Here is a 55,334-nt window from a genome sequence, read left to right on the forward strand (position 1 = left end):
CTTGGCCACCGGGTTCACGAAGTACAGGCGGTACGGCGAGGAGGACTGCAGGTAGGTCGCCACGAAGTAGGAGGCCCGGGAGGGCTTGTCCGATGCGCCGACGATCGCCACCGACCGCGCATTCCTCAGCAGACTGAGGCGCTCAGGGGCCGATGGTCCCTCCCAGGTCCGTGCCGGTGTGTCCGTGCCGCTCATGCTCCCACTCCTACTGCCCGCGTTGCCGACGGGTCGTCGTCGTTCTCCCCGGCGGATTCCTGCGGGAGCTCGTCGAACTCCGCGTCGGAGGAATCCACGGCGATGTCGAGGGCCTGGTCCAGGTCCCACAGGATGTCGTCGAGGTCCTCCAGGCCCACCGAGATGCGCACGAGGTCCTCGGGGACGCCCGCCGCCACCAGCTGCCCGGCGGAGAGCTGCTGGTGGGTCGTCGAGCCCGGATGGATCACGAGGGTGCGCGCGTCGCCCACGTTCGCGAGGTGCGAGGCGAGCTGCAGCGACTCGATGAACTTCTGGCCCGCCTTGCGGCCGCCCTTGATGCCGAAGCTGAACACGGAGCCGGGGCCCTGCGGCAGGTACGTCTTCGCACGCTCGTGGTGGACATGGGTGGGAAGACCGGCGTAGTTGACGTACTCGACGCGCGGATCGGCCTGCAGCCATTCCGCGACGGCCTGCGCGTTCTCGAGGTGTTCGTCGAGCCGCTGCGCGAGGGTCTCCACGCCCTGCAGGAGCTGGAACGCCGACGACGGCGACAGCGACGGCCCGATGTCGCGCAACTGCTCCGTGCGGAGCTTCGTCAGGAAGCCGTACTCGCCGAAGTTCGCCCACCACTCGATGTTGCCGTAGGAGGGGACCGGCTCGGTCATCATGGGGAACTTGCCGTTGCCCCAGTCGAACCGGCCGCTCTCCACGATGACGCCGCCCAGGGTGGTGCCGTGCCCGCCGATGAACTTGGTGGCCGAGTGGATCACGATGTCCGCTCCGTGCTCGATGGGCCGCACGAGGTAGGGCGTGCTGAGCGTCGAGTCGACGATGAAGGGGATCCCGGCGTCGTGGGCCACCTTCGCCAGGCCTGCGAGGTCGGCGATCTCACCCGAGGGATTCGCGATGACCTCGGCGTAGACGGCCTTGGTGTTCTCTCGGATGGCGGCCGCGTAGTCCGCGGGGTCGGTCCCGGGGACGAAGGTGGTCTCGATGCCGAAGCGGCGCAGCGTGACGTCGAGTTGGGTGACCGTCCCGCCGTACAGCTGCGATGCGGCCACGACGTGGTCGCCCGCCTGGCAGAGCGCGGCGAAGGTGATGAACTCGGCGCTCATGCCCGACGCCGTCGCCACCGCCCCGATGCCGCCCTCGAGGGAGGCGATGCGCTCCTCGAACGCCGCGACCGTGGGATTGCCGATGCGCGAGTAGATGTTGCCGTACTTCTGCAGCGCGAACAGGTTGGCGGCGTCGTTGGTGTCCTTGAAGACGAAGGACGTCGTCTGGTAGATCGGGACGGCGCGCGCGCCGTGGGTGGCATCGGGAGTGCCGCCGGCGTGGAGTGCGCGCGTACGGAAACCGAAGGAACGTTCTGCCATCAGACACCTGCCTTGCTGGGGACGGCGAGTGTGCCGTCCGGATCGAATTCCACTCCCGCCGCACGGGCGGCGTCGGCCTCGAGTTCACGCACGATCGGGAGGATGTCCGTGCCGAACGCCGCCACTTCCTCCTGGAAGTGGAGGTAGCAGGTGAGCAGGAGGTTCACGCCGATCTTCTTGTACTCCACGATGCGCTCGGCGATCTGCTCGGGCGTGCCGATGAGCTGGGTCTTGAAGCCGTCGTTGTACTGCACGAGGTCCTCGAACGTCGAGTCGGCCCACATGCCCTTGCCGTCCTTCGTGGACGGTCCGGCTTCCTGGACGGCGTCGCGGAATCCCTCGACGGCGGGGCGGTGGGCCTTCTCGACGATCTCGCGGAGCGTGTCGCGGGCCTCCTTCTCGGAGTCGCGGGCGATCACGAAGCCGTTCAACCCGAAGCGGGGACGGCGGCCGGCCTGCTCGGCGGAGGCCCGGACGCCGGCGATGTTGTCCTTGAAGCCTTCGAGGTCCTTCCCGTTCGAGAAGTACCAGTCCGCCACGCGGCCGGCCGTGGCCTGGGCCGCCGTCGAGTTCCCGCCGAAGAAGATCTCGGGGTGGGGGCGGCCCGGCACGGCGACCGGGGCCGGGCTCAGCGTGAAGTCCTTGATGGTGTAGTACTTGCCGTCCTGGCTGTAGCCCTCCTCCGTCCACAGTCCGCGCAGCACGCGGATGAACTCCTCGGTGCGGACGTAGCGCTCGTCGTGCTCGAGCCAGTCGAGGCCGAAGTTGATGAACTCGTCCTTCAGCCAGCCGGAGACGATGTTGACGGCTGCGCGGCCGTTCGAGATGTGGTCGGCGGTGATGATGTACTTCGCGAGCACCCCGGGGTGCCACATGCCCGGGTGGACGGCGGCGATGACCTTCAGCTTCTCGGTCGCGGCCAGCAGGGCGAGGGAGAAGCTCGTCGCCTCGTGCTGCTTGTCGGCACCGTAGGACGCGGCGTAGCGGGTCTGCGACAGTGCGTATTCGAACCCGGCGTCCTCGGCGATGCGCGCGAGCTTCTTGTTGTAGTCGAAGTCCCAGCTGGTCCGCTGCTCGATGGTCGAGACGACCAGGCCACCGCTGACGTTGGGGACCCAGTAGGCGAATTTCAGAGGGGTGGAAAGGTCGGCGACGCTCATGGTTTCCTCCATCGGTCTGGCAGTAGCACCCTAATGTCGCCGCGGGGACGCGGAGGCCAGGGTTGCTGCGGCGTCAGTGAGCCAGATCTCTCAGCCGCTCGGGATGGTCACGACGAGTGTGACACCAGAGACGCCGCAGCTCCAAACAATGTGTCTCCGCATGGAGAAGCCCACCGCAGCGATCAGTGTGCTGAGTACCTTGACAAAGTTCCGGCATCCACCGAAGACTGGCCGTGGGAGCGCTTCCATGGGGATAGGCGGCGTCTCCCGCTCGGGCTACTCCGCCCGATACCCATCGACATGAGGAGCAATGATGCTCAGCATTTCCAGAACGTGCGCCATGACCCTGGCCCTGGCCGGGGTCCTCGCGTCCACTGCATTCTCCGCATTGCCCGCCGCAGCCCAGGGCCAGAAGAGTGGGCCGGACCGCCCGGACGGAACGACGGCCACCGGGTTCTACATCCCGGAGAAGAGCCACTACCACGAGGCCCACCGGCAGATCGCCGACCTGCGAGCCTCGGGTGATCGTGCCACCGCCGACAGCCTCGGTGCCCTGGTCTCGACGCCGCAGGCCGTCTGGGTCACCGGGAGCGATCCGAAGGCCGTCACCCAGCAGGTGCGCAACACGACGCACCGCGCCGCGGGCAAGGGACAGGTCCCCGTACTGGCGGCCTACAACCTGCCCTTCCGCGACTGCTCGCAGTACTCCGCCGGCGGCGCGACCGACGTCGCCGGCTACAAGGCCTGGATCGACGCGCTCGCCGCCGGGATCCAGGACAGGGCGGCGATGGTGATCCTCGAACCGGACGGCCTCGGCATCATCCCCTGGTACCGCGGGCTCGACGGCGCCCTCGAGTGGTGCCAGCCGGCAGAGGCGGACGCCGCGAGCGCTGCAGCGGAACGCTTCGAGATGCTCAACTACGCGGTGGACCGCCTCCAGGCACTGCCCGACACCAAGGTCTACCTCGACGGCACCCACAGCGCCTGGCTCGGTACGGGCGAGATCTCGAGCCGGCTCGTGAAGGCCGGCGTACAGAAGGCCGACGGCTTCTTCCTCAACGTCTCCAACTACGAGCTCACCGAGCGGCAGCTGAAGTTCGGCAGCTGGGTGTCGCAGTGCATCCACTACGCCACCGAGATCGACCCCGGGGCCTACGGATCCTGCGCCAGCCAGTACTACCCGGCCTCGCCGGCCGATTTCTCCACCTGGGGGCTGACGGACGCGTGGTACGCGCAGCACGTCGCCGGTGCTCCGAACGCACCGTCGTCGGACGAGCTCGCACACTTCGTGATCGACACGAGCCGCAACGGACGGGGCCCCTGGGTCCCGTCGGTCGCCTACCCGGATCCCCAGGTCTGGTGCAATCCTCCGGGCCGCGGACTCGGCTACCTCCCGACCTCCGACACGGGCAACGAACTCGCCGACGCCTTCCTCTGGATCAAGGTCCCGGGAGAGTCCGACGGGGAGTGCAGTCGCGGCCTGACGGACAACGGGGGCATGGACCCGGAGTGGGGCCGCGTGGATCCTGCGGCCGGTGCCTGGTTCCCCGAGCAGGCGCTGGACCTGATCGCGAACGCCAGCGCACCCGTGCGGCCGTAGCGGACCGGAGAGCGTGCGCGGTCCGTGGGCCGCGCACGCTCTCCGGACGCCTACGCTGAGGGGATGGACAGCTGGAAATCTGCGGGCCGCCTGCGGGAACGGATGCTCTGGAGCACGCTCTCCTGGGTGGGTCTCGTGCTGACCGTCACCCTGGCCACCAGCATCGCGCTGGGCGCGGGCGGCGCAAGTGCGGTCGAGAGCCGCTGGTTCTACCTGCAGCAGATCGTCCTGCTCGCGTTCAGCGCGGGTGGCACGCTCGCCGCCGGGCGTCGCTGGTGGTCGTTCCGCACCGGCGCGTAGGGTACGCGCCGTTACGGAAATGTGACAAACCGGAGGAGCACTGGGTATCGTCATCGGGTGCCTCCGCCGGAGTGAGGCGCTCCCGGACGGATTGCCGAGCCCTGCCGCCGATCGGGATTCGTTCGCAAACACCGAGGCGGGGACGGGGGAACCACAGTTCCACCGGGCGTGCGGCCCTCCTGCCGGCGTCCTCGGGGTTAAGTCGCAGAATATCGCCGAATACGGCGCTGGCCGCGGCCGGGTGACTCCCATCCGAACCCGACAGCTCACCCCGCAGGCATGGGAGAGGTATTCATCCATGTTCCGAAAGATTTCCCCTGCGCGCCACCGTGCCGCAGTCGACGGCAACCTCGCGATGCAGGGACTGTCGCAGGCAGCCAAGGCGCACGCCACCACCGTCGGCCGCCCCGTCGCCGTCGTCGCCATCACCTCGGGCCTCGCGCTCAGCGCTGTCGGCACCGCGCACGCCGGCTCCTACACCGAGCAGGGTGCGACCGCCCCCGCAGCCGTCGCAGCACCCGCAGCGGCGCCCGCCGCAGCAGTCGCTCCCGCAGCCGATGCAACCCACACCGTCGTCGCCGGTGACACCCTCGGTGGCATCGCAGCGACCTACGGCGCCGACCTGACGGCCGTCCTCGCGGCCAACGGGCTCTCCCTCGCCTCGATCATCTTCCCCGGTGACACCGTGGTGATCCCCGCGAGCGGTGCGGCGCAGGCTCCTGCCCAGGCCGTGTCGGTCCCCGTGGCCGTCGCTCCCGCCGCCGAGGTCCAGCAGGCAGCCGTCGTCGCTCCCGCGGCGGAGGTCCAGCTGGCAGCCGTCGTCGCCCCGACGCCGGCTGTGTCGACCGCGGCCGGCTCGGGCGTGTACCTCGCCTCGGCAGACATCACGCCGGTGGCATCCAGCGGCGTCGCCGGCACCCTCGTGGCGTCCGCCCAGGCGCAGCTGCAGGCCGGCGCGATCCAGGACTGCACCGTACTGGTCGAGAACGCCCTGCGGGCAGCGGGTATCTCCGTGGGAGACCTCGGTCCCTCGCAGTTCTTCCAGTTCGGTTCCACGGTGGCCACCCCTGCTGCCGGCGACATCGTCATCACGGCGGGCCACGTGGCCATCTATGTCGGCGGCGGCCAGGTCATCAGCAGCGGCATGAACGGGTCGAACCTCACCATGCAGCACCCCCTCTCGGACCTGCCGGGAGCATCCTTCGTCCGGGTTGCCGGCTAGCAACCCGACGGACCACACGCGGGAAGCGGCAGGTGCTTGGACGGGGCCCTGCCGCTTCCTTTCTTTAACGCTCGACCGAGGCGCCGACCGACGCGGGGGCTCAGCCCCGCGCCGCCAGGGCTGCCTGGATGCCGGGGATGCAGCCCTCGTTCTGCAGGGACGTCGTATCCCCGAGGGCCGTGCCCTCATGGAGCTGGGTGAGCAGGCGCCGCATGATCTTCCCGGAGCGTGTCTTGGGCACGTCGGGGACGACGACGACGGACGAGGGACGGGCGATGGGTCCGATGGCGCCCGCCACGTGCGAGCGCAGGGCCGCGGTGACGTCGCCGGATGCGTCCGCCCCTGCCGAGAGCACCACGAACGCGGCGATCGCGTGGCCCGTCAGCGGATCCGTCACGGGGCAGACGCCGGCCTCCGTCACCAGGGGGTGGGCCACCAGCGCCGACTCGATCTCGATGGTGGACAGCCGGTGGCCCGACACGTTGATGACGTCGTCCACGCGCCCGAGGATCCAGGTGTCGCCGTCGTCGTCGTACCGCGCGCCGTCGCCCGCCAGGAACCAGCCCTGCGCGGCGAACTTCCGCCAGTAGGAATCGAGGTAGCGCTGGGGATCCCCCCAGACGGTGCGGGCCATGGCCGGGCCGTGGCGATCCACCACGATCAGGCCCTGCACGCCGGGAGGCACCGGTCGGCCCTCGTCGTCGACGATGCGCGTGCTGACCCCGGGAAGGGCGCGAGCGGCGCATCCGGGCTTGAAGTCGGTGTCCCCGGGGCTGGGGGAGAGGACGGTGGCTCCGGTCTCGGATTGCCACCAGGTGTCGACGACGGGCACCTCGTCGCGGCCGAGGTTCCTCCGGAACCAGCGCCACGCCTCGGGATTGACCGCCTCGCCGACGGTGCCCAGCACGCGGATGCTCGAGAGGTCGTAGCCGGCCGGGACGCCGTCGGGGAACCAGCCCATCAGTGACCGGACCAGCGTCGGCGCCGTGTAGTAGCTCGTGACGCCGTAGCGTTCGATGATCTCGAAGTGGCGGCCCGGGTGCGGCGTGTTCGGTGTGCCCTCGAAGAGGACCTGCGTGGCACCGTTGGAGAGCGGCCCGTACAGCTCGTAGGTGTGCGCGGTGACCCAGGCCAGGTCAGCGGTGCACCAGTGGACGTCGCGATCCCGCAGGGCCGGATCGGGGTTGCTGAAGAGGTGCTCGAAGCTCCACGACGCCTGCGTGAGGTAGCCGCCGGACGTATGCACGAGGCCCTTCGGCTTACCCGTGGTCCCCGAGGTGTACATGATGAACAGGGGCGTCTCGGCGTCGAAGGCCTCCGGTTCGTGGTGCGGTGACGCGGTGTCGACGACGTCGTGCCACCAGACGTCCCTGCCTCCGGTCCAGCTGACGTCGGAACCGGTGCGGCGCACCACGAGCACGTGCTCGATGCTGTTCCGACCTGATACCGCGGCGTCGGCGTTGTCCTTCACAGGCACGGCCGTCCCCCGGCGGTACTGGCCGTCGGTGGTGACGAGCAGCTTGGCCCCGGTGTCCTCCACCCGGAAGCGCAGTGCCTCCGCCGAGAACCCGCCGAACACGAGGGAGTGCACGGCGCCGATCCGGGCGCACGCGAGGGTGACCACGACCGTCTCGACGAGGACCGGGAGATAGATCACCACGCGGTCGCCCTTGCCGATCCCGAGGGCCAGCAGTGCGTTCGCGGCCCGTGAGACCTCGTCCTGCAACTGCGCGTAGGTGACAGTGCGGCGGTCACCCGGTTCGCCCTCGAAGTGTAGGGCAGCGCGGTCACCCCGACCGGCCCGCACATGGCGGTCGACGCAGTTGGCGGCGACGTTGAGCGTGCCACCGGAGAACCACTCGAGAACGGGGACGCTGAGCGTCCCGTCCTCCTGCGGGGTCGCCTTCTCGAAGGTGTGCAGGGTGTCCCAGGGGTCCTGCCACTCGAGCCGGGCGGCCTGCTCGGCCCAGAACGCGAGCCGTTCGGCCTCGTCCTGCAGCGCGGCCTGTCCTTTCGGCGTCATCGTCCCTACGCCCACTTGCGCACCGCCCAGCGCTCGGCGATGCCCAGGAGGGCGTCGGTGGTCTTGCCGATCACGGCCAGCAGGATGATGGCGAGGATGATGCGGTCCACGCGGCCGTTCTGCTGCGAGTCCGTCAGCAGGAAGCCGAGTCCCATCGACGACGCGATGAGTTCGGCCGCGACGAGGAACAGCCAGGACTGCGCGAGTGCGAGCCGCAGGCCGGAGAACAGGGCGGGAACGACGGCGGGGAGCTGCACCGTGGTGAGCAGCCGGATGCCGCCCAGCCCGAAGGCCCGCGCTGCCTCGACGAGGTTGCGGTCCACGTGGCGCAACCCGAGGTACAGCGTGGTGAAGACGGGGAAGAACGCACCGATGGTGATCAGCGTGACCTTCGAGTCCTCGTTGATGCCGATCCAGAGGACCAGCAGCGGGACCCACGCCAGGGACGGGACCGCGCGGAGCGCCCCGACGGTCGGGGTCAGGAGGACGTCCGCGATGCGGGAGAGGCCCAGCAGTGCGCCGGCCAGGACCCCGAGCAGGGATCCGAGGAGGAACCCGAGGAGGACCCGCTGTGTGGAGATCAGGATGTGGGTGGCGAGCTGGCCGCGCTCGATGAGGTCCACCGCGGCCGCGAGGACCGACGCCGGCGAGGGGAGCTGCGACGGCCGGAAGAAGCCCGAGGCGGTGCTGAGGTGCCAGGCGAGCAGAATCAGCGCCGGGACGATGAGCCCGAGCAGCACGATGACCACGCGCCGTCCGGCCGTGCCCGTCCTGCCCGGGTTCCTGCCGGCCCCGCCCCCGGTGACCGGAGATCCGGTGGATGCGAGGCCCTCCTTGCTGATGGGAACGGTGCTGCGTCCCGTCAGGTGCTCAGCACTCATGAATCGGAACCGATGGCGGCGGGGTCCGCCTTCTCCACGAGCGAGGCGTCGAAGAGGGTATCGAGGGCCTCGTCGATCTGGTCCTGGCTCTGCACGTCACCGGTCTCCACGAAGACGGGGCCGATCTTCTCGAGGACGCTGCGCTGGGCGTCGCCCGGCGCGGGATCGACGTCGAGGTTGGTGCGCTCGATGATCACGGAGTTGGCCACGGCCTGGTCGATGCCCGCGACGCCCGCGAGGATCGCGGCGGTCTCCTCCGGGTTCTCCTTGGCCCACTCCCGTGCCTTCTCGTAGGCGTCGACCACGGTCTGGGCGACGTCGGGCTTCTCGGTCAGGAAGTCCTCCGTCGCGTTGAGGAAGCCGTAGGAGTTGAAGTCGATGTCGCGGAAGAACAGCTGGGCGCCGTCCTGCTCGGCAGCGGCCATGATCGGATCGAGGCCGGACCAGGCGTCGACCGCACCGCTGGTCAGGGCCGCGCGACCGTCTGCGTGCTGCAGGTTCTCGATGGTGACCTCGGACTGCTCCACGCCCGCGGCCTCGAGTGCCTGGAGGAGGAAGAAGTACGGGTCGGTGCCGCGGGTTGCCGCCACGGACTTGCCGCGCAGGTCCTCGACGCTCGTGATGCCGGACTCCGGAAGCGCCACGAGGGCTGCCCATTCGGGCTGCGAGTAGATGTCGATGGCCTTGATCGGGGAGCCGTTGGAGCGGGCGAGCAGGGCAGCGGATCCGGCGGTGGATCCGACGTCGATCGCCCCGGCGCGCAGGGCCTCGTTGGCCTTGTTCGACCCGGCGGACTGCACCCAGTTGACGGTGATGTCCTGGTCGGCGAGTTCGTCCTCGAGCCAGCCCTGCTCCTTGATGACGAGGCTCAGCGGGTTGTAGGTGGCGAAGTCGATGTTGAGCGTGCCGCCCTGCGTGGCGGTGCCTGCCGCGGCGGACTCCGTGTCGGAGGCGTTCTCGCCGGCGAGGCAGCCGCTGAGGCTGAGGGAGAGTGCGGTGGCGAGCGCGAGGGTGGGCAGGAGGGCGCGGCGGTTCATGGTGGTCCTTCGAGTGGATGGTGCGAAAAAGGGGAGACAGGAGGGCGGCGGGTGTGCTGCCGGGGAAAGCGCGGGAACGGGCTCTAGTGCCCGGTGACGCCGAGGAGGGAGAGCAGCGAACTGCGCAGCGCCCCGAGGTCGGCCGCATTGCGGTCCCTCGGGCGTGCCCCGGGCACGGCGATGAGTTCCGCGACGGTCGAACCCGCCGCCTCGTCGTCGCCGCGGCCGAGGACGAGGATCCGGTCGGCGAGCTGGAGGGCCTCGTCGACGTCGTGCGTGACGAGCAGCACGGTGGTGGGCTGGGCCCGGTGGATGTCCAGCAGGAGGTCCTGCATCTTGATGCGCGTGAGGGCGTCGAGGGCACCGAAGGGTTCGTCGAGCAGGAGCACCCCGGGATTCCGCGCGAGCGCGCGGGCGAGCGACGTGCGCTGGGCCATGCCGCCGGACACTTCGCGCGGCCTGTGCTTCGCGAAGCTGTCCAGGCCCACGAGCTTCAGCAGTTCGAGGACCTTGGCCTTGCCCGCGCTCGCACTGGAGGACCTGGGCAGGCCGATCGCCACGTTCGCCTGCAGGGAGTGCCAGGGCAGGAGCCGTGGTTCCTGGAACGCGACGGCGCACCGTTCGTCGATGCCTGTCACGGCGGTCCCGTCGATCAGGACCTCGCCGCGGTCGGGGATGTCGAGTCCGGCGGCGGCGCGCAGCAGCGTGGACTTGCCGCATCCGCTGGTGCCGAGGATGGCGAGGATCTCCCCGGGCTTCACCTCCACGGTGACGTCCCTGAGCACGACCCGCCGGTCGTTCGAGGAGCCGAAACTGCGCCCCAGTCCGGAGAATCGGACCCCGAGGGCCTGCTTGGTGGAGGTCTGGGTGCTGCCGGGTGCCAGAACTGTGGTCATGGTGTCTCCATCGGTCCTGGCGGTAGCACCCTACGGAGCGAGCCTTGGCCACCGCACGCGGTGGTTCCCGTGGCTCGAACCTCGTTATCGTCCGTCACCAGGGGGATGCGGACGACCAGGGTTGCTGCGGCTTCACTGATCCAGGTCTCTCGGCCGCTCGGGATGGTCACTCCTATGAAACGCCCGCCGTCCATCAGGAGCAAAATAGGGCGTGTAACAAAGGCTGTAACAATCGAGGGAGAAACAGGAGGCGGCGTGGCACACCAGAACGATCCGCGAGTGATTCGGAAACTGTTGAGCGAGCACGGCCGCTGGGCAGTGGTCGGGCTGTCCGACAACCCGCGGCGGGCCGCCGTGGGCGTCTCGCGCTTCCTCATGGATCGCCTCGGCATGGAGATCGTCCCGGTGAGTCTCAAGGGCGACGACGTCCACGGGCAGACGGGTTACCGGCGCCTCGCGGACGTCCCGGGGACGATCGACGTCGTGGACTGCTTCGTCAACTCGTCCCGGGTGGGCGCGGTGGTCGACCAGGCCATCGCCGTCGGGGCGAGGGCGGTGTGGCTCCAGCTCGGCGTCATCGACGAGGATGCGGCCCGGCGCGCTGCCGACGCCGGGCTCGATGTCGTCATGGACACCTGCCCGGTCATGGAGGCTCCGGCGCTCGGGCTCTAGACCTCACATGCGCTGGTACTTGGAGCGCACCACCATGAACACGCCGTAGGCCATCAGCCCCAGCGCCACGGCACCGAGGAGCCAGACGCCGAAGGGCTGTTCCCGCAGGGCCTTGAGAGCACCGTCGATCCCCGTGGACTGTTCCGGGTTGTTCGTCACGGTCGCGACGATCACGAGGATGCCGAGGACTCCGAGGGCGAACCCCTTGGCGATGTAGCCCACCGTCCCGAACAGGACGACGGCGCTGCCGGCCCGTCCCGGCGGGAGGCCGGAGAGCTTCTTCCGGAACCGCCGTGTGGCACCGCTGTAGATGAAGTAGCCGCCCACCACCAGGATGCCCACGCCGATCGCGAGGAGGAGTGCGGCCCCGGCCGGATGGGACATCAGGGAGGCGCTGAGGGAGCTGGTGGTGCTGCTGCTGTCACTGGAGCCGCCCATCGCGAAGCGCCCGAACGTGACACCGATCGCCGCGTAGGCGACCGCCTGGCCACCGCTCTTCAGCCGGAAACCGAGCTTCTCCTTGTCCGGGACGGCTTTCGCACCGAGGAACACCTCGCTGAGCTGGAACAGGGCGAGGGCGATGCAGCCGATGAAGCAGAACCAGAGGAGGAACGACCCGCCCGGCGAGCCGGCGAGCTGGCCGATGGCCCCGCTCTGGTCCGCGCTGCCGGAGCCGCCGCCTGCCAGGCGGAGGGCGATGAAGCCGATCAGGAGGTGCAGGATGCCCGCGGCGATATAGCCGGCGCGGGCTGCGAGTTCGAAACCCTTCGAATTGACGGCCTCCTCGGCTGCATCGGACGCCCTGTCGGCCGCGTCCCTGCCCGAGTGCCCCGCCTTCTTGGAGTACTTGTTGGATGCCGTGCCTGGTGCCATGGGAATTCCGCCTCCTCGTCGGCTCGGCGGGCGTCGCTGCTGCGGTCCCGGACCGGCCCGGACCTCCATCCTGCCACTGCTCCGCCCGCCCTGGACAGTTCCCGGTCCACTAGGTTGGAGCGGAGGGATTTCGGGCAGTGCCGACGGGTGGTCGGGCTGCCCCACATCGACGGGGAGGGCACGGATGGAGCAGTTCACGTACGGGGAGCAGGGAGCCACCGATCGGCCCTTTCCCGAGCCGCTCGACGGCGGGTGGCCCAGCGGGTACACCGTGATGGTGGAGACCCATGAGCTCGCGACGGATGATCCGTCTGCCGCCTTCACGGCCCTGACCGAGGGAATCCTCACCTGGGAGCTGCACCGCCGTGCCGGGCTCACCATGGAGTCCGGGGCGGATCGGGCGGCACCCGGCGTCCGCGTCGTCTCCGGTTTCGGCCTCGGCCCCGCGCGGATCAAGGCACCCTGCCGGGTCATCTGGTCGAGGGCACCACAGCTCGACGGTGCGGGCAGGGCGGTGCCCGGGCAGCGCGGCGGCTTCGGGTACGGCACGCTGCCCGGGCACCCCGTGCGGGGGGAGGAGGCCTTCTACGCCGAGCTGACCGCGGACAACCGCGTGCTGTTCAGCTGTGCCGCCTACAGTCTGCCGGCCGGCCCGCTGTTCCGGCTCGCGGCCCCGGTGACGCGGCTGACTCAGCGGTACGTCCTGTCCCGGTACACGAAAGCGGCACGCGCCCTGGCGGGCGGCGCCTGACCTCCTGCACGCCATCAGCGGGCGCTCGCCGGCAGTTGCCGAAGGACTTCTTCCGGAATCGGGTCCGAAACCGCCCCGTAACCGACCGGTACTAGCTTGTGAATCTCGATGACCCGGAGAGGATCCAGCATGGACGACGTAGTAGGGCAGGAAGCTGCCGAGGTGCTGACGGACGGATTGGGCAGGCGGACATTCATGGGGGTCGTGGCCGCACTCGGCAGCCTCTCGGCCGCATCGGTGGCCGGGGCACCGTCGGCGCTCGCCGCTCCGCCCGTCGCCGGGCGGATACCGGCCGCACCCGGCAAGCCTCCCGGTACGCCCGGCAACGGTCCCGGTGGGAGTACGTCGCGGGGTGGCATCCTGCAGCCCGGGCGCGGCAGCATCCGGGGCGACCACTACCTCTCCTCCACGCCGGACGAGGTCCTCTGGGGCTACGTCCCCACGGTCCACGCCGCGCCGGTGATGACCATGCGGTCCGGCCGCACCGTCACCATCGATGCGCTCTCGCACGAGGGCATCCTCGAGGACCAGGGCCGGAACCCGCTCGAGTACTTCGGTGCGCTCGGCGTGGGCAGCGACTCCGTGCTGCAGGACGCGGTGGACGTGGCGGGCGGCTACCGGCGCACGGAGCGACGGTTCGACGTCGACGGTCCGCACATCGTCACCGGACCGATCGCCGTCGAGGGAGCCGAACCCGGCGACGTCCTGAAGATCGAGACGCTCGAGGTGCTCCCGCGCGTGCCCTACGGTGTCGTGTCGAGCCGGCATGGAAAGGGCGGCCTCGCCGTGCAGCCCGGATCCACGCCTCCTGCCGGGATTACGCTCGATGAGGTCATGCCCCCGGTCGCCACGGACAACCGGGCATCCGGCATCCCCTCGGACTACGGCAACGTCTCGGTGTTCACGAGGATCGACAAGGGCCAGGGCGTGATGACCAGCGGCGACATGAGCGTCCGGTTCCCGCTGCGGCCCTTCATGGGGATGATGGGCGTCGCCTTCGCGGACGCCGGCGGCCTCACCGCACCCGAGGCGAACTCCGTGCCTCCCACGCTCGGTGGTGGCAACATCGACATCCGCCATCTCGGCGCCGGCTCCACCTTCTACCTGCCCGTCACCGCGCCGGGCGCCCTCTTCTACGTGGGTGATCCGCACATGGGCATGGGTGACGGGGAGGTCGCCCTGACGGCGATGGAGGGTTCACTGCGCGGTACCTTCCGGCTGACCGTCTGCAAGCCCGGAACCGGGGATGCCCCGTCCGTGGCCTACTCCTATCCGTTCGGCGAGACGAAGGACGCCTGGATCCCGATCGGCCTCTCCGACCCGGACGGCCTCGCCGGTGGAGGAGTCTCCGGCGACCTGAACGTCGCCATGCGCCGCGCCATCATCAACGCGCTCGACTTCCTCGAGCACGACCGCGGCATGGAACGTGCCGTGGCGTACGCCTACCTCTCCGCGGCGGCGGATTTCGCGGTCTCGCAGGTCGTGGACCGGACCGTGGGCGTGCACGGGCTCATCGCGAAGGCGCATTTCGGCTGACGCCCGATGCCAAACCGTTACCGTTCCGGACTACTTGTTTTCATTGCCCGGGCAACACAACCACCCTAGGTTGAGAAGTACAGCGGTTGCCCAGGGTGATCCCAGCTCGTTCTGGGACGACGCCCTGATCCGGGCGATCAGCGGAACACAATTTATTTGTTCGCGGCGCCCTCCGACCGAGGGCGCCGCTTGCGGATGGGGACGCAAGCTGCGCCGTCGGGGACCGCCCGCGGGATACTACGTGTTTCAGGAGAAGCGCACACATGATCGTTGCAAAGAAATGGGTTGCTGCCGGATCGACGGCCACCCTCCTCGCCGGTGGACTGTTCCTCGGAGCTCCGATGGCGTCCGCCGCACCGGGTGACGCCGCCTGCCTGCAGGCTTCGACGCAGTTCAACGCGGCACTGGGTGCTGCCGGTGTCGACCTCACCTTCGTCACCCAGTTCGAGACGGTGACGGCCGCCGTCGTCACCGAGGGCGAGAAGCTCGTCGCCGTGACGGCGTCGCTGAACCTCGACGCCCTCGTCGCTGAGGCCGACCGGACCGACCTTCTTGCCGGGGAAGCCCAGCTGGCTGTCGAGAACGCCAAGATCGCCGTCGAGGCTGCCGTCGCTGCGGCCATCGAGAAGGATGAGCAGGGCGACGGGAACCCTGAGAATGACAAGCTCGTCACCGATGCGCGCGCCAATCTCCTGGCCGTGTCCCTCCAGGAGAGCACCGCAGTCGAAGCCGCCGTTGCTGCTGCAGCCGCTGCGGAGCTCGCCCTGAACGACCCTGCGCTCCTCGAAGCACAGGGCAACCTCGAGGAAGCGTCTGTCGCAGCCCAGAACCTGCTGCAGCAGCTCAGCGGAGACGCAGTGCTCGCACAGCAGCTCCTCGACCTGTTCAAGGCGTTCCTCGCCGCCTGTGATGCCGGCGCCATCGGCGTCGACCCCGTGACGCCCGTCGTGGTTCCCGCGGCGCCCGTAGCGCCGGTAGCACCCGTCGCAGCTCCCGCTGCTCCGGTCACTCCCGGAGCAGTCGTGAAGGCTCCTGCCGGCACGAACAAGGGCCTCAACGTGCAGACCGCCGTCGCCACCGAGGACAACAGCGCAGCCGTCACCCTCATCGCGGCACTGCTCGCGGTCGGCGTCGCGGTCCCCGTGGCCACCGCCGCCCGCATGCGCCGCCTCGAGCGCGCACAGCGCTAGCCCCTCGGCTGCCGTCGCCCGGGACCCTGATTGCACGACCTCGGTTCCGGGCGACGGCAGGCATCCTCCACCCCCCCCGAACCAGGACAGCGCACCCCATGGAACAGCACGGCATCCCGGACGAAGCCCTCGACCAGGAGACGGGCACTGTCTCGCGCGGACCGGTGAGGGCACGCCCGAGGAAGCGCTGGCTCGCACTGCCGCTCGCCGCGGCCGCCGCCCTGGCCATCGCCGTATCGGTCCTCCCGCCCGACCCGGCGGGAGCGCCCGCGGACGCATCGTCCACCCTCTCCGCCGTAGCGACGCCGTCGTCCACCGCCGGCACCACCACTCCTGCTGCCGCACCGAGCCCGGCTCCCGCCGACCTCGGGCCCGCCGCCTCGCAGCCCACCGGGCTCTCCTTCCCCGCAGCGGACATGGACATGGCCGTCCTTCCGCTCACCCCCAGTGATGCGGACCTCGCGGCACAGACCCTCGTGCCGCCGCTCACCGTCGACGCCTACTGGCTCACGTCCTACGGCGTGCCGGGAGCCGGCTCGAACAACACCACGTACATCGCCGGGCACAGCTGGGACGGCAAGGACGCCCCCTTCAACCGGTTGAGCGACGAAGCCCTGGTGGGCAGCGAGTTCGTCCTCACCACCGGGACGGGGGACATCACCTACGTGGTCGACTCGGTGATCACCCACGACAAGGACACGCTGAAGGACAGCGACATCTGGAACATCGTGCCCAACCGCGTGGTGCTCATCAGCTGCTACACCGAGGACCCCTGGGGCAAGAACGTCGTGGTCACGGCGATGCCGAAGGCCGCCTGACCGGCCTGACCGGCTCGAGCGAGCGACGGGCGGCAGCCGTGACCGTCGGGTAAATACAGGAGGCCGCCACCCGGTGGGGTGGCGGCCTCCTGTCGGTCCGGGTCCGTACTAGCCGAAGTGCCTGGGAAGCGTGCCCTCGTGCGCCTCGCGGAGCTGGTCGAGCGGCAGAGTGAAGTAGCCCTGCACGTCGAGCGCCTGGTTCTCCGTGTCCACCACGCCGATGCGGAGGGTGGGGAAGTTCCGTGCGGTGCACATGTCGTTGAAGCGCACCTCCTCCGAGCGGGGGACGCTGACGACGGCCCGCGCCTGGCTCTCGCTGAACAGTGCCGTGAACGCGTCGATGCCGTCGCGCTCGCACAGCTCGTCGATGCCGATGCGCGCGCCCACACCGAAGCGCAGCGCCATGTCGCTCAGGCCGGCCGCAAGCCCGCCCTCGGAGAGGTCGTGCGCGGCGTCGATCATGCCGTCGCGCGAGCAGTTGACCAGGATCGCGGCGAGGGTCCGCTCCGCGGCGAGGTCCAGGGCCGGCGGCTGCCCGCCGAGGTGCCCGCGCAGGTTGGCCCATTCGGAACCGTCCAGCTCGTCCGCCGTCGTCCCCAGCAGGTAGATGGCCTGGCCGTCCTCACGCCAGCCCGACGGTGTGCGCCGTGCGACGTCGTCGAACACGCCCAGCACGCCGACCACCGGGGTGGGGTGGATCGCCACGCCTCCGGTCTGGTTGTACAGCGAGACGTTGCCGCCGGTCACGGGCACGCCGAGCTCCTGGCAGGCGTCCGCGAGACCGCGCACGGTCTCCGCGAACTGCCACATGACCTCGGGGTCCTCGGGGGAGCCGAAGTTCAGGCAGTCGGTGACCGCGAGGGGCTGGGCGCCCGACGTCGCCACGTTGCGGTAGGCCTCGGCGAGGGCCAGGCGCGCCCCCTCGTAGGGGTTGAGGTAGGAGTAGCGGCCGTTGGCGTCCGTCGAGATCGCGATGCCGAGGCCCGTCTCCTCGTCGACGCGGACCACTCCGGCGTCGTCGGGCATGGCCAGCGCCGTGTTGCCCTGCACGTAGCGGTCGTACTGGTCGGTCACCCAGTTCTTCGCGCACATGTTCGGCGATGCCATGAGTTCGAGGACTGCCTCGCGCAGGTCGGCGGGCCGCTCGGCCGCGAAGGCGTCCGCCTGGACGCCGTCGAGCCACTCGGGACGGTGGTAGGGACGCTCGTAGACCGGTCCCTCGTGGGCCACGGTGCGGGGGTCGACGTCGACGATCTTCTCGCCGTCCCACTCGATGATGAGGCGCCCCGTGTCGGTGACCTCGCCGAGCCAGGAGTACTCCACGGACCACTTGTCCATGATGGCCTCGAAGGCAACCATGTTCTCGGGCGTGACCACGGCCATCATGCGCTCCTGCGACTCCGACATGAGGATCTCGCCGGGCGTCAGGGACGGGTCGCGCAGCAGCACGTTGGTGAGCTCGACGTGCATGCCGCCGTCGCCGTTGGACGCCAGCTCCGACGTCGCACAGGAGATGCCGGCGGCACCGAGGTCCTGGATGCCCTCCACCACGGAGGCCTTGAACAGCTCGAGGCAGCACTCGATGAGGACCTTCTCGGCGAACGGATCACCCACCTGGACCGCGGGGCGCTTGGACGGCTTGGCGTCGTCGAAGGACTCCGAGGCCAGCACGGACGCGCCGCCGATCCCGTCGCCGCCGGTGCGGGCGCCGAAGAGGACCACCTTGTTGCCGGCGCCTGATGCGTTGGCGAGGCGGATGTCCTCGTGCCGCAGGACGCCGACCGCGAGGGCGTTGACCAGCGGGTTGCCCTGGTAGACGGAGTCGAAGACCACCTCGCCGCCGATGTTCGGCAGGCCGAGGGAGTTGCCGTAGCCGCCGATGCCCGCGACGATCCCGTGCACGAGGCGTGCGGTGTCGGGGTGGTCGATCGCACCGAAGCGCAGCGGGTCCATGACGGCGACCGGGCGGGCGCCCATCGAGATGATGTCGCGCACGATCCCGCCGACGCCGGTGGCCGCGCCCTGGTAGGGCTCCACGAAGGAGGGATGGTTGTGGCTCTCCACCTTGAACGTCACGGCCCAGCCGTCCCCGATGTCGACGACGCCGGCGTTCTCGCCGATCCCGACGAGCAGGTGCTCCTTCATGGCCTCGGTGACCTTCTCGCCGAACTGGCGCAGATGCACCTTCGAGGACTTGTAGGAGCAGTGCTCGCTCCACATCACGGAGTACATGGCGAGTTCGGCACCGGTGGGGCGGCGGCCGAGGATCTCCTCGACGCGCTGGTACTCGTTCTCCTTGAGGCCGAGTTCGGCCCACGGCAGCGCCTGGCCGGGGGTCGCCTCGGCGTTCGCGACCGTGTCGATGTTGAACTTCTTGGACATTGTCTCTGCGGTCACTAGCCCACCAGTTTCTTGAGTACCGAGGTGAAGATGCCGAGTCCGTCGGTGCCCCCGCGGACATCGACGTTCCCGCGTGCCGAGGAGTCGGGGCCGAAGCCGGCCTCCACCGCGTGCTCGGGGTGCGGCATGAGCCCGACGACGTTACCCGCGGCATTCGAGATGCCGGCGATGTCGCGGCGTGAGCCGTTCGGGTTGCCGTCGACGTAGCGGAAGACCACGCGGCCCTCACCCTCGAGCTCGTCGAGCGTGTAGTTGTCCGCGACGAACTGGCCGTCCTGGTTCTTGAGCGGGATGACGATCTCCTCGCCCTGCCCGTAGTCGGAGGTCCAGAAGGTGCCGTTGTTCTCGACGCGCAGGCGCTGGTCACGGCAGATGAAGTGCAGGTCGTTGTTCTTGATCATCGAGCCGGGCAGCAGGTGTGCCTCGGTGAGGACCTGGAAGCCGTTGCAGATGCCGAGCACGGGGAGGGCGTTCTCCCCACCCGACGCCGCGGCAGTGATCTGCTCCATGAGCGGGGCGAAGCGCGAGATGGCGCCCGCCCGCAGGTAGTCGCCGTAGGAGAAGCCGCCGGGGATGATCACGGCGTCGACGTCCTGGAGGTCGTGGTCGCCGTGCCACAGGTGGATGGCACTGCCGCCGGCGAGCCGGACGGCACGGACGGCGTCGCGGTCGTCGAGCGACCCGGGGAACGTGACGACGCCGACCTTCACGCCGTTCAGGGGGCTGTCCTCGTTGTTCGAGGCGACCGGCTGGGGTCCGCCGATGAGGGGCGTCTCGGTGTTCGGGGCGCTCACTGCGCGTCCTCCTCGAGGACCTCCACGCGCGTGACATCCTCGATGACGGGGTTGGACAGCAGCGTGGCGGCGGCGTGGCGGGCCTGCTCGAGGACCTCTTCCGTGACGTCACCGTCCACGGTCAGCTCGAAACGCTTGCCCTGGCGGACCCCAGCGAAACCGGTGAGGCCGATCCGGGGGAGCGCTCCGGCGATCGCCTTACCCTGCGGGTCGAGGATCTCGGGCTTGGGCATGACGTCGACAACAATCCGGGGCATCCGGCAACTCCTGTGCGTGAGCGGCGAGTGCTGGGGGTCCAGCATTGAATGCAGTAGCCCGGAAGTGCCGTCTCACGCCGTATCTGGGTTGACACCGGCGCTCCGCGAGCTTGCCCTGCAAGTCTACCGGGGATTCGGTGCGGGCCAGTCCGGCGTCGTGTCCGCTTCCGGCAGCGCTGTCGGCGTCCGTCCCACTGATCGGCTCCGGCCGGTGGGCAGGATCGAACATGCCCACCGGGCGCGGTCGATCAGGGGGAGGAGCGGCACCCGGTAGTCCTTACTGCGCCCCCGGTGTCCCGAGGATGTCCTGCGCCTTGTTCCATCGGGAGATCTCGCAGCCGTCGGTCAGGGAGAACGCCGCCAGAACGGGCGTGCCGTCGATCTCACCGCTGATGCTCGCCGTCTGCGGCCCGCCGTACTGCTGCGTGCAGATGATGTCCTTGCTGGGCCGGGCTGTGAAGAACGTCGAGCCGAGCCGGGCGAGGGCCGCGCAGGCGGCGTCGGCGCCCGGAAGCGTCGAGGCGGGCCCGGGAGCGCCGTCGACGCATTCGAGGACGTACTGCACGGGTTCGGCAGCGGCGTCCTGCTGGAGGGTGACGGTGAGCAGCGCGGCGACGGCCGACGACGGAGGGGCGGTACCCGTCGCGGTGGGAGCGGGGCCGCCCGACGTCGGTGCCGGGGTCCCGGACGGCGCCTCCGAGGGTTCGGGGGTGGAGGACTGCATGGTGCTCTCCTGCTCGGTGGGTTCGGTCGCCGGTCCGCCCTGCGCGCAGGCGGAGACGGTGAGGACGAGGGCTGCGAGGGCGATCGCCAGGCGCACGACCGCCCGGTGCGGTCCTGCTGCCGGCAGCAGGGCGGGAGGTGTCATCGGTGTCCCCTTCGGCTGGTCTCCCAGCTTAACGGGTGGCGCAGCATTCGTTCCTGACGCTCCCGACGCCGCGCGGGGAGAACTTCGGTGCGGACGCGCTGTTGAAAGTGCACGGTCGGGAGGCGACGATGGCATTGATGCCGTGCCGACGAGTAAGCGGAGGTGCCGATGGCGGGCCCGGACGAGGTGTCCATTCCTCGCTACACCCTCAGTGACGACGGCGATCTCCTGTGCCTGCGCTGGGCGCCCGGCGTCACGATGCAGGCGGAGGACGTCCGCTCGACGATCGCCGCGGTCACCGCCGCTTCTCCCGGTGGCAAGCGGCCCCTGCTGGTGCACATCGGGCTGGTGGAGCGGATCACGGCGGAAGCGAAGCAGTTGCTGATGGGTGACACCTGTTCCGCGCGCACCGCCGTCGTGGGTGTCGACGAGGTGGGCAGGGTGCTCACGGCGTTCAATTACCGGTCCGCGACGCCCAGCAGGTACTTCACGGACGAATCCGACGCGATCGCCTGGCTGACGGGGGACACGGGCGTGGGTGGCGTCGCCGCCCGGCCCGAGCCGTTCACGGCGGAGATGCGGGGGGAGGTGCTGTGGCTCGAATGCGAGGCCGACACGGATGTCGACGACACTGTCGCATCAGCCGTGGTCAGCCGGGTCACCCAGCTCTGTCCGTCCGTCTGCCCGCCGATGCTCATCCATCTCAACCACCTGATCTCGTTGACGGAGGATGCATTGCGCATCCTTGCCTCCGGGCTGGACATCGCGGCCTTGGCCGTCGTCGGAACGGAAGCCGGGGATCCCATCATCACCGCGTACTACAAACAGCAGCACGACCCGCCCTACCCGACCAGGCACTTCACGACGACCGGCGACGCAGAGACCTGGCTGAAGGACTGCTTCCGACGAGGAACCGAGTGATGCAGGACCCGGGCCAGGGGCGGCGGCCCGTGCCGTCGAACCGGCTCAGGCCCAGGAGTCGAGCGCCCGCTCCAGGCTTTCCGAGAGCCGTTCCCGGAGCGCCTGGGACTCGTGGGCGAAACCGCGCTGCAGGCGGACGTACTCGGCCTTGCCCTCGGTCGTCTCGATCGGGATCGGCCGGTAGCCCCAGTCCGAGAGGTCGTAGGGGGAAGCCTGCATGTCCATCGCCCGGATGCGCCAGGAGAGTTCGAAGCAATCCATCACGATCTCGCTCGGCAGCAGGGGGGTCAGCTTGTACGCCCACTTGTAGAGGTCCATGTTGGCGTGGAGGCAGCCCGGCTGCTCCAGGTCCCGCTGCGTCTCCCTCGTCGGCGCGTACTCGTTGAGGGGGACGGCCTGCGGCGTGTAGAAGCGGAAGGCGTCGAAGTGCGTGCAGCGGATACGCGCCGATTCGACGACGTCGTCCGTCCCTGCCGCACCGAGGCGCAGGTCGAGGTACTCGTGGCGCACGCCGTTGACCCCCGAGCGGTAGGCCATCGCCCATTCGTGGAGCCCGAAGCAACCGAACTGCGCCGGCCGTGCGGCCGTCCGGGCAAGGATCAGCCGGGCGAACTCGACGGCGTCGCGCCGCTCCTCGATGAAGGTCCGGACGTCCACCCGGACGCCGTCGTCGTGCGCCGTGTAGTACTTCCAGCCGCCGCGCCCGGCGGCCTCCGCGCCTTCCAGCACGACGCCGGCCCCGGGATGCCAGCGTAGGAGCCGGCCCGGCTTCTGGTTGTAGTAGGTGAAGAGGAAGTCCTCGACGGGATGCTTGGCGCCGCGTGACCGCCGGTCCAGATAGGGCTCGGCGAAGCGTGTCACGCGTTGCCTGTGGCGCCTCTCGCGATCCTGCCAGTCGGCCTCGGCGAGGCGGGGCAGGAGATCGGCGTGCATGGATCCATTATCACCCCGACCGGAAATGGTAAATATCCTGTGTAAATTCTGGATGACGCGGGCTGAGTCGGCTGGTGGGGCTGTGTTGCCTGAGGTAAGTTTGTGCTCGCCGTGGCGGCTGTGACTGCTGTCACAACTCGGAAATCCTATCCAGGAGAGCCACGGCACAGGGGGAACGGCCATGGCCGGCCCGCACTTTCACGAGAGGCACTACCTTCCTATGACACAACGGAGAAAAGCCGGGCAGGGGCGCAGTACCCTGCGCGCTGCCACGGCTATCGTTCTGGGTCTGCCGCTGCTGGTGACGTCGACCGCCGTGGCGCCTGCCGCCTTCGCGGCTCCGGTGCCGGCCACCTCGGTGACGCCCCAGAAGGCACCGGCCAAGGAGCTGGACCCGGCGCAGTACCCGGACGGCAAGTACATCGTCGTGCTCGCCGACAAGCCGATCGCCACGTACGAGGGTGGTGTCGACGGGATCGCGCCGACCAAGCCCGAGAAGGGCAAGAAGCTGGACGCCGCCGCCGCGAACGTCCAGCAGTACTCGCAGTTCCTCGAGGGCAAGCAGCAGGAGATCGCCGCCGAGGAGAACGTCGAGATCAAGCGCACCTACACGGCTGCCATCAACGGCTTCGCCGCGGATCTCAGCGCCGACCAGGCGGTCGAGCTCGCCAAGAGCGACGACGTACTCCTCGTCGCTCCGGATGTCGAGAGCGCTCCCGACTACTCGAGCATCGACTTCCTCGGCCTGAGTGGGAAGAAGGGCACCTGGAAGGGCCAGTTCGGCGGCGAGAAGAACGCCGGCGCCGGCACCGTCGTCGGCGTGATCGACACCGGCTACGCCCCCGACAACCCCTTCTTCGCAGGCAGCACGGTGAAGCCGCTCAAGGGCAACTCGAAGCCCAAGGTCGGCGAACCCTACCTCAATGCCAAGGGCGAGATCGCCATGCTCAAGGCCGACGGCAGCACCTTCGTCGGCGACTGCCAGGTGGGCGAGGACTTCGACGGCAGCCTCTGCAACTCGAAGGTCCTCTCGGCCCGATACTTCGCCGATGCCTTCCTCGACAGCGTCGCCGAGGCCGACCGCGCACCGCAGGAAGTCATCTCCCCCGTGGACATCGACAACCACGGCACGCACACGGCGAGCACTGCTGCGGGCAACGCCGGCGTGACCCAGACCGTCGACGGACGGAACTTCGGAATCTCCTCGGGCGTCGCGCCGGCCGCGAAGGTCTCGGTCTACAAGGTCTGCTGGGAGGACACGGATCCCGACACGGGCGGTTGCTACAACTCCGCAGCGATCGCGGCCATCAACCAGGCCATCCTCGACGGCGTGGACGTCCTCAACTTCTCGATCTCGGGCAGCGCGACGACGACGACGGACCCCGTGTCCCTCGCCTTCCTCTCGGCGACCTCCGCGGGCATCTTCGTCGCGGCCTCGGCCGGCAACTCCGGTCCCACGGCGAGCACCGTCAACCACGGCGCTCCCTGGATGACCACGGTGGCCGCCAGCACGTTCAGCTACGAACTGCAGGGTACGGCGGAGTTCTCCGACGGCACCAAGTACCGCGGTGCGTCCATCATGCGCACGGGTGTTCCGGCCAGCCCGGTCGTCCTCGCGGCGAACGCCGCCGCTGCAGGCGCTGCGGCACCGAACCTGTGCGGACCCGGCACGCTCGACCCCGCGAAGGTCACCGGCAAGATCGTGGTCTGTGACCGCGGCGTCGTCGACCGGGCAGCCAAGAGCGCCGAGGTCGCACGTGCAGGCGGTGTGGGCATGATCCTCGTGAACCTCGTCGACTCGTCGACGGACACCGACCAGCACTCCGTCCCGACGGTGCACGTCAACGCTCCCGAGGCCCTCGAGCTCAAGGCGAAGGTCGCTGCGAACCCGTCCATCACCGTCGCCCTGAAGGCCACCGACACCACCGGCAAGCCGCTGCCGCCCGCACCCCAGGTCGCAGGCTTCTCCTCGCGCGGTCCGCTGCTCGCCACCGATTCCGACCTCCTGAAGCCGGATGTCACGGCTCCCGGCGTCGCCGTCCTCGCGGGCGTCTCCACCGTCGGCTCGAACGGCGCGCAGTTCGGCTTCCTCTCCGGCACGTCCATGGCGTCGCCGCACGTGGCAGGCCTCGCCGCGCTGGTCCTCGCGAAGAACCCCGCCTGGTCCCCGGCAACCGTGAAGTCCGCCATGATGACCACGGCGTACCCGCTGAAGACCGCCACCGGCGGCGTCGAGACCGACGTCCTCGCGGTCGGCGCAGGCCACATCGACCCCGCCACCGTCCTCAGCCCGGGTCTGGTCTACGACCAGGACGTCGAGGACTACCTCGGCTTCATCCAGGGCACGGGCGTGGACCTCAAGATCAAGGGCCTCGAACCCGTCGAGGCGAGGAACACCAACGTGCCGTCCTTCGCCCTCGGAAACCTGACCGGACGGATCGAGGTGACCCGCACCGTCACCGCCGTGACCCCCGGGCTTTACCGCGCAACCGCCGACGTGCCCGGAGTGAAGGTCACGGTCACACCGTCGGTCCTGAACTTCAGCGCGCCGGGGGAGACCCGCACCTTCAAGGTCTCCTTCGAGAACCAGAGCGCTCCCTTCGGCCAGTTCGCCGCCGGCTCGCTGACCTGGTCCGGGCAGGGCAAGAACGTCACCTCCCCGGTGGCTGTCCGGCCCCAGGCCATCAACGCACCGGCCGAGGCGGCCTTCAACTCCGCCGGTCCCGACGGCAGCGGCTCCTTCGACGTCATCTCGGGAACCAACACCCCGATCCAGATGACGCTCGAGGGCCTGTCCAAGGCCGACACGACGGCGATCGAGCTCGAGGTCGGCGCGGACGCCATCAAGGACGTGACCGTCCCCGAGGGCGCTCCGGTCGCGAAGTTCTCGGTCCTCTCGGATGATCCGACCGCCGACTTCGACATGTTGATCCTCACTCCCGCCGGCACGGTCACGCAGGTCGCGACGGCCGATGCCAGCGAGACGATCACGATCGAGGACCCGGCACCCGGTACGTACCGCGTCCTCGCCAACCTCTACGCGAGCACCGACAACCGGCCGACCACCGGCAGCATCGATGCCGTCGTCCTGGGCGCGAACGAGAACAACGCGACGCTGACGCCCAACCCGCTCGCCCTGGCGAACGGCAGCACCGGCGCGGTCACCCTCGGCTGGACCGGCCTCACCCCCGGCTCCTACGTGGGACGCGTGAGCTACGCGGGCTCGTCGACCGTGACGTATGTGACGGTCGTCGTCGACGGAGAGGGCGAGGCCCAGGCCCAGCTCCCGACCGTCAACCCGGCCGACAAGCTCCTGGAGGGCCCGCGCGAAGCGATCACCCCGACCGGGAACAAGTAGCAGCACCCGACGGATGAACAGAGAAGGCCGGTGGATCATCCACCGGCCTTCTCTGCGTCCTCGGACGGAATGCAGCGGACGGCGTCATCCGCCTCCGCCGGACAGCAACTGCGCGCAGCTGCTGTCCCGGCGCGGGGGGGACTAGCGCCCGGTGCCGGCGTAGACGGTCGCCGTGGCCTCGCCGTCGAGCTCGAAGGCCGCGTGCACGGCGCGGACCGCGGTGTCGAGCAGTTCCGCCCCCGTCACCACGGAGATCCGGATCTCCGACGTCGAGATCATGTCGATGTTCACCCCGGCGTCGGACAGTGCGCGGAAGAACCGGTAGGAGACTCCCGGGTTGGAACGCATGCCGGCGCCGATCAGCGAGAGCTTGCCGATCTTCTCGTTGTAGTCAACGGTCTCGAACCCCACACGCTCCTGGGCCTCGGCCAGCGCGGCGAGGGCCTCGGCGCCGTCGACGATCGGCAGGGTGAAGGAGATGTCCGTGTGTCCCGAGCCGTGGGTCGACACGTTCTGCACGATCATGTCGATATTGGTGTTGGCACCGGCGACGATCCCGAAGATCTCCGCAGCCTTGCCGGGGATGTCGGGCACACCGACCACGGTGACCTTCGCTTCGGAGCGGTCGTGGGCGACACCGGAGATGATGGGCTGTTCCAAGGGTTCTCCCTCTTGAATCTTGATCTGGTCATCGGGGCTGGGCAGGACCCATGTGCCCTCGTTGTGGCTGAAGGAGGAGCGGACGTGGAGGGGGACGCCGAAGCGCCGGGCGTACTCGACGCAGCGCAGGTGCAGGATCTTGGCGCCGGACGCGGCCATCTCCAGCATCTCCTCGCTCGAGATGGTGTCGATCTTCTGCGCCGACGGGACGACGCGCGGATCGGCGGTGTAGACGCCGTCGACGTCCGTGTAGATCTCGCAGACATCGGCGTCGAGCGCTGCCGCGAGCGCGACGGCGGTGGTGTCGGAGCCGCCGCGACCGAGGGTCGTGATGTCGTTGCTGTCGCGGCTCATCCCCTGGAACCCGGCAACGATCGCGATGTCACCCTTCTCGATGGCGGTCCGGATACGGTGCGGGGAGACGTCGATGATGCGGGCCTTGCCGTGGATGGCGTCGGTGATCATGCCGGCCTGGCTGCCGGTGAAGGACTGGGCGGACGCTCCGATGCCATGGATGGCCATCGCGAGCAGTGCCATGGAGATGCGCTCGCCCGCGCTCAGGAGCATGTCCATCTCGCGCGCATCCGACGCCGTGGAACTCACCTGGCCGGCGAGGTCCAGCAACTCGTCCGTGCTGTCACCCATCGCGGACACGACGACCACCACGTGGTGGCCCGCCGCCTGCGTCTCGACGACGCGCCGCGCCACGCGTTTGATGCCCTCGGCGTCGGCAACCGACGACCCGCCGAATTTCTGCACTATGAGGCTCATGCACTCGCTCACTGATGAAGGGCGACGGCGGGGGGACCTGCCGCGCCGGCTGTTGACGGGCGGCGGCACCGGCGCCTCGAGGACGGGCGTCCATGACCCGACACCCGTGCAAGTGTAGCGGCGCGGCCGTTACCGGCTCAAAGTGTGGGTCCGAATAAGAACAGCGATCCGCGGAGGAATTCGTGCCCGTCGCGGGTCCCATCGGGCGGACGTCGCATACCCTCGGACCATGACCAACGAACGTGGGGGAATCGTTGTCGAGGGGGTCGCCCGGAGCTTCGGCTCGGTGCAGGCGGTCCGCGACATCGATTTCGAGGCTCCGCCCGGGGAAGTGACCGCACTGATCGGTCCGAACGGCTCCGGCAAGACGACCCTGATGCTGATGATGGCGAGCCTCCTGGCCCCGGATCGCGGGACGGTGCGGGTTGCGGGATTCGATCCGGTCACGCAGCCGGCGCAGGTGCGGAGCAGGGTCGGTTGGATGCCGGACACCCTCGGCGTCTGGGAGTCACTCACGGCACTCGAAGTGCTGACCACGATCGGGGCCCTGTACGGCATGGGTGCCGCCGACCGTTCGCGTCGCGCGGAGGAACTGCTGGTCGCGGTGAACCTCACCGAGTTCGGCCGCCGACCGGCGCGCGTGCTCTCCCGCGGCCAGCAACAGCGGCTCAGCCTGGCCCGTGCGCTGATCCACGATCCGGAGGTCCTGCTGCTGGACGAGCCCGCGTCCGGTCTGGATCCCGGATCCCGCGTGGAACTGAGGTCGCTCCTGCGCTCGCTCGCCGCCGGAGGCAAGACCGTCGTCGTCTCGAGCCATGTGCTGTCGGAGCTGGACGAGATCGCGGACCGTGCCGTCTTCGTCAGTCGCGGACAGTCGGTCAAGAGCCAGACGCTCGACGAAGCCGGCAGCCAGATGCGCCGCTACTACGTGCAGGCGGAACCGATGTCGGCGCTCGCCGCCGCCCTGCAGAGCTACGGGGTCCGCTACGAGACGCGCGGGGACTCACGGCGCGAGGAGTTCCTCGTCCAGCTCGGCAGCACCGCGGAGGCATCCTGGCTGCTGCGCACCCTGGTGATGGGCGACGTCGTCGTCACCGCCTTCGCCCCCGCCGGCGGGGCGCTCGAGGAGACCTACATGAGCCTGGATACGGACAGACGATGAGCACAGTGACCGAACCATCGACCCCGCAACCCGTCCGGAGCACCACCGGCCTGACCTTCTGGTCCGCCGTCCGCACCGTGTTCTCCCTCGAGATGCGGCAACGCCTGCGCGGCAAGGGCTGGTACTGGATGCTCGGCATCTGGTTCGTGGTGATCGGCTTCATCTTCGTCCTGGCGACCGGCGTCCTCGGCACCACCGACAACGAGGGCGGCATCCTGTTCGACCTGGTCGTCGGGTTCGTCCTGCTGTTCGGCCTGCTCGTCGCCCCGGGATTGTCCGCCAATGCCGTCAACGGGGACCGGGCCGGCGGAACGCTGGCGATCCTGCAGGTGACCCTGCTGACGCCGGGTCAGCTGCTCACCGGGAAATGGCTCGCGTCGTGGGTGGGTTCGCTGGCTTTCCTCGTCCTGAGCTGCCCCTTCATCTTCTGGGCACTGGCCCTCGGCGGGGTGAACGCGCAGGAGGCCATCGTCTCGCTCCTGATGCTGGCCGTGGAACTGGGTGTCGTCTGCGCGATCGGGGTCGGGGTCTCCGCGCTGGCGAACCGTCCGCTGTTCTCGATCGTCAGCACGTACATGCTGGTGGCGCTGCTCGCGATCGGTACGGTGATCGTCTTCGGGCTGAGCACCACGCTGGTGATGGAGGAGCGGACCATGACGACGTCCTACTACACCTACCCGGAGAGCAGTCTCGACGCTACGGGCACTCCCGATCCGGGCGCCGAGATGGAGTGCGTCACGCAGACGAGTCAGGGCATGATCCCGCACACCGAGTACATTGCGTGGCTGCTGGCCGCCAACCCCTTCGTGGTGGTTGCGGACGCCGTTCCCTACAGTGTCGAGGACCTTCCCGAACTCGATCCTGCGACCGACGCGGCCGGCCTGCCGCAGGGCGGCCCGTACTACACCCCGGGCATCATGGAGACAATCAGCCAGGGCGTGCGGGCCGCGCAGGCCGGTCCCGACGTCGAGCAGTCGTGCGAGGAGCTGGCGGAGTCGCTCCGCCCGCTTCCGCAGGAGACGCCGATCTGGCCGCTGGGCCTCGGCCTCCAGATCCTGCTCGCCGGGGCGCTGCTCCTCATCGGGCGGCGCAGGCTGACCATGCCCGCCAAGCGCCTCGCCCAGGGCACGCGCATCGCCTAGGACATGGCGCGGCGGCCCTCGAACGCCCGGCCGAGGGTCACTTCGTCGGCGTACTCGAGGTCCCCGCCGACGGGCAGGCCCGAGGCGAGTCGCGTCACAGGGATCCCGATCGTCTTGAGCATGCGCACCAGGTAGGTCGCCGTCGCCTCGCCTTCGAGATTGGGGTCGGTGGCGATGATGATCTCCTGGATCTGCTCGTCCGTGAGGCGTGCGAGGAGTTCGCGGATGCGCAGCTGATCGGGACCAACGCCGGCGATCGGGTTGATGGCTCCGCCGAGGACGTGGTATCTGCCGCGGAAGGAGCGCGTGCGCTCGACGGCGATCACGTCCTTCGACTCCTCGACGACGCAGATCATGGTCGGGTCGCGGCGCGGGTCGCGGCAGATGGCGCACTTCTCCTGCTCCGCGACGTTGCCGCAGATGGTGCAGAACTTCACCCGTTCCTTGACCGTGGTGATCGCCGTGACGAGGCGTTTCATGTCCTCGCCGTCGGCTTCCAGGATGTGGAACGCGAGGCGTTGCGCCGATTTCGGGCCGACGCCGGGCAGGCGTCCGAGCTCGTCGATCAGCTCCTGGACTGCGCCTTCGTACACGGTGTTTCCTCTTCTGAATCAGGTGGTGGTGCCGGTGTCTCCGACACCGGAGCCCGTCGCCGCAGGACCCGGAGGAGGGGCGGCAGGAGGGTGTCCCTCCATTGTCCGCCCTGCACGGGGCCGGTCCGTCCGGAAGGACGTTCCCGCGTTACGCCCTCAGCGTTCCCGGATCGGCTCGGGCGGGATACTACTGGCCGTCGACGCCGCGCTCCTCGATCAGGCGTCCGTTGAGGATGCGCTCGATCGCCGTCCGGCCGACGAGCCCTGATTCCTCGATGGTCTCGTCGTCCGCACTGGGCTCGTCGTCGACGAAGCGCAGGTCGGCGGCGCCCCGGGTGGCGGCGGCTTCCTCGGCGCGCTTCCGCTCGGCTTCGTCCAGCAGCTGCTGGTAGCGACTGACGGGCTTCTGACGGATGTTGTCCGCCGACGTCGGCCGATCCGGTGCCACTGCGGCGCCCGTCGTGCCGGCGGGTGCAGCGCCGACGGCGGACGGCGCGGTGTGCCCGGACGCAGTTGCGGACGTGCCGGCAGCGGCGGCGGTACCGATGAAGCTCGGGACGGCAGCGATGCCGCCGGGGCGCGCGACGCCTGTCGCACGGCCTGCGGCGCCGGGCCCCTCCAGCGACGTAGGCGTGCCACCGGTGGCCTCCGGGTCGCCCGTCGGTCGGGTCGTCGTGGACCCGCCCGCCGGCGGATTCGACTCCACCGACGGACTCCACACCACCGAGCGGGACGCCGCGGCCGCCGGCACCCGGTCCGCAGTGGGGCGTTCAGGCGTGGGAACAGGGCCGCTCATGGCACCGCCCGACGCCCCCGGTTGCGCCGGTGCGGGCGTCGTGCTGCCCCGCGTCCTCGTCGAGCCGGTCCGGGCCGGTTCGGCAGGACCGCCCGGCCGCGCCGGGCCCTGTCCCGTCGGCGACGGGCTCCTGCGCTCGGACGGGTCCTCCGGCACCGAGCCCCAGTCCGGTCCAGGATCGAAGGCCTCCTCCGGTGGTTCGACGAGGGCCCACGAGTCGTCGGACATGGACGGATCCCACGCGCTGGTGGCTTCGGGTTCTGTCTCTGTCCGGCCGTCACGCGCACCTCGGGCTCCTCCTGCTGCGCGTGAGGTGGCGGGACCGTCGGGTCGACGGACGGGCGCCTGCCCTCCTGTGGCGGCGGGGGTCGCGGGACCGTCGGGTCGACGGACGGGCGCCTGCGCCGGTGCACGGGGCGGCGACTCCGGAGCCGCGCTGCCGGTCCGGGAATGCCCTGATGAGCTGTCGGACGTGGGGCGCGCTCCGGTGTCGGAGGTCCCACTCACGGCGGGCGCGGGCGCGGGAGCGGGAGCGGATGCGGTCGCAGGAGCCGCCGGCCCCCCGGGCATTCCGACGGCACCGGCGGGACCGGTTCGTGCCGGGCCGCCCTCGGCTACGGTGACGCCGACCGGCGCGGACGCCGTGGGAGCATCGGGTCCTGCCGGACGAGTCGGCTCGGAAGTAATGGAAGCAGCGGGAGGAACGGAAACGGCGGGAGCAGCGGGAGCCTGCGGCGGAGTGCTACCGGTGCTGCCGCCGTCGTGGTGGACGTCCTGCGAACCGCCGGCGGTCGTCGTCGGGCCCTGCGAACGGTCGGGCGAGGGCGTGGCGGGACCGCGGCCCGGGTTACTGGCCGGGGCCGCCTGGCTGCTGGGTACTTTTGGGCCCGACTCACCCGACCCGCCGGCATCGTGCACCGCTTCGATGGAACAGGTCAGGCCGAGCACCTTGTGGATGGCCTGTTTCAGGTTGTCCATGTGCGGCCCGCGCTGGAATCCGATCGCATTGCCCTGGTTGGCGAACGCGAGGACCAGCTGGTTGCCCTCGAAGGACCGCGGTTTCGCGGAGACGTTGACGATGAGCCAGGTCGCGCGCTTGATCCGTGCGACTTCGTCCATGATCTCGGGCCATGCCCGCCTGACCATCTCGACGTTCCCGCCGGAGGCGGCAGGCTGTCCCTGCTGGGGTGGCTGGGCGCGACGAGCCTCCTGCGGCTGATCCGCCGAGGGTGTGGGCCGCTGCTGTGCAGGGCCTGCGGGCTGCCGGCCACCGGCGGCCGGAGTCTGCTGAGGCCCGGCTGCACCGTCCTGCTGCCCGCGGTCGGCGACCGGCTGCCCCTGCCGGGGCATCGTGTGCTGCTCCCCGGTGGCCGGCCCGGACTGCGTCGGTCGGGTAGCGGGGGGCGCAGCGGCAGCGGACTGCTGCGTCGACTGGGTGCCGGTGGGCGCAGAGTCGACGGGTTGCTGCGTCGGATGGGTGCCGGCGGGCGCAGCGGCCGCGGGCTGCTCGTTGACGGCGGGCTGGGTCGGGTCGCCTCGACCCGTCTCGACACCGGTCCCGGGACGGGCAGGATCCTGGGTGCCGGTCGAGGGGGCCGGAGCCCCGGCGTCCTGCCCTGCCGATGGCTGGGGCTGTCCCGGCGTGCGCGCGGGTCCGGCTGCTGCGGGCTGCTGCGCAGGTGCGGGGTCGGCGAACGCGGTGTCGGTCGAGACGCCCCAGCTTCCGCCCCAGTCGGGTGACGGATCCTCGCCGGCCGGGCGTGCCGGCTGGATTCGGGAGGCGGCGGGCACGGCCGGGGTGTGGGCTCCGGGAACGGCTGCCGGGGCAGCGGCGGCCGCGGCACCCGTGTCCATCGCGGGGAGGGACCAGCGGGCGGCGGCTTCCTCAGCGGTGCGGGGCACGCCCTCGAGCCGGGGGCGGGCGGGAGCCTTCGGTGCCTCGTCCACCTCGGGCGATTCGGCGGTGGGCGCACCTGCGGCGTACTCGAGGCGCCTCTCGATGCGGTCGACACGGGCGAGGGTACCCCGCTCGGTGGCGTCCGCTGCGGGCAGCAGGAGCCGCGCACACAGGAGTTCGAGGTGCAGGCGCGGCGATGTGGCACCTGTCATCTCGGTCAGCGCGGTGTTCGTGACGTCGGCCGCCCGCGAGAGTTCACCCGCGCCGAGCTGGTTCGCCTGGGTGCGCATGCGGTTGAGCTGGTCGTCGGGCACGCCCCGGAGGATCGAGGCGGCACCCTCGGGTACGGCGTTGATGACGATGAGGTCCCGGAACCGCTCGAGCAGGTCCTCGACGAAGCGGCGGGGGTCGTGCCCCGTCTGGATCACGCGGTCCACGGCGTTGAAGACCGTCCCGGCGTCGCCCGCCGCCACCGAGTCGACGACGTCGTCGAGGAGGGTCGCATGCGTGTAGCCGAGGAGGGAGACGGCCAGCTCGTAGTCGAGTCCACTCTCGCTTGCGCCCGCCATCAACTGGTCGAGGACGGAGAGGGAGTCACGGACGGAACCGCCACCGGCGCGGATGACCAGGGAGAGCACGCCGGGGGCCACGGGCACGTTCTCCTGGTGGCAGAGCTGCTCGAGGTAGGCCAGGAGCGGTTCGGGCGGCACCAGCCTGAACGGATAGTGGTGCGTCCGCGAGCGGATGGTGCCGATGACCTTGTCCGGCTCCGTGGTCGCGAAGATGAAGAGGATGTGCTCCGGCGGCTCCTCGACGATCTTGAGCAGCGCATTGAAGCCGGCCGAGGTGACCATGTGGGCCTCGTCGATGATGAAGATCTTGAACCGGTCGCGGACGGGGGCGAAGGTCGCGCGCTCGCGGAGATCCCGGGCGTCGTCCACGCCACCGTGGCTGGCGGCGTCGATCTCGATGACGTCGAGGCTGCCCGAGCCGTTACGGGCGAGTTCCACGCAGCTGTCGCACGTGCCGCAGGGCGTGGAGGTGGGGCCCTGCGCGCAGTTCAGGCATCGGGCGAGGATGCGGGCGGAGGTGGTCTTGCCGCACCCGCGGGGGCCGGAGAAGAGGTAGGCGTGGTTGATGCGGTCCTTGTCGATGGCCGCCATCAGGGGTTCGGTGACATGCTCCTGGCCGATGACGTCCGCGAAGGTCTCGGGACGGTAGCGGCGGTAGAGGGCTGTACTCACGAAGAAACCTTATCGGTTGGTGCTGACGGTTTGCATGCCGGTGCGGCGGAGGCGGGAAACAGCGTGGCGGGGTCCACAATCCACGGCTCGTCGGGCAGCCGGTCGGGGTCGAAGGCGGCCAGGGCCGCCTCCAGCGATCGGCCGGGAAGGCCGAGGGACGCCAGGATCACGGCCAGGACCCTGGCGGGGGTCCAGCCCAGGCCGGCGAGGTCCTCCAGCGTCACGGCGCCGTCCCGTTTCGCCAACCGGCGCCCCGCCAGGGAGACCGCGAGGGGCACATGGGCGTACACGGGGACGGGCAGCCCGAGCAGGGAGGCGAGGTAGGCCTGGCGGGGCGCGGAATCAAGCAGGTCGTCCCCCCGCACCACCTGGTCGATGCCCTGCGCGGCGTCATCGACCACCACGGCGAGGTTGTAGGCGACGACGCCGTCGTTCCGTCGCAGCACGAAATCGTCCACCGGAGCGGTGACGTGGCCGGCCAGCAGGTCCTCGACGGTCCACGACCCGACGCCGGACCGCAGACGCAGCGCGGGTGGGCGCTGCGCACGCAGGACGCTCCGCTGGTCCTCGCTGAGGCTGCGGCACGTGCCGGGGTAGAAGCCCGGCCGGGCATGGGGGGCGCTCGCCGCCTCGGCGATGTCCCGCCGCGTACAGAAGCACTCGTAGACGAGGCCCTGCCCGGCCAGGAGGTCCAGCGCCGCCGCATAGCGGCCGGCCTGCCCACTCTGCCGGATGACCGGCGCGTCGGAGACGAGACCCAGTGCGGCCAGCTCGGCCAGCTGATGCTCCTCGGCTCCGGCACGGACACGGTCCAGGTCCTCGACGCGGACCAGGAAGTGCCGACCCGTGGAGCGGGCGAACAGCCAGGCGAGGACGGCGGTGCGGAGATTGCCGACATGCAGCCGGCCGGAGGGGCTGGGAGCGAACCGTCCGGCGCCCTGGTGTGCCACCGCTCCGACCTCCCGCTGCCGCCGTGCTTAAAGTGAAGACCCCCCATGCACCTGCCAGAGCCCGCTTACCCTTGCTACCTTCCGGTCCTGGGGGAGTTCACAGGATGACACCACATGAGGGGCCGGGAAATAGTCTACACAGTCGGAAGGACGGCTTTCGACCCGACGACACAGCCCCGCGGACGGCACGATTCGGCAGGATCCACTTGTATGGGTATTCTGGTATCTGCTCCAAATGAGGAGGATTCGCCTAGCGGCCTATGGCGCACGCCTGGAACGCGTGTTGGGTTAACGCCCTCGGGGGTTCAAATCCCCCATCCTCCGCCTTGTTGCTCCAACAGCAGGACCCCGGCCCCGGCCGGGGTCCTGCTGTTTAACGCGCCGTCGTGCCGGCGGATCCGCCCAGCCGGCGGATCCGGGTCTTCGCGGCCTTCTCCGCGGGCCCTTCGGGTCCGAGCCCCAGCCGGATCACGCCGAGCACGAGGCGCACCGCCGTCCGGATCGGCAGGCGGACCGGTCCGAGCGAGGGGACCCGGAGGCCGAGCAGCTCGCGGTGCCTGGGGTCGAGGGTCGCGACGGCTCCCGCGAACAGCACCTGGTACCCGAGGCGCTGGGACCGGGGGAGCGGAGGACGGCGGATGTAGGTCAGGGCCTCCTGGACCTGTTCGCTGTCGGTGAGCTCGGCGTCGAACGCGGCGAGTTGCGATGCGAGCTCCGCCTCGGACCGCGGCGGATCCTCGAGGCCCATCAGTTCGCCGGCCTGCGCCCACTCCGCGACGTACTGGTCCGCTCCGCCCGGGATGGATCCGCCGTAGGCGGCATGGGAGGCCACGAAGGCATCCGTGAACGCGAGGTGCACCCACCGGATGAGGTCGGGATCGCCCGCCGAATAGGGCCTCTCCTCGCCACGGCTGTCGAGATACGTGCCGTTCACCCTCGTATGCAGCCTCTGCACGAAGGCCGAGCCGTCTTGAGCCGCCTCCGTGGACCCGTACGTCACCGTGAAGATCCAGCGGATGGTGTTCGCGAGCCGGCCGAGCGGCTCCTCCCGGAAGCCGGAATGCGCATGCACACCCGCCATCGCCCCGGGGTGGAGCGTCTGCAGCAGGAGCGCGCGGATGCCGGCGACGGTCGGCGTCATCGAGCTGTGCACCGTCCAGACGGCCGAGTCCACCGGGAAGTACCCGACGTCGTCACCCTTCTCGAATTCGAACTGCCACTGGGGGATCGCCGGATCGCCGTCGGTGAAGGTGGTCCGGAGCTGCAGCTTCCACGTGTCGATCAAACCCATGCGACGACCTATCCTGTTGGGAACCGCAGCCGATCCGGCGGGCGGTGTGCGCGGCCTCCTCGGCCGTCGTTGCTTCCAACGTCTCCCCGGGCGCATTTGCTCCTGCCTCCCGCATCATCGGGCAGGCAATCCACGCGGCGGGGCTGAACGAAGCAGGATCACGACCACCTACCAGGGAGCAGCCCATGTCCTCGTCCGGCCTGTACGGGATCGACCTCACCATGAACGACGGCAGCAGGAAGACCTTCGGCGATTTCCGTGGACAGCCCGTGCTGGTGGTGAACGTCGCCTCGAAGTGCGGCTTCACCCCCCAGTACGCGGCCCTCGAGGAGCTGTACTCCACCTACGCCGAGGCGGGGCTCGTGGTCCTCGGGATGCCCTGCAACCAGTTCCTGGGACAGGAACCGGGGAACGACGACGAGATCGCCGAGTTCTGCTCGACCACGTTCGGCGTGACGTTCCCGCTCCTGACCAAGGGCGATGTGCGGGGCAAGGACCAGCACCCGCTGTACCGGCAGCTCACGGAGTTCAGGAACGGGGTCCTGCCCGGGCTCGTGAAGTGGAACTTCGAGAAGTTCCTCGTGAACCGCGACGGCGAGGTCGTCGCCCGCTTCGCGCCGACGGTGGAGCCCGGCGCCCCCGAGGTCATCGCGGCGATCGAGGACGTCCTGGCGCGGCCCGCGGCCTGACAAACCTCCGCCCGGGACGAGGCGTCAGCCGAGCGAGGCGACGCAGCGTGCGAGGAAGGCCGCCCCGGCCTCCTCGTGGACGAGCCGGCCCTCCGTCATGACCTCGTAGGGCTTCACGGGCACCCCGTCCGCAGGGCGGACATCCACGTGCGCGACGTCGAAGCCCTGTTCGTGCAGGTAGTCGGCCATGGCGTAATCGGTGCGGGAATCGCCGACCGTCCGCCAGGTGGAGGGCACCTCCGTGAGCGGTGCGACGAGGGTCAGGGCACGCTCGGCACCGAGGTCCTTGCCCACACGCACCGACTCGATGTCCGTGGAGATGATCGTCGGGTCCACGCGGTAGTCGATGTCCCCGTGGCTGTTCGGCTCCTCGCGGTCCAGCCGGCACGCCCCCATGTCATGGCTGTGCAGGATGTCGAGGGCGTCGTCGTCGAACAGGCGCTGGCCCTCGAGGTAGGCGGCGTTCGTGGCGTCGAGGGACTGCTCGACGGACACCATGGACAGCTTGGTCTCGTCGAAGAACATCAGGTCCGCGTACTTCTCCTCGACGAGGTCCCGGACGTCGTCGGCGAAGCTGGTCGGCAGCGCGAGCTCCCGGTCGACGAAGACCTGGCCGGCGCCGTCGGCCGTGAAGGAGAACCAGGTGGCCCCCTTCTCGCAGACCGCGTGGAAGGTGACGCCGGACGGGATCCCCACGGCGAGCATCGGCTCCATGACCTGCTCCCGGATGAAGGCGTCGGAGCGGCCCGTGTTGAAGACGACCGGCCAGCCCGCCGAGGCGAGGGTGAGCAGGTCGGCGATGATCCCGGCAGGAACGGTGCGCGTGACGGGGCTCGCGACGGGGCCGTCGACGTCCAGCAGGAGGCCCTGGACGGGCACCCCGTCACGGGGACCGGGAACGGCGGGGGCGTCGGGCAGCAGATCGATCGGGGCGTCCGTAGGCATGACCCCATTATGTTCCCGGGCCGCATGCTCCTTCCATTCGTGTCCCTGCGCCCGCCCGGTGACCGGGGTCGTGGAAGACTGCGGGAATGATTCCAGGCAGCTCCCAGGGCATCACCGTCGTCGGGTCCATCAATGCAGACCTCGTGGTCACCCTCGAACGGCACCCGCGGCCGGGCGAGACGGTCCTGGGCCGCTCCATGACGGTGCTGCCCGGCGGCAAGGGCGCCAACCAGGCGGTCGCAGCTGCGCTGCTCGGCGCCGAGGTGACCATGATCGGCGCCGTGGGCGGCGACGCGTATGCCGAGGTCGCACTCTCCGCCCTGGCCGATGCCGGCGTGGACCTGCAGTCTGTCCGGCGGACCGGCGGAGGCACGGGTGTCGCGGTCGTGGAGGTGGCCGACGACGGCGAGAACACGATCGTGGTGCTGCCCGGCGCCAACGCCGAGGTGACTCCCGAGCTCGTCGGCGCATCCTCGGCTGCCATCCGCGAGGCGGCCGTCGTCGTGGTCCAGGGTGAGCTGCCCGCGGAGGCCACCGAGGCTGCGGTGAGGTCGGCCTCCGGTCGCGTGATCGTCAACCTGGCGCCCGTCATCGCCGTCGATCCCGAGGTGCTCCTCCGCGCCGATCCGCTCGTCGTCAACGAACACGAAGGAGCCCTGGTCCTCGCGCAGGCCGGGGGTGGGAGGGCGCCGGACCACGAGGGCGTCGTCACGGGCCTCCTCGCCCGGGGGTTCGCCTCGGTGGTGATGACGCTCGGCGCGGCCGGCGCCCTGGTGTCGGACGGCGGCGCCGTCCGGGCTGCCCGAGCCCCGCACGTGCGCGTGGTCGACACGACGGGCGCGGGCGACGCGTTCGTCGGAGCGCTCGCCGCTCGGCTCGCAGTCGGGGACCGGCTCGAGGAGGCCGTCCGGTTCGCGGTCCGGGTGGGGTCGTTCGCCGTGCAGCGCCCCGGCGCACAGCCCTCCTACCCGTCGGCCGACGACCCGCTGCCGGCACTCCCGCATCCCGAGCCGTAACCTTTCGGCCACGAGTTGGCGCGGAGGAGGGCCCCACATTCCATTGGCCCGAGCAATTACCTAGGCTGTAGCAGTGATCTTCAAAGCAGTAAGTGACGGCCGGCCGTACCCGGAGCACGGACACGTGACCCCGAAGGACTGGGCGGAGGTCCCTCCCCGGCAGGTGCGGCTCGACGAACTCGTGACCACCAAGACCACCCTCGACCTCGAGGCGCTCCTCGCCGAGGACTCGACCTTCTTCGGTGACCTCTTCCCCCACGTGGTGCAGTGGAACGACGTGATGTACCTCGAGGACGGCCTGCACCGCGCCGTCCGGACCGCCCTGCACCAGCGGACCATCCTGCACGCGAGAGTCCTCGTGCTGCATGACTGAGGAGGGTTCGCCGCGCGAGCGGCGGGCACAGGCCAGACGTGATCCGACCGAGTGGCACGGCCACCGGATCGTCACCGAGACGGACCTCGGAGCCGTCTTCGTCGAGGACGACGCCGAGCGTCGCCATCGCGCATCGGTGCGCAGGATCCGCCACGGGGTGGTCCTCGTGCTCCTCCTGGGACTCGTCACCGCCGCCGTCCTCGTGGCACTCGCCCTCGCGCGCGGCGACATCAGCATCGGTTCCCCGGCCCCCGCGCCGGTTCCGACGTCGACGTGCCCGGCCGGGCCGTTCGACTACCAGGACCCGAGCGCCATCACGGTCAACGTCTACAACAGCACCACCATCGACGGACTGGCCGGTACCGCGGCGGGGCAGTTGCGGGAGCGCGCCTTCGCGGTCCGCGACATCGGCAACCGGGAGATCGGCCCCACGGGCATCACGGCGATCATCGTCTCGGGTGAGGGCGGCCGCGCGAATGCCTTCACCGTGCAGCGCACCATCCCGGACTCGACCTACGTGGCCGACGAGCGCGAGGACAGGTCGGTCGACGTCATCCTGGGTTCCTCCTTCGAGGGCCTGGTGCCGCCCGAAGGTGTGGACATCACTCCCGCGGGGCTGACCTGCGCACCCGAGGAGGGGGCCACGTCCACGCCCACTCCCGCGCCGGCCCAGGCGCCCGCCGGCGGGTAGGGAGCAGGCGCACGGCGGTCAGTCGCGGTTCCGCAGCGCACGACGGCGGACGGCCAGCGGGTACACGACCCACAGCAGCATCACCACGAGCAGGAGCGACGCTCCGACGACGAGACCCGCCGTACGATCCACCACGAGGTCGAAGATGAGCCAGGCGGTACCGGCGAGCACGAGCCCCACGAGGGCGATGGTCATCCGGATGATCGCAGCGGTGTGCTGGACGAGGGTGGACTTCACGCGCAGGCCGAAGAGCACGCGGTGCAGGTTGACGGAGGACAGCACCAGGGCCGTGATCAGGGCGGACAGGCAGACCAGGCACAGGTAGACCGCCACCTGCACGTCATCGAGTTCCTCGAAGCGGCTCTGGAACGGCAGAGTCAGCAGGAAACCGGTCAGGATCTGGATGCCGGTCTGCATGACGCGCAGCTCCTGCAGCATCTCCTGCCAGTTGCGGTCGAGGCGCTGGTTGAGGCTCTCCCCGCGTCCGTCGTCGTCCGCCGGCCCCTCCTGACGCTGCGTCGGCGAGCCGGTGGAGGCTACCCCGTCCGCGCGGTGCGGCGCACGCGCAGCCGAGGCGCCGTCGGACGCCGGTCCGGGCGTGGTACCCACGGAGTCCGCCCGTCCGCTAGCGGGACGACCGCGCGCCGCCCTGCCAGACGGCGTCGAACGGGGCATTCGATACGACGCGGTTGCGGATGCCCTCCGTGACGAACTCCTTGGCCGTGCGGGCAGCCTCGAGCGGGGCCGCGCCCTTCGCCAGTTCGGCGGCGATGGCTGCGGCGAGCGTGCAGCCGGCTCCGCTGACGGCGACCTCGCCGACCTTGGGAGCGGACAGGACCTCGAGGGTCTCGCCGTCGAAGTAGACGTCCACGGCGTCGGGTCCCTCGATCCGGACGCCACCCTTGGCGAGGACCACGGCACCGCTCTGGGCGTGGATGATGCGCGCCGCCTCCTCGAGGTCCGCCAGGTTCTCGATGGTGATGCCCGAGAGCGATTCCGCCTCGAAATGGTTCGGGGTGACGAAGGTGGCCAGCGGGAGGATGTTCGCCTTCAGTGCCTGGTCGGTGTCGAGCGCGGCCCCGGGCTCCTGCCCCTTGCAGATCAGCACCGGGTCGAGGACCACGTTGTCCCACGCCTGGCTCCTCAGCGCGGCCGCGACGGTGTCGATCGTCGCGGGGGTGCCGAGCATGCCGAGCTTGACGGTGGTGAGGGGGTAGCAGGACTGGATGGCCTCGAGCTGGTCGGCGATGACCTGCTGGTCCACGGGGACGAACCGGTGCTGCCACTCCTGCTTCGGGTCGAAGGACACGATGCAGGTCAGGGCTACGACGCCGTACACGCCCAGCTCCTGGAACGTCTTGAGGTCGGCCTGCGCACCGGCGCCGCCCGTGGCCTCGGAACCGGCGATGGTCAGGGTGACGGCTGGGGACGGGGAAGTCTGGGTCTCGGACATTTCCCTAGTGTGCCCGAACCGGCTCCGGCGCGGCCACCCGATCCCGCCGGAGGATGTCGTCGAGCGCCGGGCCGAGGGTGGGGTAGTCGAAGGTGAAGCCCGCGTCGAGCAGCTTGCGCGGGGACACCCACCGGCTCTTGAGGACCAGTTCCGCCTCCGTCCGGATCAGCACGCCGCCGAGGTCCAGGAGCCACGCCGGGGTCGGCAGGCCCGCGGGGACGCGCAGGCGCCTGCGGACGGCGGCCATCAGCTCGGCGTTGGTCACGACCCCGGGGGCCGCGACGTTGACGGGCCCGCTCAGCGAGCGCGTTTCGACGAGAAACGTGATGGCGCGGAACAGGTCGTCGAGGTGGACCCAGCTGAACTTCTGCGTCCCCGCGCCCATCCGGCCACCCAGGCCGAGCCTCGCCAGGTTCCGGAGCGGCGTCATCACGCTGCCCGGACCGAGCACGATCGAGATGCGCAGCGCCACCTTCCGGACGTCCGGGACGTCGGCGTCGGCGAGTGCCTGTTCCCAGGCCCGTGCCACCGACACCGAGAAGCCCGAGCCGAGGTCGCCGTCGTCCTCCGCCTGCGGCCGGTCCGTCGCGTGCCGGTAGATGGTGCCCGTGCTCGCGTTGATCCAGACCGGCGGCGGCGTGCCGCCCTCCGCCCGGCACAGCGCGAGGGCGCGGCCGAGTTCCTCGGTGGTGCCGACGCGGGAGGAGAAGATGGCGTCCGCATTCCGTCTGTTGTAGCGGCAGTTCACGCTGCGCCCGGCGAGGTTGACGAGGGCGTCCGCGCCGTCGAGGGCATGGGCCATGGCGGCCGTGTCGCCCCAGACCGCCGGGCCGGCCCGGCCGACCGTCCGTACCTCCACCCCCGCCTCGGTGAAGCGGCGGACCAGGTGGCTGCCGATGAATCCCGATGCTCCAGCGAGGACTACTGTGGTGATGCTCATTGCACGCGGACCAGCTTCCAAACACTCGCGCGGGCGAAAGCGCCCACGCCTCCGATGATGAGGGCGACCGGGAGGTTCTCCAGCACCGACCTCGAGGGCGACAGCAGGGCGATCAGGGCCAGGGGGACGAGGGTGAAGGCGGCGAAGAAGACGCCGATGTGCACCCACTGGTTCGTCACCGGGCGCAGCAGGAGCCCGACGAGGATGCCGAGCGGCAGCCCCGTGACCAGGCCGATGCCGAGCCCGTACCAGAGGGCCAGCACGAAGACGCCGGGTGCGTCCGCGCCCCAGGGGAGCGCGAAGACCAGGGCGAGCGTGACCAGGCCCACGAGGAACCCGACCGCCACGGCTCCCGCGCCGAACGTCACGCGGCGGGGCGGAAGCCCGGCCCCGTCGTCGGGCGTCCCCTCGTCGAGTGTCCCGTCCGGTGCCCCGTCGTCGGGCGTCCCCTCGTCGAGTGTCCCGTCCGGTGTCCGGTCGTCGGGCGTCCCCTCGTCGAGTGTCCCGTCCGGTGTCCGGTCGTCGGGCGTCCCCTCGTCGAGTGTCCCGTCCGGTGTCCGGTCGTCGGGCCTCCCCTCGTCGAGTGTCCCGTCCGGTGTCCGGTCGTCGGGCCTCCCCTCGTCGAGTGTCCCGTCCGGTGCCCCGTCGTCGGGCGTCCCCTCGTCCGCGCTCACTGCCGTGTCCCACGGATCAGCTGGACGATGTCCTCGACGATCTTCCGGACGACGGGAAGCCGCGAGAGGATCACGAGTTTGGACAGGAGCGGCGCGGCCTGGTCGATGAGGCGGCGGGTGCGGACCTGGCGGGGCGAGGAGTCGTACACCCAGAAGAGGGTGATCGCCATGTAGGCGTACCAGAGGAGCTCCGGGAGGTCGTCGCGGATGGCGAGCGGTGGCTGGGGCCTCGACAGCGAGACGGCGTGCCGGAAGAGGGAGATGGCACGGGCACGGGCGACGGCGGATTCACTGCCGAAGGGACTCGTGGTGGCCGAGGGCTTGATGGCGATGCTGATGAAGTTGGAACCGAAGTCGTGGTACGGCGCCAGGACGTCGACGCCGGTGTTGAGGACCACCCGCAGGAGCTCCCCGAGGTTCTGCCCCTCGCGGAGCAGCGGCAGCGCGAGCGCCCGGTGCTCCTCCTGCAGGCTGCGGTATAGCTCGTGGACGAGATCGTCCTTGGAGGCGAAGTAGTAGTACGCGCTTCCGGTGGAGACCTCGGCCGCGGAGGCGATGGCCCGCATGGTGGTCTTCTCGTACCCGTTCTCGCGGAACAGCCGGAGCGCCGTCGACACCAGCAGCTCCCGGGTCGCTTCACTCTTGGCTGTCGGCGTCGGCATTCTACTCCCATTCGAACATGTTCAATTCGGAGTCTAGCCCGAAACTGAACATGTTCAAACAGGAGGGTGAGGCGCCGTGCGGCCCGTTTCAGGGAGCCGCTGCTACCGGAACAGGTCCGAAGCGACGCCCATGATGATGCGGTCCCCCGGCGTGGACTTCCTGAGGTAGTCCTCGACCGCCCAGTCGTCGAGCGCGATGCACCCGGCGGTCGGAGCCTTGTTCTCATGCAGGAAGATGGCGAAGCCCGCGTCCTGGACGATCGCCGAGTCCGGCGGCCGGTTGTAGTTGATCACGGCGCCCTGCCGGTAATCGTGCGTGGCCCGGGTCGCGAAATACCACATGTCCTCGTCGTACCCCGTCCACGCGGAGGACTCGAAGTACTTGTTGTAGGTGGCCGTGTAGGGGTTGCCGCCCCAGCGTGAGCGGGGGTTCAGCGTGCGGTAGGGCAGCGCGGTGCCGGGGTTGCCCAGGCCGAAGGCCTCGGTCACGGAGTAGGACCCTGTGGGGGAATAGTTGAAGCGGGTCGGCCCGGACGGGACTCCCGGCCTCCTGAAGCCGCTGGATCCCACCCTGGCATCGGTCGTCCAGTCGGTGACATACGTTCCCGCCACCTTCTGGCAGTACACGGCGCTGGCGGAACTCTGGCCGTACCCGCCGGCGATGGTGAGGAGGACCCTCTTCGCCCCGCCCGTCGGGTACCTGGAGCGTCCGTCGTTCAGCGTGGTGCATGCGGTGTGCCGGTGATCCCGGCCGCCGGAGCTCTTCCAGGAGATGTACCCGCCCTGGAAGGGCTGGACACATTCACCGCCCTCGCAGCGCTCCGGCGTCTGGGGGTAGCCGAGGTAGCTCAGGTGCCAGCCCATCGATTCGTACTTCGCTCTCATCCCTCCGCGGACGGGTTGGGACCCGGTTGCGGGGGACCAGAAGATCACGCCTCCCTGGAACCACTGGTAGCAGCCACCGTTGCGCTGTCCGCAGACCTCGGCTTCCAGCGGGTAGCCCAGGTAACCGGTGTGGGCGCCCAGATTCTCGTGACGGGCGCGGATATCGCCGTTCGTCGAGTGTCCGCCGGTCGCCGGGGACCAGTAGGTCGAGCCGCCCTGGTACTTCTGGACGCAGCCACCGTTCAGCTGCCCGCACACCTCGTTGTCGAGGGGATACCCGAGTACACCGTTCTCCGCGCCGCGGGCCGCCCAGGCGGCGAGCATCCCGCCGCGGCTGACGTGGGCGCCTGTTGCTGCCGACCAGGAGATCACCCCGCGCTGGAAGGTCTGCTTGCAGCCGGCCGATCGCAACCCGCAGGTCTCCCTGGACGTCGGGTAACCGAGCCAGCCGTTCTCCGCCCCGGTCCGTGAGTATGCGCCGCCGATGGCTCCGGGGGTCCATACTCCGAAGGCGCCGGACGACGCGGACCACAGGATCCGGAGTCCGCCGAACTCCTGGGCGCAGCCGTTGTCCCGCGTGCCGCATACCTCGGCCGAGGACGGGTAGCCGGCCGCAGCGTAGCCGCCGTACCGGTTGTACAGCGCGCCACCGACGGCGCCCCGGGTCCATACCTGCTGGTGCCCGCCCACCCTGCTCCAGGTGAGATCGATCCCGCTGGAGAACCGCTGGGAGCAGCCGCCCACGGTGCACCGCTCGTCGGTCACCGGATAGCCGACGGCGGCCAGGCCTCCGGTGGCTGCCCACCGGGGGCCGGTCCTGCCGGAGGTGAACAGTACTGCGTGCGCTCCGGTGGAGGGGGTGTAGTGGATCTCTCCGCCGACGAAGGTCTCCACGCAGCGTCCTGCTGCGGTGCAGGACTCGTCGGAGGTCGGTTCGCCCAGCGGCCCGGCAGCACCGCCGAGATCCCGCCACTTGGCGGCGATGCCTCCGATGGGAGTGAAAGGACCCACGGCCGCGGCGCTGACCCCGGGGTCCGGTATTGCCGTCGGGTAGGTGGTTCCTGCAGGTCAGGCACCGCCGGTGCGGCACTCTCCGGTGGGATTTCAGGTCCGGGGCCGGGTACTTCATCACCGGGCTCGGCCGTGGCGGTCGGGACGGGGCTCGTCGCCACTCCGGCCAGCGGAGGCTCGGGCGGAGCCGATTCCGCGGTCGACGGCTCCGGAACCGCGTCCGGGCCTGCAGGCGCAGGTGTCCGCAGCGCGCCAGCAGGGGGAGTCGTGTCCGGATCCGCTGGAGCCTGCGCCGGGGGAGTCGGTGCGGGGGTCTGCTCCGCGACCGGAGGGGGAGGGGCGGGCGCTGCGACCGCGCCCGGAGCGAGCCCGGAGAGAAGGAGCGCGGCCAGCGAGACGACAGCGAGTGCGCGCGCCGGAAGGGACGTGGATAAAGTGTTCACCGGAAGACGACCGCCTGACATGTGGAGGGTGCCGGGGCCTCGGCGAAGGCATCAGCGCGGACTTCGATCGTGCCGCCGGCTGGTACTGCTTGCTGGATCCTCGTGCGGCCGGCCACGCTGCTGGTGCTCCCGACTGCGACGACGACAGAGAACGTCACTGGGGTGTCGGCCGTATTGGTCAGCGTCCCGGAGAAGGACCAGACGCCGGCTGCATCCGCCGTGCACACCACGTCGCTCAGGGAATCGTTGGCGATGGCGGTCGGATTCGCCGGCACCGACTCCCTGCTGGTCTCCAGGGTCGCCTCGACGCTCGGTCCGGGATCGGGGGACGCAGGTGCCGGCAGGTCCGTCCCCGTGGCGTCGGCGGCCGACGTCGTCGCCGCGTCCGGCGATGCGGGCATCGTCCCGGGCGACGTCGAGGCCGCCGACGGTCCTGAGGCCGGCACATCGGGCGCATCGGCAGGTGGCGGCGTGCAGCCGGAAAGGGCGATGACGCCCAGTGCCACCCCCCAGAGAAGCCCCCCGACACTCCGCATTCTTCCCCTATTTCCCGCGGTGAACTTCTCGTTCGGGAACCAGGGGCTTCTGACCGGGAAGGTTGTACAGCCGGGCATTATCAGCGATCGTCCGCGGTGCGGTCCAGATTCGGTAACGATCCCGCACGATCTGCGGGGAAGGAGGGTCAGGCGTAGTACCGCCCCAGCACGTCGGCCTTCAGGTCGTAGAACGTGCCGTCCTCGATGGCGGCCCGGGCGTCGTCGACCATGCGCACCACGAACCGCTCGTTGTGGATGGAGATCAGGGTCGCGGACACCATCTCCTTCGCCTTGAACAGGTGGTGGATGTAGGCGCGGGTGTAGTGCGTGCAGGTGTAGCAGTCGCAGCCCTCGACGAGCGGCGTGAAGTCCCGCTTGAAGCGCGCGTTCGAGAGGTTCCACCGGCCGTCCGGCGTGTAGAACGCGGAGTTGCGGGCCACACGGGTGGGGGAGACGCAGTCGAACGTGTCGGCGCCGTTCTCGATGCCGGTGAAGAGGTCGTCGGGCTCGGAGATGCCCAGCAGGTGGCGGGGCTTGTCCTCGGGCAGCTCGTCGCTGCACCAGCCGAGGATCGTCCCGAGGTTCTCCTTCTCCAGCGCCCCGCCGATCCCGAAGCCGTCGAAGTCCATGGCGCCGAGGTCCGCCGACGCCTTCCTCCGGAGGTCCTCGTACTGTGCGCCCTGGATGACGCCGAACAGGGCCTGGTAGGGGCGGTGACTGCGTGCCGCGGTGAGGCGCTCGTGCTCCGCGATGCAGCGCAGCGCCCAGAGCCGCGTCCGTTCCAGGGATTCCTCCTGGTAGCCGCGCGAGTTCATCAGGGTGGTGAGCTCGTCGAACGCGAACATGATGTCGGCGCCCAGCTGGTGCTGCACCTGCATGGAGATCTCCGGGGTGAAGCGGTGGCGGTCGCCGTTGAGGTGGGACTTGAACCAGACGCCGTCGTCGTCGATGGAGGCCAGGCGCTCCTTGCCCACGGCGACGCGGTCATCGGCGCCGGCCTTGTCGGCGTCGACCGGGACGTCCATGGTGATGACCTTCTTGAACCCCGAACCGAGGCTCATCACCTGGAAGCCCCCGGAATCGGTGAAGGTGGGGCCGGGCCAGTTCATGAAGGCGCCGAGCCCGCCCGCCTCGTCGAGGATGTCCGCCCCGGGCTGAAGGTAGAGGTGGTAGGCGTTCGCGAGCAGGGCCTGCGCGCCGAGGTCCGCCATGGCTCCGGGGAGCACGGCCTTGACCGAGGCCTTGGTCCCGACGGGGATGAAGGCCGGCGTCCGGATCTCGCCGTGCGGGGTGGTGATGGTCCCGGTGCGTCCGTGCCGCCGCCCGCCGGTCCCGGCTCCCGGCGTCGTCTCCTCGAGGCGGCTGCTGACGGAGAAGGAGAACGAGGACTGCTGGGACTGTGGATGCACCACCCTATTTTGCCAGTCCTTTTGCCAGTCCTTTTGCCAGGCCGCGGCGCTGCTCGTGTCCGGGTGCCTACCGGCCGGCGAGCTGTGCGTTGAGGGAACCGACGGCGGCGAGTTCGGCGGCGATCCGCCGCTCGAGCACGTCGCGGCCCAGGGTCTCCGACCCGCCGTGCGCGCGCAGGTAGAGCAGCACGCCGATGCGGAGGACCCGCCAGTCCCGCTCGACGTCGATCGTGCCCGCCGAGGACGCCCGGAGGATCTCCGGGTCGTAGACGTTGGGCTCGTTGAGCTGGCGCTGCCGGTACATGGCGGCCGTCTTCGCGCGCAGCGGGTCCGTCTCGGCGTCGTCCGCAGCCCGGATGGCCGCGGAGTACCGGGCGGAGCGCGCCTGGTCGTGCCGGGTGAGGTAGGCGGCGATCGCGAGGCCGCCCTCGATCCACTTCCACCGCCCGAAGTTGCCGTCGAACGGCAGCTCGGCCAGCAGGTCGGCGACGGTCAGCGCCGCGGCGGTGTCGCCCTCGTCGACGAACAGCGCGAGCGCGAGCTGGTGCAGGTCCTGGAGGTTGCTCCCCGACTTGAGGTTGATGCCGCGGGCGAGGCGCCCGGCGATCTCCTGGACGGCGCCGCTGTCGGCATGCGCCTGGGCGATCTGCGCGACGAGCGCTTCGGGCGAGCCGTGGTCGGCGGCGACCGCCGAGGCGCCGAGCTCGGCGTCGGCCGGTTCCAGGTAGACCATCGAGCCGGTGGCGATGGACACCCGGCGTCCTCCCGCCACGGTCGCGAGAACGAGTGCGGGCACGCCGAAGTCGTCGTTCTCCACCTCGACGGCGGTGACCTCCGCCGTCTCCTCGCCGTCGGGGAGCGCCAGGACGTCCCCCGCCACGAGCACCTCTGCCGGAACCGCGCGCAGCCCGGTCCTGTCCACCCTGTTCACCATCATGTACGTCGTGCCAACCTCTGCCAGTAACCCCGTGGATGTCCTCCGGCGCCCCAGCGCGCCCGTTTCACGATACGGTAACGCGGACCCCGGCGGGTTCCTCCGTGGCTAGCGGCCCCACCCGGCATGGGCCAGGGCCTGACGCAGCAGGTCGGCACGGCCACCGGAGAATTCCGCCTGGATGGACGGGCTGAGCGCCTCGGACGGGGTGAGCCAGGACAGCTCCAGGGCGTCCTGGCGCGGGTTGCACTCGCCCGTCACAGGGATGAGGTACGCGAGGGCGACGGCGTGCTGGCGGTCGTCGGTCAGCCCGGTCTCCGAGGGGGAGGGGAAGTACTCGGCGATCGTGAAGGGCAGGGGCGACGGCGGCAGCTGCGGGAGGGCGAGGGGCCCGAGGTCCTTCTCGAGATGGCGCAGGAGCGCCGCCCGGATGGTCTCCCGGTACATCACACGACCGGAGACGAAGGTCCGCACCATCTCGCCCTGCTCGTTGGCCTGCAGCAGCAGTCCCACCTCGTTGACGTACCCGAGGGCGTCGCACCGGACGGGGATCGCCTCCACGTAGACCATCGGCAGGCGGCGGCGGGCCTCGTACAGATCGTCTTCGGAGAGCCAGCCCGGATTGGGGTCAGGGGTGCGTACGTTCATACACCAGTTCTATAGCAGACCCCCACCCGGCGACAGGCGGCGCGCTGTTCTTCGGCCCGTGGCTGAATCCGCCGGCCCGGTGCCGCCCCGACGATTCAGTCGTGGACGTCCTGCTGCCGGCCGTCGATCCGCACCACGGCGCCCCACGGAGCACGGAGGCGGAGCGACGACCTCCGGCCCCCGCCGACGACTCCGGCGTCGACGCCGGCAGCCGTCAGGCCCGCGACGAGGTCCCGCACGTCGCCGTCGTGCTCGAAGGCCATCCCCACCCCGGGGCGCTCCCGCAGTTCCACGGTCACGAGCCCACCGTTCTTGGCACGGAAAGCGCGCCCGGTGCCGGCGTCCGAACCGGCCCGGGGCCGGGCTCCGATGTCCTCCAGCACCCGGACGGCGGATCCCACGTCGGGCGTCTGCCAGCGGGCGAGGACCGAGAGGGACGACGCCGGCGCGGTCGTCTCGCGCGGGCCCGCGGCGGCGAGGAGGGGAGTCCCGTCCGGGGCGATGATCCGGGCGGTGGTGCCGTGGTGTCCCTCCACCAGGTCCACGGGCGTGCCGGCGGCGATGGTCCGTCGCGCGAACTCCCGGACGTCCGAGACGTCGAAGGCGAGGCTCACGCTGCCGTCCTCGGGGCTGCCGGAGGCGCAGGGGTGCAGGGCCACGCGACCGCTGCCGGCGTCGAACACCTCCTGCGCACCGTCCGGGAGTGCCCCCCGGGAGGAAGCCAGTCCGAGCGCGTGGAGGAAGTCCCGCGCGGCGGTCGGGTCGGAGGTGTGGAGGATGGGTCGGACGCGGAGCATCAGGTTTCCTTCGGAGCGGTGCGGGAATGGCGGGGCCCGGTTCCCGAACGGCCCGGGTAGCCCTAGGGTGGTCGCATGAAGGCCGAACTGCCGGAACTCCTGCTGCCCGACGCGCTCGCCTGGCGCGGCTGGCTCGAGGCGAACCACAAGTCCTCGCCCGGTGTCTGGCTCATCGAGCACAAGAAGGGCGGGGACACCACGCTGCTGACCTATGCGCAGGCGCTCGATGAAGCGCTGTGCTACGGCTGGATCGACGGCCAGGCCCGCTCGCGCGACGGGGGCAGCTACTTCCAGCGGTTCACGCCGCGCGGCCCGCGCAGCATCTGGTCGGCGCGCAACCGGACCTACGTGGACAGACTGCGTGCGGAGGGCCGCATGTGTGCAGCGGGCGAGAGGGCCGTCGCGGCAGCGCAGGAGGACGGCAGGTGGGAGCGCGCCTACGCCGGACCCGCGACGGCCGAGGTGCCGCCGGAGCTGATGGCGGCCATCGAGGCCGACGACGCCGCGCTCGCCACCTTCCGCACCTTGTCCTCCCAGAACCGCTACGCCCTCATCTTCCGCCTGACCCAGCTCAGGACGGACGCCGCGAAGGAGCGGAACATCGCGAAGTTCGTCGCCATGCTCTCCCGCGGGGAGACCTTCTATCCCCAGGGCAGGAAGCAGGTCGGTTAGCGGCACCGCGTCCCGGCTTCCAGTACCATCCACGCCTGGAGCTGCGAGGACAGGCTGACCGGCCCGTCCTGCCGGGGCGGGAAGACGAGCATCGACCGGTCGACGGCCAGCCGGTCGGCCCAGATCCGGTCCGCGGTCGCCCCGAGGAGCGCGCGTGCCGTCGCCGCGGCCGTCCCCCCGATGTCCGCCGACACCGCCTGCGCCAGATAGCGCGCGAGGATCCCCGTGAAGAGTCCGCCATCACCCCCCGGGCCGAGCGGCAGCACACCGTCGTCGTCCGCGATGCCCCGGGCGACCGCCTCCACCAGGTCCGCCGCGTGCCGCAGGTTCTCCGGACCGCCGACCGCGACGAGCGCGCCCAGCACGGTCCCCTGGTTGTAGGTGTGCAGGGACCGCTCCACCCGGCCGTCGGCCTTCACGCCGTCGAGGTAGAGCCCGGTGCCGGGATCGAACAGCCGGTCCCTCAGCCAGTCGAGCAGTTCCTGCGCCCGGGCGCCCTCCCCGCCGCGTGCGAAGAAGAGGGCGGCGGGCGCCGTGGTGGGGGTGTTCTTGTAGTCCCGGGTGGTGTTCCAGTAGACCCCGCCGCCCAGGTCCTCCGTATGGGCCGACCGGAGTGCAGCCCCGAGGACGCGCACGCGGCGCCGGGGCCGCCGTCGACCCTCCATCGCATCGAGGCGCTGGAGGGCCAGCGCGAGCCAGGCCATGTCGTCGTAGTAGAAGTTGCGCCATCGTCCGCCGTTGCGCAGCCACACGCCGCGGGCCAGCTTCCGCGCCTCGGAGAGGGCATCCCCGGTGGGATCCCGGAGGTGCTCGTCGAGGAGGCAGTCGAGGAAGTGCGCCTGCCACCAGTAGTGCCAGTGGTTCCGGGCGCCGGCCGGTGGCGGGAAGGCGATGGCGCCGAGCCGCGTCCCGGGGACGCGGAGGCTCCGCCGGGCGAACAGGTGCCGGACGCTCTGCGCGGCCTGCGAGGCCGCCTCGTCAGGGATGGGCATGTGACCACCCTAGCCACACCAGGAGGGGTCCTGGTTGGGCAGGATGCGCAACCGATCGCCGTCCGGGTGCGCAGTGGGCCACGTCACAGTACGCTGGGCCGAAGGACCGACGGCGGTCCTCGCCGGGCGGAAGGATCAGGCATGGACATCAGCGGAGCGGTCGCCCTCGTCACGGGCGGGGCCTCGGGACTCGGTCTCGCCACCGCCCGCAGACTGTTCGACGACGGCGCGTCGGTGCTGCTGGTCGACCTCCCGCAGTCCGCCGGGACCGACGCCGCCGCGGAACTCGACCCCTCGGGGGACCGGGTCCGCTTCGTCGCCGCCGACGTCGCCGATCCTGCCCAGGTCCAGGCGGCAGTCGCCGCGGCCACAGAACTCGGCCCGCTGCGGATCGTCGTCAACTGCGCCGGCATCGCCACGCCGGGCAAGGTCCTGGGACGGGACGGGGTCCTGCCGCTCGAACAGTTCGCCCGCGTCATCACCGTCAACCTGGTCGGCACCTTCAACGTGATCCGGCTCGCAGCCGAGGCGATGGCGGCCACCGCCACGGTCAGCGGTCTCGGAGGATCCGAGGAGCGCGGCGTCATCATCAACACCGCCTCCGTCGCCGCCTTCGACGGCCAGATCGGACAGCCTGCGTACTCGGCCTCCAAGGGCGGCGTGGCCGCGATGACCCTGCCCATCGCCCGGGAACTCGCCCGCTCCCTGATCCGCGTCGTGACGATCGCCCCGGGCATCTTCGAGACACCCATGATGGCGGGCCTGCCCCAGGAGGCCCAGGATTCCCTCGGCGCCCAGGTCCCGCACCCGTCCCGCCTCGGCAAGCCCGTCGAATACGCCGCGCTCGCCGCTCACATCGTCGAGAACCAGATGCTCAACGGCGAGACGATCCGCCTCGACGGCGCCATCCGCATGGCGCCGAAGTAGCTCCACCGCACTACCCCCGGTCTCAGCTCGATCGAAAGGACGGCTCGATGGAGAGCCCGCTGCCCACCGCCGATTTCCTCGGCTTCGAGTCCCTCCTGGCGACCTCCGAACGGGAGAAACTCCAGGACGTCCGGGACTTCCTCGCCAAGGACGTCTCGCCGCGCGCCGTCGAATGGTGGAACCGGGCCGAATTCCCGCACGAACTCCTGCCCGGGCTGGCGGCGCTGAATCTCAGCACGCCCGTTCAGCAGGGGTACAGCCACCTGTTCAGCGGACTGGTGATCGCCGAGCTCACCCGCGCCGACACCTCGATCGCGACGTTCTTCATGGTCCACCACGACCTGTTCGTCGAGGCCCTGCACACCTTCGGCAGCGACGACCAGAAGGCGCGGCTCCTGCAGGACGCAATGGACCTGAGGATCACCGGCGCCTTCGCCCTGACCGAACCGGAGCACGGGTCCGACGTCGCCGGTGGCATGACGACCACCGCCACGCGCGACGGCGACACCTGGGTCGTCAACGGCGCGAAGCGCTGGATCGGCAACGGGACGTTCTGCGACTACATGCTGCTCTGGGCGCGCGATACCGAGAGCGGCGGAGTGCGCGGCTTCATCCTCGACGCCACGCTGCCCGGTGTGACCCGGACGGCGATCGCCAACAAGACGGCGCTGCGGACGGTCCAGAACGCCGACGTCACACTGACCGACGTGCGCATCCCGGAGGCGGACCGCTTCGCCGGTATCGAGTCCTTCAACGACACCCGGCAGCTCCTGCTGGGCTCACGGATCCTCGTCGGCTGGCAGGCCGTCGGCCAGCAGCTGGCCGCGTTCGACGTCGCCCGGCAGTACGCCCTCGAGCGACACCAGTTCGGCCGACCGATCGCAGGGTTCCAGCTCATCCAGGACCAGCTCGTCACCATGATGGGCAACACGACGGCGAGCCTCGGCGTCATGGCGCGCATCGCCGAGCTGCAGGGGCAGGGTGCCTCCGACATGGCGCAGGCCGCCTTCGCCAAGTCCTTCACCACGGCCCGAATGCGGGAGACCGTCGCGCTGGGACGGGGGATCCTCGGCGGCAACGGCATCGTGACCGATTACGGGATGGCCAAGATCTTCGCGGACGCCGAGGCGGTCTACACCTACGAGGGGTCCTACGAGATCAACAGCCTGATCGTGGGCAGGGCGCTGACGGGCATCTCGGCGTTCGCCTGACCCGGTGCGGCGACGGCGGACGCGAGCTGCGGCTTCCTGCACGCGTTTTGGGCGGGAAGTGCGTGTCGGGCGGCGACACGCCGTCGTCCGCGCCGTTCGGCTGATCGATGCCGTGCACGAACCCGCGGTGGGCGCGGGCCGGGCCGCCCCAGGCCGCAGCAGGGCGGCGCCGGCGTTCACATGACGGACGTGGTGAGGCCCACGCCACATCACTGGGTAGTATCCCAACAGCAATCCGTCGTATCCAGTGCCGCATACGCCCCGTTTTCCGTGCCCTGAAAGCAGGCTGTTGTGACAGTGCCCCTCGAAGTGTCCCCCGCGCGTGCCGCCGACCAGTTCAGCGAGACGGTGGGGGACATCAGTTCCGACCTGCGCGCCGATGTCCGGCGCGTCAGCACCCTCCTCGGCGAGTCCCTCGTTCGGCAGCACGGACAGGAGCTCCTCGACCTCGTGGAGCGGGTACGCCTCCTCACGAAGCAGTCCAAGGAGTCGGGCAGCGGGGACGACGCCGCCGGGCGCGCGGCACTCGCCGAGCAGGTCCGCGAACTCCTCGCGGCCCTGCCCATCGGTCAGGCCACCGAACTGGTCCGGGCCTTCGCCGCGTACTTCCACCTCGCCAACGCGGCCGAGCAGGTGCACCGCGTGCGCGGCCTGCGGACGCGTTCCGAGGAGGACGGCTGGCTCGCCCAGACCGTCTCCCGCATCGCGTCCGACGCCGGTCCGGAGGCTCTCGCCGACGTCGTCCGGGAGCTCGACGTCCGCCCCGTGTTCACGGCCCATCCCACCGAGGCGTCGCGCCGCTCCGTGCTGGACAAGCTGCGCCGCCTGTCCGACATCCTCGCGGAGTCAACAGTGGAGG

51 protein-coding genes, 1 tRNA gene, 1 other RNA gene and 2 riboswitches (2 of these 55 cut by a window edge) are annotated in these 55,334 nt (G+C 70.2%); of the genes, 21 read left to right on the top strand and 32 right to left on the bottom strand.

Features of this window, described 5'->3' with window-relative positions; all coding sequences use genetic code 11:
* The 3 genes from ACX80U_RS13595 to sfnG form a co-directional block, all read right to left on the bottom strand.
* Positions 1 to 195, bottom strand: partial view of a CoA-binding protein gene (locus tag ACX80U_RS13595; protein WP_208741256.1) — the beginning only. 309 nt of this gene lie to the left of the window's left edge; the window shows 195 of its 504 coding nt (coding positions 1-195); its start codon is at positions 193 to 195; its stop codon lies beyond the left edge, outside the window.
* Entirely contained in the window at positions 192 to 1,571 is a 1,380-nt protein-coding gene (locus ACX80U_RS13600; RefSeq protein WP_459268830.1) for an O-acetylhomoserine aminocarboxypropyltransferase/cysteine synthase family protein, read from the bottom strand. Before ACX80U_RS13600 ends, ACX80U_RS13595 begins: the two co-directional genes overlap by 4 nt.
* Positions 1,571 to 2,743, bottom strand: a complete 1,173-nt coding sequence (gene sfnG, locus ACX80U_RS13605; protein WP_459268831.1) for a dimethylsulfone monooxygenase SfnG — start codon at positions 2,741 to 2,743, stop codon at positions 1,571 to 1,573. The genes ACX80U_RS13600 and sfnG overlap by 1 nt, the downstream gene beginning before the upstream one ends.
* Positions 2,737 to 2,841: riboswitch (SAM riboswitch) on the bottom strand. (Overlaps the previous gene by 7 nt.)
* Positions 2,842 to 3,071: 230 nt before the next feature.
* Here sfnG and ACX80U_RS13610 point away from each other — a divergent pair.
* The 3 genes from ACX80U_RS13610 (at position 3,072) to ACX80U_RS13620 (ending at position 5,853) form a co-directional block, all read left to right on the top strand.
* The gene (locus tag ACX80U_RS13610; protein ID WP_459268832.1) at positions 3,072 to 4,331 is read left to right on the top strand and encodes a glycoside hydrolase family 6 protein; all 1,260 of its coding nucleotides are present in this window, start codon (positions 3,072 to 3,074) and stop codon (positions 4,329 to 4,331) included.
* A 63-nt stretch (positions 4,332 to 4,394) separates the two neighbouring features.
* Complete coding sequence (locus ACX80U_RS13615) at positions 4,395 to 4,631, top strand: hypothetical protein (RefSeq protein ID WP_459268833.1); 237 nt, start codon at positions 4,395 to 4,397, stop codon at positions 4,629 to 4,631.
* Positions 4,632 to 4,744: 113 nt separating this feature from the next.
* Positions 4,745 to 4,926, top strand: a riboswitch (cyclic di-AMP (ydaO/yuaA leader).
* A gap of 3 nt (positions 4,927 to 4,929) precedes the next feature.
* Positions 4,930 to 5,853, top strand: coding sequence for a LysM peptidoglycan-binding domain-containing protein (locus ACX80U_RS13620; RefSeq protein ID WP_459268834.1), 924 nt, complete (start codon positions 4,930 to 4,932; stop codon positions 5,851 to 5,853).
* Positions 5,854 to 5,953: 100 nt separating this feature from the next.
* Here ACX80U_RS13620 and acs read toward each other — a convergent pair whose 3' ends face one another.
* The 4 genes from acs to ACX80U_RS13640 form a co-directional block, all read right to left on the bottom strand.
* Positions 5,954 to 7,876 (bottom strand): acetate--CoA ligase, encoded by a 1,923-nt coding sequence (gene acs / locus ACX80U_RS13625; protein WP_459268835.1) that lies wholly within the window; start codon positions 7,874 to 7,876, stop codon positions 5,954 to 5,956.
* A 5-nt stretch (positions 7,877 to 7,881) separates the two neighbouring features.
* Positions 7,882 to 8,757, bottom strand: coding sequence for an ABC transporter permease (locus ACX80U_RS13630; RefSeq protein WP_459268836.1), 876 nt, complete (start codon positions 8,755 to 8,757; stop codon positions 7,882 to 7,884).
* Positions 8,754 to 9,794 carry an aliphatic sulfonate ABC transporter substrate-binding protein gene (locus tag ACX80U_RS13635; protein ID WP_459268837.1) on the bottom strand — a complete coding sequence of 347 codons (1,041 nt, stop codon included), beginning with the start codon at positions 9,792 to 9,794 and terminating at the stop codon, positions 8,754 to 8,756. Before ACX80U_RS13635 ends, ACX80U_RS13630 begins: the two co-directional genes overlap by 4 nt.
* A gap of 83 nt (positions 9,795 to 9,877) precedes the next feature.
* Positions 9,878 to 10,690: an ATP-binding cassette domain-containing protein gene (locus ACX80U_RS13640; RefSeq protein ID WP_133080306.1), complete on the bottom strand. Its 813-nt coding sequence runs from the start codon at positions 10,688 to 10,690 to the stop codon at positions 9,878 to 9,880.
* Positions 10,691 to 10,945: 255 nt separating this feature from the next.
* On the opposite strand from ACX80U_RS13640, the gene ACX80U_RS13645 reads away from it, so the two are divergent.
* Entirely contained in the window at positions 10,946 to 11,362 is a 417-nt protein-coding gene (locus ACX80U_RS13645; protein ID WP_208740213.1) for a CoA-binding protein, read from the top strand.
* 3 nt (positions 11,363 to 11,365) lie between these two features.
* Here the strand turns inward: ACX80U_RS13645 and ACX80U_RS13650 are convergent, their stop codons facing one another.
* Positions 11,366 to 12,235: a DUF1206 domain-containing protein gene (locus ACX80U_RS13650; protein ID WP_133080308.1), complete on the bottom strand. Its 870-nt coding sequence runs from the start codon at positions 12,233 to 12,235 to the stop codon at positions 11,366 to 11,368.
* Between the two features lie 184 nt (positions 12,236 to 12,419).
* Between ACX80U_RS13650 and ACX80U_RS13655 the strand changes: the two genes are divergently transcribed.
* The 4 genes from ACX80U_RS13655 (at position 12,420) to ACX80U_RS13670 (ending at position 16,530) form a co-directional block, all read left to right on the top strand.
* Positions 12,420 to 12,986 carry a DUF1990 family protein gene (locus ACX80U_RS13655; protein ID WP_133080309.1) on the top strand — a complete coding sequence of 189 codons (567 nt, stop codon included), beginning with the start codon at positions 12,420 to 12,422 and terminating at the stop codon, positions 12,984 to 12,986.
* Positions 12,987 to 13,115: 129 nt separating this feature from the next.
* Positions 13,116 to 14,522: an acetamidase/formamidase family protein gene (locus ACX80U_RS13660; protein WP_459268838.1), complete on the top strand. Its 1,407-nt coding sequence runs from the start codon at positions 13,116 to 13,118 to the stop codon at positions 14,520 to 14,522.
* 263 nt (positions 14,523 to 14,785) lie between these two features.
* Complete coding sequence (locus ACX80U_RS13665; RefSeq protein WP_459268839.1) at positions 14,786 to 15,712, top strand: hypothetical protein; 927 nt, start codon at positions 14,786 to 14,788, stop codon at positions 15,710 to 15,712.
* A 98-nt stretch (positions 15,713 to 15,810) separates the two neighbouring features.
* On the top strand, positions 15,811 to 16,530 hold the full coding sequence (locus ACX80U_RS13670) for a sortase domain-containing protein (protein ID WP_133080312.1): 720 nt from the start codon (positions 15,811 to 15,813) through the stop codon (positions 16,528 to 16,530).
* Positions 16,531 to 16,638: 108 nt separating this feature from the next.
* On the opposite strand, the gene purL is transcribed toward ACX80U_RS13670, so the two are convergent.
* From purL to ACX80U_RS13690, 4 genes are all read right to left on the bottom strand, one after another.
* Positions 16,639 to 18,912 (bottom strand): phosphoribosylformylglycinamidine synthase subunit PurL, encoded by a 2,274-nt coding sequence (purL, locus tag ACX80U_RS13675; protein WP_459268871.1) that lies wholly within the window; start codon positions 18,910 to 18,912, stop codon positions 16,639 to 16,641.
* 14 nt (positions 18,913 to 18,926) lie between these two features.
* Positions 18,927 to 19,724: a phosphoribosylformylglycinamidine synthase subunit PurQ gene (gene purQ, locus ACX80U_RS13680; RefSeq protein WP_133080314.1), complete on the bottom strand. Its 798-nt coding sequence runs from the start codon at positions 19,722 to 19,724 to the stop codon at positions 18,927 to 18,929.
* Positions 19,721 to 19,981, bottom strand: coding sequence for a phosphoribosylformylglycinamidine synthase subunit PurS (purS, locus tag ACX80U_RS13685; RefSeq protein WP_133080315.1), 261 nt, complete (start codon positions 19,979 to 19,981; stop codon positions 19,721 to 19,723). Before purS ends, purQ begins: the two co-directional genes overlap by 4 nt.
* A gap of 277 nt (positions 19,982 to 20,258) precedes the next feature.
* Positions 20,259 to 20,849 (bottom strand): SSI family serine proteinase inhibitor, encoded by a 591-nt coding sequence (locus ACX80U_RS13690; protein WP_459268840.1) that lies wholly within the window; start codon positions 20,847 to 20,849, stop codon positions 20,259 to 20,261.
* Positions 20,850 to 21,017: 168 nt separating this feature from the next.
* Between ACX80U_RS13690 and ACX80U_RS13695 the strand changes: the two genes are divergently transcribed.
* Complete coding sequence (locus tag ACX80U_RS13695; protein ID WP_459268841.1) at positions 21,018 to 21,770, top strand: DUF7793 family protein; 753 nt, start codon at positions 21,018 to 21,020, stop codon at positions 21,768 to 21,770.
* 45 nt (positions 21,771 to 21,815) lie between these two features.
* On the opposite strand, the gene ACX80U_RS13700 is transcribed toward ACX80U_RS13695, so the two are convergent.
* Complete coding sequence (locus ACX80U_RS13700) at positions 21,816 to 22,703, bottom strand: 3-methyladenine DNA glycosylase (RefSeq protein ID WP_459268842.1); 888 nt, start codon at positions 22,701 to 22,703, stop codon at positions 21,816 to 21,818.
* Between the two features lie 220 nt (positions 22,704 to 22,923).
* On the opposite strand from ACX80U_RS13700, the gene ACX80U_RS13705 reads away from it, so the two are divergent.
* Positions 22,924 to 26,061 (top strand): S8 family serine peptidase, encoded by a 3,138-nt coding sequence (locus ACX80U_RS13705; RefSeq protein WP_459268843.1) that lies wholly within the window; start codon positions 22,924 to 22,926, stop codon positions 26,059 to 26,061.
* A 141-nt stretch (positions 26,062 to 26,202) separates the two neighbouring features.
* Here the strand turns inward: ACX80U_RS13705 and ACX80U_RS13710 are convergent, their stop codons facing one another.
* Positions 26,203 to 27,492: an aspartate kinase gene (locus tag ACX80U_RS13710; RefSeq protein ID WP_133080319.1), complete on the bottom strand. Its 1,290-nt coding sequence runs from the start codon at positions 27,490 to 27,492 to the stop codon at positions 26,203 to 26,205.
* Between the two features lie 229 nt (positions 27,493 to 27,721).
* On the opposite strand from ACX80U_RS13710, the gene ACX80U_RS13715 reads away from it, so the two are divergent.
* Both ACX80U_RS13715 and ACX80U_RS13720 read left to right on the top strand, forming a co-directional pair.
* Positions 27,722 to 28,654, top strand: a complete 933-nt coding sequence (locus ACX80U_RS13715) for an ABC transporter ATP-binding protein (RefSeq protein ID WP_459268844.1) — start codon at positions 27,722 to 27,724, stop codon at positions 28,652 to 28,654.
* Positions 28,651 to 29,796, top strand: coding sequence for an ABC transporter permease (locus ACX80U_RS13720; RefSeq protein WP_459268845.1), 1,146 nt, complete (start codon positions 28,651 to 28,653; stop codon positions 29,794 to 29,796). The genes ACX80U_RS13715 and ACX80U_RS13720 overlap by 4 nt, the downstream gene beginning before the upstream one ends.
* On the opposite strand, the gene recR is transcribed toward ACX80U_RS13720, so the two are convergent.
* The 4 genes from recR to ffs all read right to left on the bottom strand — a co-directional run bounded on the left by recR (position 29,793) and on the right by ffs (position 35,403).
* Positions 29,793 to 30,389 carry a recombination mediator RecR gene (gene recR, locus ACX80U_RS13725; protein ID WP_133080322.1) on the bottom strand — a complete coding sequence of 199 codons (597 nt, stop codon included), beginning with the start codon at positions 30,387 to 30,389 and terminating at the stop codon, positions 29,793 to 29,795. The genes ACX80U_RS13720 and recR overlap by 4 nt on opposite strands.
* A gap of 187 nt (positions 30,390 to 30,576) precedes the next feature.
* On the bottom strand, positions 30,577 to 34,326 hold the full coding sequence (locus ACX80U_RS13730; RefSeq protein WP_459268846.1) for a DNA polymerase III subunit gamma and tau: 3,750 nt from the start codon (positions 34,324 to 34,326) through the stop codon (positions 30,577 to 30,579).
* Positions 34,323 to 35,276 (bottom strand): tRNA glutamyl-Q(34) synthetase GluQRS, encoded by a 954-nt coding sequence (gluQRS, locus tag ACX80U_RS13735; protein WP_459268847.1) that lies wholly within the window; start codon positions 35,274 to 35,276, stop codon positions 34,323 to 34,325. The genes ACX80U_RS13730 and gluQRS overlap by 4 nt, the downstream gene beginning before the upstream one ends.
* Before the next feature lie 31 nt (positions 35,277 to 35,307).
* Positions 35,308 to 35,403, bottom strand: an RNA gene (gene ffs, locus ACX80U_RS13740) — signal recognition particle sRNA small type.
* Between the two features lie 112 nt (positions 35,404 to 35,515).
* Between ffs and ACX80U_RS13745 the strand changes: the two genes are divergently transcribed.
* Positions 35,516 to 35,600, top strand: a tRNA-Ser gene (locus ACX80U_RS13745).
* Between the two features lie 49 nt (positions 35,601 to 35,649).
* Here ACX80U_RS13745 and ACX80U_RS13750 read toward each other — a convergent pair.
* Positions 35,650 to 36,567: an oxygenase MpaB family protein gene (locus ACX80U_RS13750; protein ID WP_459268848.1), complete on the bottom strand. Its 918-nt coding sequence runs from the start codon at positions 36,565 to 36,567 to the stop codon at positions 35,650 to 35,652.
* A 185-nt stretch (positions 36,568 to 36,752) separates the two neighbouring features.
* Here ACX80U_RS13750 and ACX80U_RS13755 point away from each other — a divergent pair, with 185 nt between their 5' ends.
* Positions 36,753 to 37,256: a glutathione peroxidase gene (locus ACX80U_RS13755; protein ID WP_133080326.1), complete on the top strand. Its 504-nt coding sequence runs from the start codon at positions 36,753 to 36,755 to the stop codon at positions 37,254 to 37,256.
* Between the two features lie 24 nt (positions 37,257 to 37,280).
* Here the strand turns inward: ACX80U_RS13755 and ACX80U_RS13760 are convergent, their stop codons facing one another.
* Positions 37,281 to 38,201 (bottom strand): Cof-type HAD-IIB family hydrolase, encoded by a 921-nt coding sequence (locus ACX80U_RS13760; RefSeq protein ID WP_459268849.1) that lies wholly within the window; start codon positions 38,199 to 38,201, stop codon positions 37,281 to 37,283.
* An 86-nt stretch (positions 38,202 to 38,287) separates the two neighbouring features.
* Between ACX80U_RS13760 and ACX80U_RS13765 the strand changes: the two genes are divergently transcribed.
* From ACX80U_RS13765 to ACX80U_RS13775, 3 genes are all read left to right on the top strand, one after another.
* A complete protein-coding gene (locus ACX80U_RS13765) occupies positions 38,288 to 39,217 on the top strand; it encodes a ribokinase (RefSeq protein ID WP_459268850.1) in 930 nt (309 codons plus the stop codon).
* Between the two features lie 73 nt (positions 39,218 to 39,290).
* Positions 39,291 to 39,590 (top strand): type II toxin-antitoxin system VapB family antitoxin, encoded by a 300-nt coding sequence (locus ACX80U_RS13770; protein WP_133080328.1) that lies wholly within the window; start codon positions 39,291 to 39,293, stop codon positions 39,588 to 39,590.
* Positions 39,583 to 40,281 (top strand): LytR C-terminal domain-containing protein, encoded by a 699-nt coding sequence (locus tag ACX80U_RS13775; protein WP_459268851.1) that lies wholly within the window; start codon positions 39,583 to 39,585, stop codon positions 40,279 to 40,281. Before ACX80U_RS13770 ends, ACX80U_RS13775 begins: the two co-directional genes overlap by 8 nt.
* A gap of 18 nt (positions 40,282 to 40,299) precedes the next feature.
* Here ACX80U_RS13775 and ACX80U_RS13780 read toward each other — a convergent pair whose 3' ends face one another.
* The 11 genes from ACX80U_RS13780 to ACX80U_RS13830 all read right to left on the bottom strand — a co-directional run bounded on the left by ACX80U_RS13780 (position 40,300) and on the right by ACX80U_RS13830 (position 50,673).
* On the bottom strand, positions 40,300 to 40,890 hold the full coding sequence (locus ACX80U_RS13780) for a DUF6328 family protein (protein WP_459268852.1): 591 nt from the start codon (positions 40,888 to 40,890) through the stop codon (positions 40,300 to 40,302).
* Between the two features lie 16 nt (positions 40,891 to 40,906).
* The gene (gene thiD / locus ACX80U_RS13785) at positions 40,907 to 41,734 is read right to left on the bottom strand and encodes a bifunctional hydroxymethylpyrimidine kinase/phosphomethylpyrimidine kinase (protein ID WP_208740490.1); all 828 of its coding nucleotides are present in this window, start codon (positions 41,732 to 41,734) and stop codon (positions 40,907 to 40,909) included.
* 4 nt (positions 41,735 to 41,738) lie between these two features.
* Positions 41,739 to 42,674, bottom strand: coding sequence for a TIGR01777 family oxidoreductase (locus tag ACX80U_RS13790; protein WP_459268853.1), 936 nt, complete (start codon positions 42,672 to 42,674; stop codon positions 41,739 to 41,741).
* Complete coding sequence (locus ACX80U_RS13795) at positions 42,671 to 43,348, bottom strand: hypothetical protein (protein ID WP_459268854.1); 678 nt, start codon at positions 43,346 to 43,348, stop codon at positions 42,671 to 42,673. Before ACX80U_RS13795 ends, ACX80U_RS13790 begins: the two co-directional genes overlap by 4 nt.
* Positions 43,345 to 44,010, bottom strand: a complete 666-nt coding sequence (locus ACX80U_RS13800) for a TetR/AcrR family transcriptional regulator (protein WP_133080333.1) — start codon at positions 44,008 to 44,010, stop codon at positions 43,345 to 43,347. Before ACX80U_RS13800 ends, ACX80U_RS13795 begins: the two co-directional genes overlap by 4 nt.
* Positions 44,011 to 44,112: 102 nt before the next feature.
* Positions 44,113 to 45,906, bottom strand: a complete 1,794-nt coding sequence (locus ACX80U_RS13805; protein WP_459268855.1) for a L,D-transpeptidase family protein — start codon at positions 45,904 to 45,906, stop codon at positions 44,113 to 44,115.
* A 439-nt stretch (positions 45,907 to 46,345) separates the two neighbouring features.
* Entirely contained in the window at positions 46,346 to 46,885 is a 540-nt protein-coding gene (locus ACX80U_RS13810) for a hypothetical protein (RefSeq protein WP_459268856.1), read from the bottom strand.
* Between the two features lie 146 nt (positions 46,886 to 47,031).
* Positions 47,032 to 48,294, bottom strand: a complete 1,263-nt coding sequence (gene tgt / locus ACX80U_RS13815) for a tRNA guanosine(34) transglycosylase Tgt (RefSeq protein ID WP_459268857.1) — start codon at positions 48,292 to 48,294, stop codon at positions 47,032 to 47,034.
* A 67-nt stretch (positions 48,295 to 48,361) separates the two neighbouring features.
* Positions 48,362 to 49,231 carry a DUF6707 family protein gene (locus tag ACX80U_RS13820; RefSeq protein ID WP_459268858.1) on the bottom strand — a complete coding sequence of 290 codons (870 nt, stop codon included), beginning with the start codon at positions 49,229 to 49,231 and terminating at the stop codon, positions 48,362 to 48,364.
* 105 nt (positions 49,232 to 49,336) lie between these two features.
* Positions 49,337 to 49,876, bottom strand: a complete 540-nt coding sequence (locus ACX80U_RS13825) for an NUDIX hydrolase family protein (protein ID WP_133080337.1) — start codon at positions 49,874 to 49,876, stop codon at positions 49,337 to 49,339.
* A 95-nt stretch (positions 49,877 to 49,971) separates the two neighbouring features.
* Positions 49,972 to 50,673: a VOC family protein gene (locus ACX80U_RS13830; RefSeq protein ID WP_459268859.1), complete on the bottom strand. Its 702-nt coding sequence runs from the start codon at positions 50,671 to 50,673 to the stop codon at positions 49,972 to 49,974.
* Between the two features lie 75 nt (positions 50,674 to 50,748).
* Here ACX80U_RS13830 and ACX80U_RS13835 point away from each other — a divergent pair, with 75 nt between their 5' ends.
* Complete coding sequence (locus ACX80U_RS13835; RefSeq protein ID WP_459268860.1) at positions 50,749 to 51,345, top strand: YdeI/OmpD-associated family protein; 597 nt, start codon at positions 50,749 to 50,751, stop codon at positions 51,343 to 51,345.
* On the opposite strand, the gene ACX80U_RS13840 is transcribed toward ACX80U_RS13835, so the two are convergent.
* Positions 51,342 to 52,337 carry a glycoside hydrolase family 76 protein gene (locus ACX80U_RS13840; protein WP_459268861.1) on the bottom strand — a complete coding sequence of 332 codons (996 nt, stop codon included), beginning with the start codon at positions 52,335 to 52,337 and terminating at the stop codon, positions 51,342 to 51,344. The two genes, ACX80U_RS13835 and ACX80U_RS13840, sit on opposite strands and share 4 nt — an antisense overlap.
* A gap of 141 nt (positions 52,338 to 52,478) precedes the next feature.
* Here ACX80U_RS13840 and ACX80U_RS13845 point away from each other — a divergent pair, with 141 nt between their 5' ends.
* The 3 genes from ACX80U_RS13845 to ppc all read left to right on the top strand — a co-directional run.
* A complete protein-coding gene (locus ACX80U_RS13845) occupies positions 52,479 to 53,264 on the top strand; it encodes an SDR family NAD(P)-dependent oxidoreductase (protein WP_208740498.1) in 786 nt (261 codons plus the stop codon).
* 47 nt (positions 53,265 to 53,311) lie between these two features.
* A complete protein-coding gene (locus ACX80U_RS13850; protein ID WP_459268862.1) occupies positions 53,312 to 54,475 on the top strand; it encodes an acyl-CoA dehydrogenase family protein in 1,164 nt (387 codons plus the stop codon).
* Between the two features lie 297 nt (positions 54,476 to 54,772).
* Positions 54,773 to 55,334, top strand: the 5' portion of a protein-coding gene (ppc, locus tag ACX80U_RS13855) for a phosphoenolpyruvate carboxylase (protein WP_459268872.1). The gene runs 2,270 nt beyond the window's last position; 562 of the gene's 2,832 nt are visible here — the first part of the coding sequence; it begins with the start codon at positions 54,773 to 54,775; the stop codon falls past the right edge of the window.

The organism is Arthrobacter sp. TmT3-37 (genome assembly GCF_054510835.1).

What these genes read in the sequence shown, in the direction of transcription:
- ACX80U_RS13600 (WP_459268830.1), bottom strand. Translation starts at nt 1,571, where the DNA reads ATGGCAGAACGTTCCTTCGGTTTCCGTACGCGCGCACTCCACGCCGGC.
- sfnG (WP_459268831.1), bottom strand. Translation starts at nt 2,743, where the DNA reads ATGGAGGAAACCATGAGCGTCGCCGACCTTTCCACCCCTCTGAAATTC.
- ACX80U_RS13610 (WP_459268832.1), top strand. Translation starts at nt 3,072, where the DNA reads ATGACCCTGGCCCTGGCCGGGGTCCTCGCGTCCACTGCATTCTCCGCA.
- ACX80U_RS13615 (WP_459268833.1), top strand. Translation starts at nt 4,395, where the DNA reads ATGGACAGCTGGAAATCTGCGGGCCGCCTGCGGGAACGGATGCTCTGG.
- ACX80U_RS13620 (WP_459268834.1), top strand. Translation starts at nt 4,930, where the DNA reads ATGTTCCGAAAGATTTCCCCTGCGCGCCACCGTGCCGCAGTCGACGGC.
- acs (WP_459268835.1), bottom strand. Translation starts at nt 7,876, where the DNA reads ATGACGCCGAAAGGACAGGCCGCGCTGCAGGACGAGGCCGAACGGCTC.
- ACX80U_RS13630 (WP_459268836.1), bottom strand. Translation starts at nt 8,757, where the DNA reads ATGAGTGCTGAGCACCTGACGGGACGCAGCACCGTTCCCATCAGCAAG.
- ACX80U_RS13635 (WP_459268837.1), bottom strand. Translation starts at nt 9,794, where the DNA reads ATGAACCGCCGCGCCCTCCTGCCCACCCTCGCGCTCGCCACCGCACTC.
- ACX80U_RS13640 (WP_133080306.1), bottom strand. Translation starts at nt 10,690, where the DNA reads ATGACCACAGTTCTGGCACCCGGCAGCACCCAGACCTCCACCAAGCAG.
- ACX80U_RS13650 (WP_133080308.1), bottom strand. Translation starts at nt 12,235, where the DNA reads ATGGCACCAGGCACGGCATCCAACAAGTACTCCAAGAAGGCGGGGCAC.
- ACX80U_RS13655 (WP_133080309.1), top strand. Translation starts at nt 12,420, where the DNA reads ATGGAGCAGTTCACGTACGGGGAGCAGGGAGCCACCGATCGGCCCTTT.
- ACX80U_RS13660 (WP_459268838.1), top strand. Translation starts at nt 13,116, where the DNA reads ATGGACGACGTAGTAGGGCAGGAAGCTGCCGAGGTGCTGACGGACGGA.
- ACX80U_RS13665 (WP_459268839.1), top strand. Translation starts at nt 14,786, where the DNA reads ATGATCGTTGCAAAGAAATGGGTTGCTGCCGGATCGACGGCCACCCTC.
- ACX80U_RS13670 (WP_133080312.1), top strand. Translation starts at nt 15,811, where the DNA reads ATGGAACAGCACGGCATCCCGGACGAAGCCCTCGACCAGGAGACGGGC.
- purL (WP_459268871.1), bottom strand. Translation starts at nt 18,912, where the DNA reads ATGTCCAAGAAGTTCAACATCGACACGGTCGCGAACGCCGAGGCGACC.
- purS (WP_133080315.1), bottom strand. Translation starts at nt 19,981, where the DNA reads ATGCCCCGGATTGTTGTCGACGTCATGCCCAAGCCCGAGATCCTCGAC.
- ACX80U_RS13690 (WP_459268840.1), bottom strand. Translation starts at nt 20,849, where the DNA reads ATGACACCTCCCGCCCTGCTGCCGGCAGCAGGACCGCACCGGGCGGTC.
- ACX80U_RS13695 (WP_459268841.1), top strand. Translation starts at nt 21,018, where the DNA reads ATGGCGGGCCCGGACGAGGTGTCCATTCCTCGCTACACCCTCAGTGAC.
- ACX80U_RS13700 (WP_459268842.1), bottom strand. Translation starts at nt 22,703, where the DNA reads ATGCACGCCGATCTCCTGCCCCGCCTCGCCGAGGCCGACTGGCAGGAT.
- ACX80U_RS13705 (WP_459268843.1), top strand. Translation starts at nt 22,924, where the DNA reads ATGACACAACGGAGAAAAGCCGGGCAGGGGCGCAGTACCCTGCGCGCT.
- ACX80U_RS13710 (WP_133080319.1), bottom strand. Translation starts at nt 27,492, where the DNA reads ATGAGCCTCATAGTGCAGAAATTCGGCGGGTCGTCGGTTGCCGACGCC.
- ACX80U_RS13715 (WP_459268844.1), top strand. Translation starts at nt 27,722, where the DNA reads ATGACCAACGAACGTGGGGGAATCGTTGTCGAGGGGGTCGCCCGGAGC.
- ACX80U_RS13720 (WP_459268845.1), top strand. Translation starts at nt 28,651, where the DNA reads ATGAGCACAGTGACCGAACCATCGACCCCGCAACCCGTCCGGAGCACC.
- ACX80U_RS13750 (WP_459268848.1), bottom strand. Translation starts at nt 36,567, where the DNA reads ATGGGTTTGATCGACACGTGGAAGCTGCAGCTCCGGACCACCTTCACC.
- ACX80U_RS13755 (WP_133080326.1), top strand. Translation starts at nt 36,753, where the DNA reads ATGTCCTCGTCCGGCCTGTACGGGATCGACCTCACCATGAACGACGGC.
- ACX80U_RS13760 (WP_459268849.1), bottom strand. Translation starts at nt 38,201, where the DNA reads ATGCCTACGGACGCCCCGATCGATCTGCTGCCCGACGCCCCCGCCGTT.
- ACX80U_RS13765 (WP_459268850.1), top strand. Translation starts at nt 38,288, where the DNA reads ATGATTCCAGGCAGCTCCCAGGGCATCACCGTCGTCGGGTCCATCAAT.
- ACX80U_RS13775 (WP_459268851.1), top strand. Translation starts at nt 39,583, where the DNA reads ATGACTGAGGAGGGTTCGCCGCGCGAGCGGCGGGCACAGGCCAGACGT.
- thiD (WP_208740490.1), bottom strand. Translation starts at nt 41,734, where the DNA reads ATGTCCGAGACCCAGACTTCCCCGTCCCCAGCCGTCACCCTGACCATC.
- ACX80U_RS13790 (WP_459268853.1), bottom strand. Translation starts at nt 42,674, where the DNA reads ATGAGCATCACCACAGTAGTCCTCGCTGGAGCATCGGGATTCATCGGC.
- ACX80U_RS13800 (WP_133080333.1), bottom strand. Translation starts at nt 44,010, where the DNA reads ATGCCGACGCCGACAGCCAAGAGTGAAGCGACCCGGGAGCTGCTGGTG.
- ACX80U_RS13810 (WP_459268856.1), bottom strand. Translation starts at nt 46,885, where the DNA reads ATGCGGAGTGTCGGGGGGCTTCTCTGGGGGGTGGCACTGGGCGTCATC.
- ACX80U_RS13820 (WP_459268858.1), bottom strand. Translation starts at nt 49,231, where the DNA reads ATGATGGTGAACAGGGTGGACAGGACCGGGCTGCGCGCGGTTCCGGCA.
- ACX80U_RS13825 (WP_133080337.1), bottom strand. Translation starts at nt 49,876, where the DNA reads ATGAACGTACGCACCCCTGACCCCAATCCGGGCTGGCTCTCCGAAGAC.
- ACX80U_RS13830 (WP_459268859.1), bottom strand. Translation starts at nt 50,673, where the DNA reads ATGCTCCGCGTCCGACCCATCCTCCACACCTCCGACCCGACCGCCGCG.
- ACX80U_RS13835 (WP_459268860.1), top strand. Translation starts at nt 50,749, where the DNA reads ATGAAGGCCGAACTGCCGGAACTCCTGCTGCCCGACGCGCTCGCCTGG.
- ACX80U_RS13840 (WP_459268861.1), bottom strand. Translation starts at nt 52,337, where the DNA reads ATGCCCATCCCTGACGAGGCGGCCTCGCAGGCCGCGCAGAGCGTCCGG.
- ACX80U_RS13845 (WP_208740498.1), top strand. Translation starts at nt 52,479, where the DNA reads ATGGACATCAGCGGAGCGGTCGCCCTCGTCACGGGCGGGGCCTCGGGA.
- ACX80U_RS13850 (WP_459268862.1), top strand. Translation starts at nt 53,312, where the DNA reads ATGGAGAGCCCGCTGCCCACCGCCGATTTCCTCGGCTTCGAGTCCCTC.